Genomic DNA, 55835 nt, shown 5'->3' on the forward strand with positions numbered 1-55835 from the left:
TCGGGACGGCTGGACAGCTTGCGGGATGCGAGTCGCACCTCCGCCCAGTCGCCGAGAAGCTGTCGACCGAGCGCCTCGACATCGACGCTCGGCGCTGCCCCCGGGGGCATTGGACGGGGTGGATGCGCGTGCCTCGGCGGGCACAGCGGATGACGTGGTGGTGGGCACGGCGGTATCAACCATGAGCGTTCCTCTTCGATCTCGCGGGGATGATTTCACGCTACGACTCCTCGCTGGGAACGCGAAGTCGTCGGTGCGCGGCCTACAAACGGCCCCCGGATGCAGTGGCGCACGTTTGCGGATTGCTCCAATTCGAGCAGCCGCCATTGTGCGCGTATCGACAATGCGCAATACTTCACCACATGGTTAACCTTTCGACCGTCTTCCATGCGCTCTCCGACGACACCCGACGCGACGTCGTCGAGCGGCTGCGCGCGGGCGAGGCGAGCGTCAGCGACCTGGCGTCCGCGCATCCGATGACCCTCGCCGCCTTCGTGAAACACCTGGCCGTGCTCGAGACGGCCGGCCTCGTGCTCAGCACCAAACGCGGGCGCACCCGCTGGTGCCGCCTCGCCCCCGCCGCCCTCCGTCCCGCCGAGGAGTGGATGCGCGTCTACGGCGACCTGTGGACCGACCGGCTCGACGCCCTCGAACGACACTTGGAGCAGCATCCATGACCAGCATCGAAATCACCCGAACACTGAAGGCCGACCGCGAACGCGTCTGGCGAGCGTTCACCGACCCCGCAGAGTTCGTCGCCTGGTTCTGGCCGCCGCCCTTCGCCAGCACCGGCGACATGGATGCGCGCGTCGGCGGATCCTGGCGTCTCGTCTCACACGTGGCGGGGATGGGACTGTCGGGCGTCTTCGCGGCCGTCGACCCACCGGAGCGCCTCGTCTTCACCTGGCGCTGGGACGGGGATCCGGAGGAGACCCTGGTCACGGTCAGACTCGTGGCGGTACCCGGGGGCAGCACCGAACTCACGGTGCTGCACGAGAACTTCGCGACGCCCGCTGACGCGGACTCGCACGCCGAGGGCTGGTCCGACTGCCTGGACCGACTGCCCTCGCTGCTCGAGGGCTAGCGGACGCGGCTGGTCGGGAGCAGAATTGGCCCATGGCGGGCCATGCAGCCCCTTCACCCGATGTCCCCGAGTCGGTGCCCCCGGCGGTGCGTGCGCAACTCCTCGCAACCGAGCACTGGAGCCTGCTCGCCTCCCGGAGCACGACGCAGTCCGAGGTGCTGACACGGATCAGCATCTTCCTCACTCTCACGTCGGCCGGGCTCGTCAGCCTGGCGCTCGCCGGGCAGGCGATGGACTTCGACGGGATGTTCCCGATCATCGCTCTCATCGTGCTGGGACTCGTATTCCTGGTCGGAGTGCTCACCCAGCTGCGGGTCTTCAACGTGGGGTTCGAAGACCTCGCGTACGTGCTGGCGATGAACCGCCTGCGTGCCGCCTACGTTGCACTGGATCCCGGCATCGTCCCCTATCTGATGACGTCGCCCTTCGACGACAAGGCCGGAACCAAGCAGACGTACAACATGCTCGGGCACGAGTCGGGGCCAGGCCATTTCGCCGCGAGCAGCATGATGCTCATCTCGGCGGTCAACGCCGCGCTGGCCGGCCTCTTCGTGGCGGGAGTGACCGCCGCCCTCACAGTGCCGTCCTGGATCGCCCTGGTGGCGGGGCTCATCGGCGGTGCCATTTACCTCGTCGTCGTTCTGACCCGGATGGACCGTCGATACAACCGGGTGTGGCGGGCATATGAGTCGAGATTCCCTTCGCCGCCCGAGGACTCCCAAACAACTGTTTGACAGTTATGAGTTCTGCCGCCAGGATGATGGGGTGTCCGAAGAACGTGGCGAGCTGCGCAATCTTCGCGTGCTCGCGCATCCCCTGCGGCTGAGGCTCCTCTCGTTGGTGGGCGGAACCGCCCTGAGCGCGGCCGAGGCAGCACGCGCACTCGACGACACCCAGGCGAATGTGAGCTACCACCTGCGCCGGCTCCACGACGCCGGCCTGGTCTATGTCGCCGAGGAGGTCCCGATCCGTGGGGGTCGCGCCAAGCGATATCGGCACGATCCGACCAGCGGCGAAGGGCTCGGCTCGGGCGAGGGCGGGCTTCTGGCGCTCATGGGCGCTATGGCCGCCGAGCTGACGAGACGTGCGTCCTCGTATGCCGAGGGAACTCCGACGTCGTTCACCGATGCCGAATTCTGGGTTCCGGATGCGGCCTGGCAGCGAGCGATGACGCTTGCCCGCGAGGTGGGGGTCGTGCTCGGGGATGCGGCAGCCGCGCCGCGCACACCGGGCACCCGCCCGGTGAACGCCACGGTCGCCCTCTTCGAGCTGGAGGCTGAGCGCGGGGACAACGCTGCAGCCGTGAGCGGGGCCGACGCATGAGCGCCCGCGGGAAACGGGACACCGCAGAGCCACGGGAGAGCTACGCCGACGTGCTGCGACTACCTGGCGCGGCGCGATTGTTCGGCTCTGCCCTGCTCGGTCGCCTCTCGTACGCCACCGTGACGCTGTCGCTGCTGTTGAGTGTGCAGGCGGCCACGGGATCATTCGCAGCGGCCGGAGCTGCGACCGGCGCATTCGGCGTCGTCAACGTGATCGCCTCACCTTTCCGAGCGCGCATCGTCGACCGTTTCGGCCCCACCCGCTCGTTGCTGACGATGGCCACCCTGTTCGCGCTCGTTCTGATCGGCGCGGCGATCGCTTGTACCGCATCCGGTCCCGCCTGGCTGTTGATCGGCTTGGCCGGGCTCTCAGGCCTTTTCGCGCCTCCGCTCGGGTCAACGATGCGTGTCATCTGGGCTGCGATCACGCCCAATCAGCGGATGCTCACCCGGGCGTACAGCCTCGACGCGGTCTCGGAAGAGATCGTGTTCACGACGGGGCCGCTGCTCGTCGGGCTCGTGCTGGTGGTCGCGTCGCCTGTCGTCGCCCTGTTCGGTACGGCGGCGGTGGCTTTCGTCGGCACCGCGCTGTTCTCTCTGGCGCCGATCGTGCGCGCCCGGCCGGGATTCGCATCCGTCTCCCACCCGCACGAGCGCCCCCTCCGGCAACGCGGGTTCGCGGTGGTGCTGGTGGCCCTGGCCGGGGTCGGCGTCGTGCTCGGCACCGTCGAGACCGCGGTGCCCGCCTTCGCGGCCGAGCGGTCGTCGGCGGCACTCGCGGGCATCCTGTTGGCGCTGCTCTCTGCCGGGAGCGGTGTCGCCGGGCTCGTCTATGGGCATCGCCAGTGGCGCGCATCCCTGGCCGCACGTCTTGTGGTGCTGAGCGTGGCACTAGCGTGCGTCAGCGGATTGGCAGCAGTCGCGGGCAACGCGATCACGCTGTCGTTCATCCTCGTCGGCGTCGGGGTGTTCCTCGCTCCGACGGTGGTAACCGGATATCTGCTCGCCGACGCACTGACGGCGGAGCACGTTCGCAACGAGGCGTCGACGTGGATCAACACCGCCATCAACTCGGGAGCAGCCGCCGGCGCCGCACTCGCCGGGCTCCTCGTCGACCGCACGAGCACGTCGGTCGCGTTCGCCGTCGGCGCCGGCATCGCGGTGCTCGCCACTCTGGTAGCGGGGTTCCGGATGCGCTCGGTGCGCGCGGCGACGGATGCCCGGGCCGCCTCGGCGCAGGCAACGAAAAGGCCCTCCCCGAGGGGAGGGCCTGAGCTACCGGCGGTTTCTAGGCAGCGCGCCGGGTACCGTCGCGACGGGCATCCCGAGTCGAACGCGGGTCGCGGGCGAGGGGGCGGCGAGCGCCGCACGGGAAGCCGCGGCTCCGTGCAACTCCATCACCGTTCCAGCGGCGACCCGCAGGTCGCGGTCGACGCGCACGCCGTTGCCGACCATCACGTCACGACCGAGCTTCGCGTTGCTGCCGATGCGCACACCGCTGCCGACAACGCTTCCCGCACCGACGTGCACATTGGCGCCGATGAACGTGCGGTCGCCCACGGTCACTCCGCGGTCGATCCAGCTGCCAGCGCCGACATATGCGTCGAGTCCCACTCGGGCCTCCGCCTCGACGTAGGCCGTCGCGTCGATGTAGGCCGACTCGGCGACCCGCGCCGTCGGCGCAACAAGACCCCGCCCATTGGCGTGCCTCTTGTACTTGATTACCGCTCCGGTCTCGTCTTCGAGCTCTTCGATCATCCTTGCCATCGCATCCTCCTTCGAGATCGTCGCAAAAAGGGTTCAATTGAATAACACAAGGGCCATAAACAAAATTCCCTGGCTGCCTCGCAGAACGGGGACTGTACACCGTCGTATTCGTACCAGACACGGGGTTCGGATCGGAGGATGATCGGGGTATGGCAGACCACGACACCTTCTACCCCGAGAGCGCCGACGAGTGGCGCGCCTGGCTCATCGAGAACCACGCGGACAAGGAGGGCATCCGCCTCGCTCTCGCCAAGAAGGGCTCAGGACTCCCCAGCCCCGACTGGGACCAGGCCGTGCGGGTCGCGCTCTGTTTCGGCTGGATCGACGGACGCCGCAACGCCCTCGATGAGACCCACTTCCTGCAGTCGTTCACGCCCCGGAAGGCGCGAAGCACCTGGTCGCAACGCAACCGGGACCTCGTCGCCGAACTCATCGAGTCCGGCGACATGACCGAGGCGGGGATGCGCGAGGTCGAACGCGCGCAAGCCGACGGCCGGTGGGACGCGGCCTACCAGCGCGTCTCCGACAAGACGCTTCCGGACGATCTCGCAGCGGCGCTGGCCGCGCATCCGGAAGCGGCCGAATTCTTCGAGACGCTGACCAGCCAGAACCGCTTCGCGATCATCTACCGCACGACCAACGCCAAGCGACCAGAGACGCGGGCTCGCCGCATCGCCGACTTCATGGCCATGCTCGCCCGCCACGAGACCGTGTACCCGCAGAAGCGCACCTGAGCGCGGGGCGAACGAACGAGGGGTCGCAACGCGCCGTGCGGCGCTTGCCGCTGACGGCGTGTTGCGACCCCTCGTCCGGTTCGGGGCGACGAGCGCTAGTAGCGCAGGCCGTGGCCGAAGGGGAACAGCGGGTCGGCGGTGTCGAACGGGACGTCGGGACGGTTGGCGCGAACCGCATCCATCGACGACGGCAGTTCCATCGGGAGGTTGCCCTCGGGCGCGGCCTCGCCGAAGAGCACGTCGAGCAGGGCACGCTGGTTCGCGCCGAAGTCGCCGAGCAACGCGGCAGCATCCTGAGCGAACGGGGTCAGGATGGCCGGACGATCCAGGAACACCTCGATGACCGTGGGCACGGCGCGCGCGATGGCGAGCACCTCGTCGATGGTCTCCTGCGAGAAGTCCAGGGATCCGGCGTGGAAGAAGTTCTCGAACATCGTCGCGCGCTGCTCGTACGGAGCGTGGAGCCGGATCAGGGCGACATCCGCTTCGGCGACATCGTCGACGACCGTCGCGAACTCGGCGGCGATCGCGGCGTCGAAGCCCTGCACGAAGACGCGGACGCCCCGCTCGAGTGGCAGAACGGGAGCGGTCGCTCCGGCCGGCACCTTGTTGCTGAGCAGTGTGACCGCGGCGCGTTGGGCGGCTTCGCCTGCGGCCACGAAGTCGGCACGGCCGACGATCTGGGCCGCCCGGGCGACGTCGACGAGCGGCGCATCGAACAGCCCGAGCACGAACTTCTCGCGCAGCAGACGGCGGGCGGATGCGTCGATCCGGTCCTCCGTGATCTCGCCGCTTCGTACGAGCTCCACCAGCAATTCGGGGATCGCCTCTCCGCCGAACTGGTCGGCACCCGCTGACAGCACCTTGACCATCCGTTCGCGCGTCGACAAGTGCTCGACACCCCAAGCGCGGGCAGGGAACGGTTGACCGCCGAGCTCGCCGTCGCTGAGGAGTCCCCAGTCGGTGCAGACGATGCCGTCGAAACCGTAGCGCTCGCGCAGGAGCCCGGTGATCACCGACTTGTTGAACCCGAAGCCGACTTCTTCGTACTCGGTGCCGACGGGCATCCCGTAGTACGGCATGATCTGGCTGGTGCCCGCCTCGAACGCCGCCTCGAACGGCTTCAGGTGCAGCTCGAACTCGTCGCCGGGATAGACCTGCTCGCGGCCGTAGGCGAAGTGCGGGTCTTCGCCGTCCTTCTGCGGGCCGCCTCCCGGGAAGTGCTTGGTCATCGTCGCGACCGAGTCGGCGCCGAGCTTCGCGCCCTGGAAACCGCGGATGTATGCGGCTCCGAGCTGCGAGGTGAGGGTGGGGTCCTCGCCGAACGTGGCGACCTGGCGGGCCCAGCGCGGTTCCGTGGCGAGGTCGATCTGGGGATGCAGGGCCACGCGGATCCCGACAGCCGTGTACTCCTGGCGTGCAATGTCGCCGAACTTCTCGACCAGCTCCTCCGAGCCGATCGCACCAAGGCCCAGGGTCTCGGGCCACTGCGAGAAGGGCCCGGCGAAGATCGCCGCTCCGGGGTTGTCGCTGAACGAGTGTCGGGGGTCGGTCGAGATCGTGACGGGAATGCCGAGTCTGGTCTTCGCCGCGACCTCTTGAACCCGGTTGTGCCACTCGGCCATCTCGGTCGCGGTCTGCGCGGCGCCGAACACGTTGAAGTGGGTCATGTGCCGCTGCTCGACCATCTCGGCCGTCGGCGGGATGCCGAACACCGGATCTGCTCCGGCCACCTGGCCACCCTCGCCGATCGTGATCATGGTCTGGAAGAACAGCCCGGCCTTCTCCTCGAGCGTCATCTGGCCGAGCAGGTTCTCGACACGCTGCTCGACGGGGAGCGAGGCATCCCGGAACGTCGGGTCGATGGTCTCGGCGTCGGTCGTTCCGGTGTCGGTCGTTCCGGCGTCGGTCGTTCCGGCGTCGGTCGTTCCGGTGGGCTCGATCTTCTCGGAGAGGTCGGTCATGGTCACTTCACTCCTTTGTGGCTGTGCGGCGAGCCATCGACGGCTCGAAGGAAGTGTACGATAAATCTGACCGATTGGTAACAATTACTTTCTCGGGCGCACTCTGAGCGCTACTCTCGAACCGTGACAGCGCCAGCGGATGCGGAACCGACCCCGCGAACGGAACCCCGCCGCTACGCACGCGGCCGGGCCCGTCGCGAGGAGATCCTCGACGCGGCAGCCGCGTTGTTCGCCGAGCAGGGGTTCGGCGGGGTCTCGCTGCGCGAGATCGCTGCGCGGGCCGGCATCTCGCATCCGGGACTCCTCCGGCACTTCGGTTCGAAGGACGAATTGCTGGTCGACCTGCTCGATCGCTACGAGTCCGAGAACCAGGCCTGGCTCGAGGGGCGTGGATATCCGGATACACGCACTGCGAGCTACTTCGTCGAACTCGCGGCGAGGAACGCTTCGCTGCCCGGATACGTGGAGTTGTTCACGGCGCTGGCCGGAGAGGCGACGAGCGTCGCGCATCCGGCACACGAGCACTTCAGGCGGCGGTATGCCCGGCTGCGAGAGTTGAGCGCCGAGCAGCTGAGCGCGGCGCTGGGGGACGGAATCGTGCGCGGTGACCTCGATCCGACGGCCGAGGCCGTGCGGCTCGCGGCGGCGTGGGATGGGCTGCAGCTGCAGTCCTCTACGACGGAGAGGCCGTGGATGTGCCGGATCGGTTGGCGACCCATCTCGCGTGGCTGACCGGGGAGGGGGCCGGGGGCGCGGATGAGGCCGGTCGACGATCGACGGCTGCCTTCGACTTTCGTACTGCGCTGAACTCGCTCACGCCTGCGTCGTCGGCAGTGCCGTCTGCGGGATACGCGTCCGGACGGGCGCGACGGATGCAGATCATCGACGACGCGATGGCCCTGTTCGCGGCGGGCGGCTTCACGGCGACGAGCCTGCAGGAGATCGCCGAGCGGGTGGGCGTGAGTAAGTCGGCGCTTTTGTACCACTTTCGGAGCAAGGATGAACTCCTGCTCGCGGTTCTTGAACGGCGCGACGAATCCTCGCTGGAGGCCATTCCGTCCCCGGATTTCTCCGCTCGCGAGCTGCTGGATTCGATGATCGAGGGCGCGCGACGCAATGCCGGCCAGCCGGGGCTGGTCGAGCTCTACAGTGTGCTCGCCGGCGAGGCCACCAGCCCGGCGCATCCGGGGCACACGTTCTTTCGGGACCGCTTCGGGTCCATGCGACGGCTGCTGGGCGCGGCGTTCGCGGAACTCGGCCGCACAGGCGAGCTCCCCGCACTCCTCGATCCGGAGCGCGAGGCTGTCTGGTTCCTCGCCCTCTGGGACGGACTCCAGTTCCAGTGGCTCTACGACCGCTCGGCCGTCGACGTCGCCGCCCACCTGCGCGGCCATCTCGACGCGCTGCTCGTCTCCGCGCCCTGACTGAGTGGTCCCGAATTGCCGTGTAATCACGTGATTACACGGCAATTCGGGACCACTCAATTGTGTGAAGGGATGTGGGGGGCACGACACGCCGTCAGCGACCCTCGGCGTACGGCGTGTTGCGACCCCTCGTTGTTCAAGGCGCGCGCCACGTACCGCGGGGCGCGGGGGGCCGTGAGGCGCGCGCGGCCGGCGGCTAGCCGGCGGCGACGACGCCGAGGAGGGCTTCGCCGTAGGCCTCGCGCTTTTTGGCGCCGATGCCGGTGATGCCGTCGAGGTCGCCCAAAGTGGCGGGGCGGGCGCCCGCGATGGCTCGCAGTGTGGCGTCGCCGAACACGATGTAGGCGGGGACGCCCTGGGTGCGGGCCTGCTCGGCACGCCACGCGCGAAGCGACTCGAACAGCGGCTGGTCGGCGGGGGCGAGGTCAGCGGATGCTGTGCTTCGGGATGCCCTCGGCGCACGTTCCGGACGATCGGGCTCACGGCGCAGGATCACCGGGCGGTCGCCACTCAGCACGGCGGCGGCGTCGGGGGTGAGCGCGAGCACGCCGTACTCGCCTTCCGTCTTCAGGAGTTCGGATGCGAGCAGCTGGCGCACCACGCCCCGCCACTGCGCGTCGCTCAGGTCGGCCCCGATGCTCCAGGTTGCGAGCGCGTCGTGACCGTACTGGTCGACCCGGGGCGTGCGCTTGCCCCGGAGGATGTCGATGAGGTGGCCGGCACCGAAGCGCTGGTTGCGCTCCCTCTGCAGGCGCACGACCGTGGAGAGCAGCTTCTGCGCGGGCACTGTTCCGTCCCAGCTCTCGGGCGGGGTGAGGCACGTGTCGCAGTTGCCGCACGGCTCGGAACGCTGGCCGAAGTACCCGAGCAGGTTCACCCGCCGGCACTGGACGGTCTCGCAGAGAGCGAGCATCGCGTCGAGGTGCTGCGTCATCCGTCGACGATGGGCGAGGTCGCCAGGCGAATCGTCGATCATGCGACGCTGCTGCACGACGTCGTTCAGCCCGTAGGCGAGCCACGCAGTCGACGGGAGACCGTCGCGACCGGCACGACCCGTCTCCTGGTAGTAGCCCTCGACCGACTTCGGGAGGTCGATGTGGGCGACGAAGCGCACATCCGGTTTGTCGATTCCCATGCCGAACGCGATGGTCGCCACCACGATGACGCCGTCTTCGCGGAGAAAGCGGGACTGCGTTGCAGCCCGCGTGGCCGCATCCAGACCCGCGTGGTACGGCAACGCCTTGAGGCCCCGAGCGCTCAGGAACTCCGCCGTCTTCTCGACGGTGTTGCGAGAGAGCCCGTAGACGATTCCGGCGTCGGTCGGATACTCCGTGGTGATGAAGTCGACCAGCTGTTTGCGCACCTCCGACTTGGGCACGATGCGGTACTGGATGTTCGGACGGTCGAAGTCGGAGACGAACTGTGCAGCGCCCTCCAGCTTCAGGCGCGAGGTGATCTCTTTGTGGGTGGCCTCGGTGGCGGTCGCCGTGAGCGCGATGCGTGGAACGTCGGGCCAGCGCTCGGCCAGCTCCGACAGCGCGAGGTAGTCGGGCCGGAAGTCGTGTCCCCACTGCGAGACGCAGTGGGCTTCGTCGATCGCGAACAGCGCGATGGTGCCACGTTCGAGGAATCGCTTGGTCGCCTCGGATGAAAGGCGCTCGGGCGCGACGTAGAGGATGTCCAGCTCACCGGCGACGTATGCGCGCTCGACCCGCGCGCGCTCCGCACCGTCTTGCGTGGAGTTGAGGAACGCTGCCCGCACACCGACCGCGAGGAGCGCATCCACCTGATCTTGCATCAGGGCGATCAGCGGCGAGACCACGATGCCCGTGCCCTCGCGCACGAGCGACGGGATCTGGTAGCAAAGACTCTTTCCGCCACCGGTCGGCATCAGCACGACCGCGTCTCCGCCGCCCACGAGCTGCTCGATGATCTCGGCCTGCTGCCCGCGGAAAGTGTCGTAACCGAACACCGTGTGCAGAGCTTCGGCCGCCGATTCGAACTTGGGCAGGGATGCGCGCACGCCGACCGCAGGCGCCGCAGCAGCAGCATCCCCCCGACCGCCCATAGGCCCGCCGCCGAAGTCGACCGGCCCGCCCCGATACGCGTCGTCGGGGTAGTCGGGGAACGGCGCCTCGAAGTCCTCCGGCGGCGCATCGCGCTCGTCGGGCTCCCAGGGCAGTTCTGCGTTCCAGCTCATCCCTCGATCGTAACGAGCGCTACCGACCCCGAGACACCGCGGCTCCAACTTGTGCACAAACTTGCCCCTGTTCAGAGAGTCGCACCTCAGGACTCGGCACACGCCAGCGAAACGAACACAGAGGGGCCCGGACCGCATCCCGGCCCGGGCCCCTCAACCGCTCAGTCGCCTACCAGAGCAGCACCGGGAAGGCGAGGGCCGTCGACGACCCCTTCACCTTGTCCGATCCGCCGTAAACCGCTGTCAGCAGATGGATGCCCGCCTTCAGCTTGGGCAGCGTGACCTTGGCCTTGCCGCCGTCTCCCGCCTGCAGCGTGACCGTGGCGATCTGCTTGCCGCGGTCGAGGATGACCACGGTACCGGTGGCCTCCACCCCCTTCTGCGCGAGCACGGTGACCGTGTAGTTCAGCTGCGAGTTGTGGCTACCGAGCACGGTGTTGGCCCACCCGAGCGTGACGCTCGAGACCTTGGTCGGCGGCGGGGTCGCATCCGCGACCGTGATCGGCACACTCACGGTCGTCCCGGTTCCCGGCACGGTGATGGTCAGCACCTGCGCGCCACTGACACCGGTCGGAATCGTGGCCGTGACGGCTGCCCGACCGACCTCGTCGGTCGTGTCGACGATGGCCGGGTCGATCGTTCCGGTGCCGACCACCGCATCCCCGATCGCCAGCGAGACGGTCGTGGGCTGGGTCGCCGTGTCGCTGAACAGCAGCGACGACAGGGTCACCGCCACGGTCTCACCCGGCTGGTACGCGGTTCCGGATGCAGGGGCCGCCAGCTTCACACCGACCGCGCGCTGCGCCGTGTCGGGCGTCGCGGTCGGGTTGGCCGTGAAGTAGTCGACCATCGACTGCAGGTCGATCTTGCCGGAGTCGGCTTTGCCGCTGCCCAGCCCGAGGGTGGTGAAGTTGTCACCACCGGAGGCAAGGAACGAGTTGACGACCACCTTGTGGGTGTCCGCATCCTTTACCTCGACGCCGTTCAGGTAGACGTGCGTGATGTGCGATCCGGCGGCGGCCGTCGGGTCGTACGTGTACGTCAGTCCCTTCGAGACGCCGAGCTTAAGGAACGGCCGGCTCGCCGCGGCGGGCTGCCACTGCTCCTCCAACACCTTCTTGAGCTGGGTGCCGGTCAGCGTCTCCGTCACGAGCGTGTTCGCGAACGGCTGCACGGATGCGGCCTCCTGGTAGGTGACGTTGCCGTCCGGATCTTTCGCGCCCGAGGACGCGTACTTCAGGTCGGCACGCAGACCGCCCGGGTTCATCAGCGCGATCTCGGCTCCCGCATCCTGAGTGGCCCAGAGCTGCACGTCGGCGACGAAGTTGCCGAGCGTGGACTCACCGCCGCGGTTCTCCGAGCCGTCGGTCTGGCGTGCGCGGTTGAAGTCACCCGTGATCTGGCCGACTTTGACCGAGCCGAGCTGCTTGGCCACGGCGACCGCGTCGGCCACGATGGCCGCCACCGCGGGGTCGGCCGGGTAGAGCGGCTTGCCCGCGGCATCGTTGAGCGGGAGAAGCTCGCTCGAAAACGCCTGGATCTTCTTCGTCTGCGGGTCGACCGTCAGCGCGATGTGCCCCAGCTTCTCGCCGTACTGGCCCGTCTGGATGACGGGACGGGTGCGGTCGGTGCCCGGGATGGCGATCTCGTGCGTGTATGCCTGATGGGTGTGCGCCGACACGATCGCGTCGACATCGGCGTTCGTGCCCTCCACGATCTTGCCGAAGGCCGAGTCGTTGGTGGAGTCGGCGAGCGCCGGGGTGGCCGCGCCCTCGTGAACCAGGAGCACGCTGACGTCCGACTCGCCGTTCGACGGGTCGCCGTCGCGCAGCTGCTCGGCGACCTTGTTGACGGACGCGGTGACGTCGCGCACGTCGATGCCCGCGATGCCGGCCGGCGTGACCAGCGATGGCAGTTCATCCGTCACCGCCCCGATGAAACCGACCTTGATGCCGCCGATGTCCTTGACGTAGTACTGGTCGAACGTGGGGGTGTCTGTGCCCTTGTTGAAGATGTTCGCCGCGAGGTACGGGAACTGGGCCGCCGGGATGACGCGGTTCTGGATGTCCGCGACGCCCTGGTCGAACTCGTGGTTGCCCAGCGTGCTCACGTCGAGCTTCATCGCGTTGAGAGCGTCGAGCGTCGGCTTGTCCTTCTGGATGAACGAAGTAAACGTCGAAGCGCCGATGTTGTCGCCGCCCGAGACGAATACGGTGTTCGGGTTCTTCGCACGGAACTGGTTCACCGCACCGGCCAGCACCGCAGCGCCTCCGGATGCCCCACTCGCCTCGAGGCGGCCGTGGAAGTCGTTGATCGCCAGCAGGTCGATCGCGACCGGCGCGTCCTTCTCGGCGAATCCGACCTTGATCGGGTTGTGGTCGCTTGCACGGAACGGCGTTCCGGCCTCGGCGGCGCCGAACGCGTATCCACGATCGGACCACTCGTTGGCGTTGATGTCCCAGACCCCGGCGCCGGTGACGCTAGCGGCGAGCTCAGGCGTAGCGAGCGCGTGGTCGAGCGAACCGACCTCGCCGTTGAAGCTGTACGTGTACTGTCCGGCGGCCCTGGTCGACACCAGGTCGACGAGACCGGCCGTGGTGAACACGTCGATCGGATCTTCCTTCGTGTAGGCGTTGAAGTCCCCGAGCAGCAGAACGTTCCGGCTGCCGCTGGACTGCTCCAGCTGGCCGACGAGACCCAGCACGCTCTTCGCCTGAGCGACGCGGTCGGCGTTGAACTGGCCCTGCCCGTCGGCAGGCTCGGTGCCCGTTCCGCTCTTCGACTTGAAGTGGTTGACGACGACGGTGAGCGTCTTGCCGCCCGACTTGAAGGTCTGGGCGATCGGCTCGCGGGCGTTGCCCCAGACCGACTCGTCGATGACTGTCGCGCTGTCGCCGACACGGGTGACCGCGGCCTTCTTGTAGATGATGGCCGTGGTGATCACGTCGGTGGTGTCGACCGCACCCGCGAGCGCGGCGGGAGTGGGCACGTACGCCCAGACGTCCGAACCGGCGGCCGTGTTGAGGCCGGACACCAGATCGGCGAGCGCCGTGTCGACGGGCTTGCCGAAGTGGATCGAGTTCTCGATCTCCTCGAGAGTCACGACGTTCGCGCCGAGCGCGCTGATCGCGGCGATCTCCTTCGACTTCTGCAGCTGGAACTGCTCGGCCGTCTTCGCGCCCCGGGCGAGCGGGTTCTCGCTCTGCAGGGTGGTGAAGTAGTTCTCGACGTTGAACGAGGCCACCGCGAAGTCGCCGCCCACCGCGGGCGCCGCATCCGGACGCGGGTTGGTCTGCTCGAACGTCGGCTTCAGGTTGGCGGGGCTCGCGTCGTTGATCGGCTTGGTCGGCTGCAGGCGCCAGTCGTCGAAGCCCCAGTTCAGCACGTACGGCGTGGCCGGGAAGTCGACCTTGTCGCCGTTGCGCACCACCACGTCCTTGGTGAAGTACGGCTGGTCGCCGGGGTGGTCCTTGTTCGAGATCTGGATGTTGTATCCGTCGTCGAGCAGGATGCGATCGGCCAGGTTGGCCTTCGCGATCGCGTCGGCGGCCGCACCGGGTCGCTGCGTCTCGGTGCTCTTCACGAGCGGGGCATCGCCGGCTGACAGCCAGAGCGTGCCGAAGTTGTAGAGCTGGTGGCTGGACGCGAGCTTGTACGTGCCGGTGGGCGCGACGAGCATGCTTTCGTAAGCCTCGCGATCGGCGCCGCGAACGGTGTCGGGCAGCGGTGTCGCGGGCGGCACGCCGACTCCTGCCGAGACGAGCTCGACGGCTCCGGCGGCGGATGCGGTGATCTGGGTGAGCCCGAAGTACTCGCTGACCGGGCCGGTCACCGTGACCAGGTCGCCGATCGCAACGGCCGGGTTCGCGGCGTTGAGGTAGACGAAGACTCCGTCGGAGACGCCGGGAGTCGCATCCGTCGCCCCTCCGCTGCCCTGCGTCTGGATGTAGATGCCCTTGTAGCCGCCAACGCGGTGGTCCGCGGTGACGACGCCCTGCACCGTGACGGTCGAGCCGTTCAGGGGCTCACGTCGCCGGTGCCCTGCACCTCGGCGATCGTGTTCGTGGGCGTCGCGGCAAGTGCCGGTGAGACAGTGAGTGTCGCGAAACCGAGGGCCGTCGCGGTGGCGATGGCCAGGCCCGCTGCGATGCGGCGGACAGGATGCGCGGACGTGCCGCCATCCCGTCTGCCCGAGGGCGCAGGTGTAGCTGAGCGTTGTTGCATTGTCGGAAATCCCCTTCACGAATCAGTGCGATGACGTCACGCGTTACGCGGCGGATGCGCCTTTGCACCAGCCGCGTGTGTCCCCCTTCGGGGGCGCACAGGGGAGACTATAGGCGGGCTCCGACATGGCTCGCCAGGGGGTTGTGGATTTGTCGCGTGCTCTTAAGTTGGCGGTAACCGAAGGCGGTCGCGCTGCTACGATCGGCGTCAAAGCCCTGCCCAGCGGAGGAGACATCGTGCGTCGCTTGATCGTCACGGAGTTCATCACGCTCGACGGCGTGGTGGAGGCTCCGGGCGGCGAGGCCTCGCACCCCCACGCGGGCTGGACGCTCATGTACGGCACTCCCGAGCTCTACGCTTTCAAGCTCGAGGAGACGATGGAGGCCGAGAGCCTGCTGCTCGGACGTAAGACCTTCGAGCAGTTCGAGGAGGCCTGGCCTGGCCGGGACGGCGTGTTCGCCGACAAGATGAACGCGATGCCCAAGCATGTGGCCACGAAGCGCACCGACGAACTCGGCTGGAACGCCACCCGCATCGGCGACGACGTGCGAGCGGGCGTCGGTGAGCTCAAGGCGGCCGACGGAGGACCCATCCTGGTCGCGGGCAGCGCCACCCTGGCGAAGTCGCTGCTGGTCTGGAACCTGGTCGACGAGCTGCGCCTGCTGTCGTACCCGGTGATCGTGGGCGGCGGCCTCAGGATGTTCCCCGACGACCGCGGGCTGGCCACGCTCGAGCTCACCCGGCTCGACCGCTTCGACTCCGGCGCGGTTCTGCACGTCTACAGCTTTCGGGGCTGATGCTCACCGCGGTCATCGGGCTCGTCAGCGCCCTCGTCTACGGGTCCGCCGATTTTCTGGGCGGTCTCGCGTCACGGCGGATCAGTCCGCTGCGGGTGACCGCGATCTCGGCCTTCGCCGGTCTGGCTGCGCTGCTCGTCGCATCCCTCTTCGTAGGCGGTCACTGGAGTGCCGCCGCCGTGGGGTGGGGCGCCCTCTCCGGCGTCACCGGGGCGATCGCGATCTCGTTGCTGTACGCCTGCCTCGCGATCGGGCCGATGAGCATCCTGTCTCCCCTGACGGCGATCGTGTCTGCCGTCGTGCCGATGACCTGGGGGCTGCTCGGCGGGGAGACGCTCGCGCCGATCGGCTACGTCGCCCTCGGCATCGCCCTCGTCGCAGTGGTGCTCGTGGGCTTCGTGCCGGAGAAGGGGGCCGTGCGGCCGAGTCTGCGCGGCATCCTGATGGCCATCGGATCGGGCGCGATGATCGGGGCGTTCTTCATCCTGATCGACCAGACGCCCGACGACTCGGGGCTCGTTCCGCTGGTTCTGAACCGCACGGTCTCAGGCATCCTGATGCTCGCCGCCATCGGGGTGGTAGCGATCGCGGCACGACGACGACGGATGCGCGTCGCCGCGCTGGTGGCGTCGGGTGGCAGGGGCGAGGTGGCTGCCTCGACGGACGCGCCCGGCGCTCTCATTCCTGCCGCATCGGAGCGCGAACCGATCGCCACCGGTTGGCTGCCCGGGCTGGCGCTGGCGATCTGGTGCGGGCTCGTGGACGCCGCGGCGAACGTGCTGCTGCTCATCGGGATCCGGATCGGCGAGCTCAGCGTGATCTCGGTGCTGACAGCGATGTACCCCGCCGGCACGATCATCCTCGCCGCCGCCGTGCTGCGCGAACGGATCGCGCCCGTTCAATGGGTGGGCCTGGTGCTGGCGCTCATCGCCGCCGGGATGCTCGCCCTCGCCTGAGCAGTCCCTCGGGACACGCGGGTAGCGAGTCGCGGCAAATCGATGTTCCGCGGACGCGGGAAGGTCGATTTGGCGCGAGTCGGCGCGCACGACCCGTCGGCCGACGGGTCAGCTGGGGCGGCCGCGCTCCGCGGGCGGCGCGACGTGGGCGGCGAGTTCGAGGGCCTCGATGGCGTTCCGGATGCTCGCGACCTGCCCGTCGTCGAGCTCGGCCAGGATCGCGGCGACCGAGCGAGCGCGGTCGGAGCGCGCCCGAAGCAGCAGCTCGACCCCCGCATCCGTCGCGACGACGAAGAAGGAGCGACCGTCGTCGGGGTCGGGCTGGCGGGTGACGAGGCCGCGGGCCTCGAGGTCGGCGACAACCCGGGTGATCGTGGGCGCGGCGACGACCTCGATCGCCGAGATCTCGCTCGGTCGCACGGGTCCGCTGCGCACGATCGTGGAGAGTGCGGAGAGCTGGCCGTGGCTGAGGCCGCCGGTGGACGAACGCATCCGCCGGTTGAGCCGACCGACCGCGAGGGCCAGGCGTCCGGCGAGGTCCCCCTCCTCGGCGGCGGGATTCTGCCGGGTCGCGTGCCCGTCGCCCGTCACCACCAACGTCCCTTTTCGCTATGCGCGGCTTGCACCGACTTCCTCGCTATCCACCTCGGGGACCGTCCTCTCGACGATCTTGTCCTCATGAACATACTTGGCCCCGCCCAGGAATGAGGCGATTGCGCCGATGATCGACATCACCGCGGCCGCGATGAAGACCACGACCAGGCCGTCGTGGAAGGGACCCGAGATCAGTTGTGGGAAGAATTCCTTGCCGACCAGGGTCGCGCCGTCGACGTGCGGACTGGTGAGCACGCCCGTCGGTCCGAGCAGGCTCTGGATGGGGTTGTAGCCCAGGAAGGCGGCGAACAGGCTGCCGACCGGTGGCGTCTGACCGATCTGCGCGGCGATGTCGGTGGGAACGCCGTGCGAAGTGAGGCCGTTGGTCAGCGCTGCGGGAAGCGTCGTCGCGAGTCCGGCGATCATCAGCGAGAAGAAGATGCCGATCGAGAGCGAGCTTCCGGCGTTCAACGCGACACCGGCCATCCCGGATGCGGCCCCTCGCTCGTTCGCCGGCACGCTGTTCATGATCGACGTGCGGTTGGGCGACGAGAACAAGCCGGAGCCGATGCCGTTGAGCCCTGTGAGCACGGCGAACTGCCAGTACTCGAAGTTCACGGGGATGAGCAGCAAGCCGATGAAGGTCAGGCCGACCAGGGTGAGACCGATCGTGGCGAAGGCACGGGATCCGTACCGGTCAGAGAGGGCGCCCGAGATCGGGCCTGCGATGAGGAATCCGATGGTGATCGGGAGCATGTAGATTCCGGCCCACAGCGGCGTCGACTCGTAACTGTAGCCGTGCAGCGGCAGCCAGATGCCCTGCAGCCAGATGATCAGCATGAACTGCAGACCGCCTCGCCCGATGGACGCGAGGAAGCCCGCGAAGATGCCCGACGAGAACGACCGGATGCGGAACAGGTGCATGTCGAACATCGGCGACTTCACGCGCAGTTCGATGAAGACGAACGCGACGAGGAGCAGAAGTCCGCCGATGATCGCGCCGAGCACCCATGGGTTACCCCAGCCCTGCGAGCTGTCGCCGTAAGGCTGGATGCCGTAGGTGATGCCCGTCAGCAGGGCGATGAGTCCGACGCCGAAGGTGGCGTTGCCGAGCCAGTCGATCCGGCCGGGGTTCTTCTGGCCCACCTCGTGCAGCGACTTGTACGACCAGATGGTGCCGAGGATCCCGAACGGAACGGAGACGAAGAAGACCGCGCGCCAATCGAGTTCGGCGAGCACACCGCCGACGATCAGGCCGATGAAGCTGCCGGCGATGGCGGCGACCTGGTTGAGGCCGAGCGCGAAGCCGCGCTTGTTGGCGGGGAACGCATCCGTCAGAATCGCTGTCGAGTTGGCGAACAGCATGGCGCCGCCGATGCCCTGCACGAACCGGAAGATGATCAGCCACATGGCCGCGGGCCCTGCGGTGAACGGGTCGAGGCAGAGCGCGATCGCCGCGACGGTGAAGATCACGAAGCCGAGGTTGTAGATCTTGACGCGGCCGTACTGGTCGCCCATCCGGCCGAACATCACGACGAGCACCGCTGTGACGAGCATGTAGCCCATCAGCATCCAAAGCAGATAGCTGACGTTGCCCGGTTCGAGCGGGTTGAGCTTGATGCCCGTGAAGATGGCCGGCAGCGAGATGATGACGATGGATGCGTTGATCGTCGCCATCAGCATGCCGAGAGTGGTGTTGCTGAGCGCCACCCACTTGTAATGCGGGTGGTCTTTGTTGAACATGCCGGTGCGGGCCAAAATCGTCCTTCGAGTCACAGATTCACGTCGGTTGCGTGTGTAGTTGCTTTATATGCATCAACTATATATCTGCACGGACGGTTCGCGGCCACGTCCGTCGTCACCTCGACCGAGGACTAGCGTCGAGGTGCAAGGCAGGTGTGACGAGCGAGAGGAGCGCCCTTTTATGAGTCGAGAGCAGCGACGCGAGCGGGATGCGGAGGCGCAGGCCCGCGCGGAGGCGGAAGCCGCGGTTGCGGCCACCGAGACCGACGACGCATCCGTCGACGCGGATGAGTCGCTGGAGACCGAGGAAGAGCCGGGCTAGACGCGCCTGCGAGGGGCCTGCTGGCCTCCGTGGAAGTAGCCGACGAGCTCGGGCGGTAGCGCGGGCACCGGCAGCGCGCATCCGTCTCCCCTCAGGGATGCGGTGGCGACGACCCCCGCTGCGACCGCGTTGCGCGCTGCGATGGGCGACGTTTCGGTCGCTCCGCCGTCGCGCACGAAGGCGAGGAATTCGCTGACGAGTCGGCCGTCCGCCCCGCCATGGCCGCCCTCGGCCTCCGGCACGATGAAGGTCTCATCCGCCGGTGCAGCGCTCGGGTGCCGCCGGTTCCAGAGCCGCACCTCGGCGCCCGATTCGTCGCCGAAGTTCTCGATGCGACCCTCGGTTCCGATCACCGTGTAGTTGCGCCAGTAGTCCGGGGTGAAGTGACACTGCTGGTACGACGCGAGTGCGCCGTTCGCCAGCACCATGTTCATCTGAGAGATGTCCTCGACGTCGACGATCGGGTTCAAGCCCTCGGCCGCGGTCGGCGGCCAGTTATCGAGGCTGAACCACTCCTCGGCCCGTTCGCCAGAACGGTCCCGGTGATCGTCGATCGCTCCATAGACGCTGAGAGCTCCGATTGCCTGCACGCGTGTGCTGTACGCGCCTGCCAGCCAGTGAATCACGTCGATGTCGTGCGCGCCCTTCTGCAGCAGCAGTCCGAGCGACTTGGACCGGTCGGCGTGCCAGTCCTTGAAGTAGTAGTCCCCGCCGTTGCCGACGAAGTGGCGGCACCAGACGGCTTTCACCTCGCCGATCCGGCCATCCTGAATCAGCGAGCGCATCAGCCTGATCACGGGCATGTGACGCATGTTGTGGCCGACGTACAGGCGGCTGCCGGTGCGATGGGCTGCTTCCAGGATGCGGCCGCAGTCGTCGATCGAGATCGCCAGCGGCTTCTCGCAGAAGACGGCCAGCCCCGCCTCGAGCGCCGGGATCGCTGTGGCCGCGTGCTGGTCGTCGGGGGTCAGCACCATGACAGCATCGAGCTCTGAGGCGAGGAGCTCGTCGAGCGAACCGGTGACGAAAGCGCCCGGAAACGCCCCGCGTGCTTCGGCACGGGAGCGCTCGCTCACGTCGCAGACGGCCACGATCTCCGCCCCGCCGCCGGGCCGGTGGGCTTCGCGCGCGAGCTCACCCCTGTTGCCGAAACCGACCGCCCCGATCCTCAGATCTCTCATGTCTTCTCCTTCTGCGGCGGACAGCGGGGCGCATGTGCCCCGCTGTCCGTCGGTGTACTCCTCAGAACGGGCGCGATCCACTCCGCGCGCACGGCCCCTGGCCGACTCCGTGACCGGAGTGGCCTTTGTGCCCGCCATGGCCGGCGCTGCCCTTCACGACCGTCGCTCCCAGCGTCAGCCAACCATCCTTCACCGTGTCCTGGGTAGCGTTGGCGAACCGGATGGGGATGCCGTTGCTCAGCGGATTCGCGACCTGCGCCACGAGCTTGTACGTTCCGGGGGCGACCCCGCTCAGGTCGAGAGCTGCGGTGAACGTCTTGGTCGACCCGCTCGCGATGTCGCTGACGTGCCAGTTCGTCGTCGTGCTCTTCACCACGGTCCCGTGGCTGTCGACGTACGCCACCTTGATCGGCCAGTCGTAGTAGAACGGTGCGACCCCGACGTTCGAGATCGTCAGTCCGACCGTGACCGTCTTGGCCGAACTCGATGCGGGCACGAGCGCCTGGGTGGCCCGGAAGGAGTATCCGAGCGACTGGGCGGCGAGCAGAGCTGCCGGCTTGTCGGCGGCCGAGTACCCGGTCTGGAAGGCGTAGTGGTTGATCATCCAGCTGGCGTGCGTCTGGCTGACGCTGCCCGGGAAGTCGTTGTCTCCGCCGTCTTCGAGCACCGGGCATCCGGATGCGCTGAAGATGCAGGGCTGCAGCTCGGGCCTGAGCTCGCCGCCGACCGGGTAGGTCTTCCACTTGTCTGTCGCTCCCGCAGCCACCATGTTGTCCATGAAGTGCCAGCCGAGGGAGCTCGTCTTCGTCTCGAGCGCGAACGAGTCGTCGTGGTAGCCGATGGGCATCGACGCGTTCATCGCGTTCGGGTTGCGGACCATCAGCTGCGTGGTGTGGAACGCGCCGACGAAGTCGGTGAGGATCTGCTGCTGGGTCGCATCCGACGCCATCCAGTTGGGCTGGCCGCCGTCTCCGTTGTACGGATACGTGTGCCATTCGCCCCAGAACCCGACGAGCCCCGCCTGCACGAAGCCGATGCGGGCGTCACCGTCGTAACGCTTGCCGAGGGCGGCGACGAACTGGTCGAGCGCTGTGAGCAGGGCCGGGTCGTCGTAGTTCGGTGAGACGCTCACTCCGTTATTGCCGTAGTCGTCATAGGAGTGGGTGGCGAGGCCGCCGTCGAGCAGGTACTGCGGCACGCCGCTCGGCTTCGTCGGGTAGTCGAGGTAGAAGCGGAGCGCGGTCTGGTGGCCGCGCGACGCGATGTCGTCGAGTGCCGCATCCATCACCGACCAGTCGAAGGTGTTCGGGCCGGTCATCACCGCGTTGAGCGGGAAGTACGACCACTCCATCGAGTACGGGAAGTTGCTGTACGACCCTTGGAACGGGATGAATCCCTTGAGCGGGTTCACCTGGGGCTCGGCGGCCGCCGCGAGGGGCGTCCACCCCGGCTTGGCGGCCGGTGCGGGGGCGGTCGCCGGGGCGATCGCTGACGCCGGGGCGACCGCGATGGCCGGTACCGCCAGTGCAGCGGCCATCACCACCCCGGCGACGACGTTCCTGACTGTCTTCTTCATCTCTTGCGCCTGCTTTCCGGTGACGTCGGCGTCACCATCCGTCGGTTCGAAGGAGTTGCGAGGTCTAGACGACGAGGGATGCGGCCTCCGAGGACGCCTCGCCCGTCACGATGGGTGCCAGATCGACGGCGCGGCCGTTGATCCGGTATGCGTAGCGCCCGGTCTGCTCGATGACCGCGGTCTCGTTCATGTAGTCCGCCAGCTCACGCCGCTCGGCCTCGGTGAGCCAGGCGACGGGGTCGGACGTGGAGCGGAACTCGAGGATCGCCGCGGTGTCCCGCAGCACCTGCCGCTCGCTGTCGTCGAGGAGGCTCCGCGCACTGCGGAAGTAGATCGCATCCGGGTCGACCTCGTAGAGGCGCTTCATCCAGGTGCGGTTGAGGGATGCGACGATCGAGTTGCGTGCCCCGACACCCGACGGGTCTCCGACCCGCTCCGCGTTGTCCCAGAACGCGCCGACGTCTGGACCGACACGGGCGCCGTCGAACACTCCGACCGACGGGATCATCGGGACCCCGCAGCCGAGCAGGTAGACCGAATCCCCGACCACGTTGCGGATGTGCTGGATCGCGTCGCGGTAGACCGTTTCGCGAGGCAGGTCCTCACGGCGATGGCCGGTGATCGCGCCTCCGTACATGAAGTCGAGCTTGAGGTAGCTGAAGCCCCAGTCGGTGACGCGTTCGAACACGTCGCGGAGATGGTCCTTGACCTCATCCTGAGTGGTGTCGAGGGAGTAGTAGTGCGAGCCCCAGTTGTAGCCGGTGGTCAGCGGCCGGCCGTCGGCATCCTGAACCAGGAGATCGGGGCGTTCGCGGGCGATCGTCGAGTCGGGCAGCGCGATGAGCGGCGCCAGCCAGAGGCCCGGGCGGAAGCCTGCTCGGGCAATAGTGTCGGCGGTCGCGCGCATGCCGGAGGGGAACTTGGCGTTCGCGGTCCAGTCGCCGACGATCGGCTCCCAGCCGTCGTCGAGCTGGAACACGTCCACCGGATAGCCGGCGAGGTCGCTCGCTGTGCGGGCGACGAGTTCTTCGTCGATGTCCTCGAAGAACGAATACCAACTGCTCCAGACGGTTCCCGCGCGCTGCGTTCGCCGACCCAGCCGCTCGGAGAGTGCATCCGTGTAGTCGGCGAAGACCGTCTGCTCGGGCCCGTAGGCGACGAACCACTCGGCGAGATCGTGCTCGGAGCGCGCCCAGAGCACATTGGCATCGGCACCGACGCGCGGTGTTCCCAGACCGAGGGCGCCGACCAGCAGCACGTTCCCGTCGGGCCCGGCGATCGCTCCGACCGCACTGCCCGAGTGGGCGTGCGGAGTCTCGTTGGCGGCGTCATCCGCCGTCAGCAGCCGACGCGGGCTGTCCTTGATGCCGATCGTCACACCGTCGGTTCTGGCCCAGCCGCTCGGGCTCCACGAGTTCCAGCCGTGGCGGTAGAACTCAGTGTCGCCGAACGGGTGCAGCAGCGCGAGCGCGCCGGCGGGGACGATGTAGCCGGTCGGCGTGTGGGACGGCTGACCCGCGACGTTCGCAGGGATGAGGAGGGAGCCGAATTCGAGGGTGTGCAGCATGGGTCACTTTCGGTGAAGGTGGGGCGGCTGGCGCCGCCCCCACGGTTTGGCTTACTTGAAGAGGGCGTTGACCTGGTCGTTGGCCTTGGTCAGCGCGGACTTCGCCGACGACGAGCCGAGAGCGACGCTCTGGATCGCGTCCTGCACGATCTGGTTGATCTCGGTGCCGTGCAGGCTGATCGGGATGATGAACGTGCCGTCCTTCGCCTTCTGCTCGTCGAGGAAGACCTGGGCGTTCAGCCCCTCCTTCTCACGCACGGCGGCCGACTTCTCGGAGGCCTCCTTGATCGCGGGGAAGACCACACCGGTCGCGGCGACCGTGTTCTGGCAGTCCGCCGATGCGAGGTACTTCACCCATTCCCAGGCCTGGTCCTTGTGCTTGGAACCGGCGTAGATCGCATCCGAGAGACCGTTGATCGCGGTCTTGCGACCCTCCGGGCCGATGGGCAGCGGGGCGAAACCGAACTGGTCGGTCTTGCCCTTGTACACCGCGAGGTTGAAGGAGCCCAGGGTGGTGAGGGCTCCGCCGCCGCTGGCGAGAACGTCGGAGCGGGCGAGCGTCGACTGCGTGTCGAGCTTGGGCGCGTATCCCTTCTTCGACAGGTCGGCCAGCCACTGGACGGTGTCGGTCAACGACGAGTCGCCGTAGTTGAACTTCGTGCCGAACGGGTTCTTGTTCGAGTAGGTGAAGCCGTTCGAGAACGCGAGGTTGCCCCAGCCGTTCTGACCCTGCGATCCGTCCGCCCACTCGGGGAGGAAGCCGTAGGTCTTCACGTTGTTCTTGTCGAACGCGGGGTCGAGGCCGTTGTGGCCGTTCTTGTCGACGGTCAGCTTCGCGATCGTCTGCTCGAAAGTTCCGCCGTCCTTCGGGTTCCAGGTGAGTTTGGAGAGCTCATCCTCGGTCACGCCCGCCGCCTGCATGTCGGCCTTGCTGTAGACGAGACCCATGGTGTCCCAGTCCTTGGGCAGGCCGTAGCGGGCGTCGCCGTTCTTCCAGAGGTCGGCCATCCCGTCGACGTACTGGCTGAGGTCGACGTTGTCCTTCTTGACGTACGGCTCGAGGTCGACGATCTGCTTGTCCTCGACGAACTGCGGGTAGTACGAGACCTGGTCGACCCAGACGTCGGGCGCGCTCCCCGCAGCGATCTGCGTTGTCAGGTTGGTCCAGTACTGACCCCAAGCCGACTGGCTGATCTTGATCTTGATGTTCGGGTTCTCTTTCTCGAACTGGGTGGCGCACTGTTGATACGCGGGAACCTGCGTGTCGTCCCACATCCAGTACTGGAGGGTGACTTTGGCCTCGGCGTCCGATCCTGTGGAGGAACACGCTGAGACGCCCGCGAGCAGTGCGGCGGCGGCAGCGATGGCGGCGACGCGACGGACTCTGTTCATCTTTTTCTCTCTCTGTGATGGTGATTGCGATGGTGATTGGCAGTGCTATTCGGAGGGTGGATGGTGCGGTCACTTGATGCCGGTGAAGTTGAGGGATTCGACGATGCGGCGGCCGAGCACGATGAGCAGGATGAGCACCGGGATCACCGAGAGCGTCGATCCGGCCATCAGCCCGGTCCAGTCGGGCTGCGTGTTCGGGGACTGCTGCAGGAACACGCCGAGGGCGACGGTCATGGTGCGCACGGACTCGTCGCGGCCGATGAGCAGCGGCCAGAGGTAGTCCTTCCAGGCCCAGACCACGGTGATCAGGCCGATCGTGATGAGCGGTCCCTTGCTCATCGGGAGGGCGATCCGCCAGAAGACCTTGGCCTTGCCCGCACCGTCGAGCAGTGCGGCCTCCTCCACGTCAACGGGGATGTTGAGGAAGAACTGCCGCAGGAAGAACAGGGCGAACGGGGTCATGAGCAGGCTCGGCGCGACCATCCCGAAGATGTTGTTGAGCAGCCCGAGGTCGCGCACCAGAACGAAGTTCGGCAGGAGGGTGAAGATCCCGGGCACCATCAGAGCGGCGATCAGGATGGCGAACAGCAGGTTGCGCCCCGGGAATTTCAGACGCGCGAACGCGTAGCCTCCCATCGCGCAGAACAGGGTCTGGAAGAAGCCGATGAGCGTGCAGTACACGATCGAGTTCCAGAGGTAGAGCACGAAGTTGATCGACGCACCCGAGCCGCCGGCAGCTCGGTCCTCCTCCGGACTGAGGAAGCCGAGCACGCGGGCGAAGTTGACGAACGTCGGGCTGCCGGGGAACAGGGCTCCGGAGTCGCGGATGACGTCGGCGGCGGGCGTGAGCGCGGTCTTGAGCATCCAGTAGAAGGGGAAGACCGTGAGCACGAGGGAGACGATCAGCACGGTCCAGCCGAGCAGCCGGCCGATCGAGAACGGGCGTCGGGTGCGCTTGACGGCGCGCGGCGGGCGAGCGGCCTCAGGGGCCGGGAGCACAGGGATGGTCTGCGGAGTCGAAGTCATGAGCGTGTCCTAGGCGAGCTGGGATTCGGATGCACGGAGCAGGCGCAGCTGAACCGCCGTGAGGATTCCGAGGATGAGTACGAGAACGATGGCCATGGTCGCGGCGTAGCCCATGTGGAAGTAGTTGAACGCCTGTTGGTAGATGTAGTAGTAGATGACTCTCGTGGCGTTCACCGGGCCTCCCTTCGTGGTCACCGCGACAGTGTCGAAGATCTGGAACGACCCGATGAGGGAAACGACCAGGACGAGCGCCAGGATCGGCCGCAGCAGCGGGAGCGTGATTCGGCTGAACAGCCGCCACTCGCCGGCGCCGTCGAGCGAAGCGCTCTCGTAGAGGTCGTGGGGGATCTGCAGCATGCCCGCGTAGAAGAGGAGGGCCGTGTATCCGGTGAAGGCCCAGGTGTTCACGATCGAGATGGTGGGGATGCCGAGGGCCGGGTTGGTGAAGAAGCCGACCGCGTGGAATCCCATCGACGTGATGACGTGGTTCACGAAGCCGAGGTTGGTGTCGAGCAGCCACAGCCAGATCAGGCCGACGGTCACGTTCGGGACGAGCCAGGGGAGCAGCAGGGTCGTGCGCAGAACCACCGACCGGGTGAGCCGATGCATCAGAGCGGCCAGCAGCAGTGCCAGCACGGTCTGGGTGGTGACGTTGAACACCACGTAGTAGAGGGTGACGCCCATCGAGTTCCAGAACTCGCCGTCCTGAAGCACGGCCGCGTAGTTTGCGAGACCGACGAACTTGGCTTCGCCGAGCAGGCTGTAGTCGGTGAACGACCACCAGGCGCCGCGCACCGTCGGGTAGAGGTAGAAGACGGCGAACCCGATTAGAACCGGTGCGACGAAGAGGAGCGCGACCTTGCGATCATCACGCCGACGGCGGGGCCGCAGGCCCGGCACGGGGCGGTCACGGGCCGTGACCTTGGGGAGCAGTGCTGTCATGGGAACCTCTCGGCGCCGAAGGAGAGAACCGTCGCTGGCGCACACTCGAAATGCCGGGATCTACCAAGGAATGCGGCCTGCGACCGCGGTAGACTGGGGTGATCGCATTAATTATGCAACTTGCCGTTATAAACCGCAACCATGAAGGAGACCAATGTCTCAGGAGGCGCTCGTCCAGGCTTCGGGAGGGGCAGTCGGTAGTCGCTCACTGCTCCGACGGATGAACTCTCTCGGCATCCTGCGCGCCGTCATGGACGAACCCCAGACCCTGCGCGACCTCGCAACGAGCTCCGGACTCTCCCGTACCGCGGTCGACGCCGTTGCCGGCGATCTCGTGGGAATGGGCTGGCTCGAGGCATCCGAGATCGCTTCCGCGGGCCGTCTCGGTCGCCCCGCGGCCACGTATCGCCTGGCCTCGACCCTCGGATACTTCCTCTCGATCGACATCGGTGCGAACCACATCTACGCCGTCGTCACCGACCTGACCGGGCACGTGCAGGGCCACCTGACCGACCCGATCGACGAGATGGCCCCCGCTCCCGATCGTGTTTCCGCGGCTCTGGACGTGAGCGACCGACTCCTCGTCGACCTCGGCATTGGCCGCGACTCGCTGTGGGTGGTCACGATCGGCTCCCCGGAGCGATCAGCGCATCCGGAGTCGTCTCCCACTTCGGTGGCAGCGGGATGCCCGGCTGGATCGGTCTCGACCTGCACGAGCGGTTCGGCCGGGAGTTCCCGGCGTCGGTCCTGGTGGAGGGCGACGTCGCGTTGGGCGCTCACGCCGAGCTGACGATCGGCGCCGCGAAGAACTACAGCGACGTCGTCTACGTGCTCTGCGGCATCCGGACCAGTGGCGCCTCCATCGTCGGCGGAAAGGTGCACCGCGGCGTGCACGGCGCCGCCGGAATCGTGGGCGAGATGCCCGAGCTGCGCTGGGCCGAACTCAACGAGCTCTACGGCACGTCGGTTCTCGGCACCCCGCGCCCGACCCGCGAGCAGATCTTCGAGCTCGCGCGGGCAGGCGACCCGATGGCGGTCACGGCGGTCAACGAGTTCGCGGACGACCTCGCGACAGGAGCCGCCGCGATGACCCTCACCCTGGATCCCGAACTGCTCGTGGTCGGTGGCGGCAGCTCGCCGGGGGCCGACGTGTTCCTCCCACGCTTCGAGGAGACTCTGCGGCAGATCTGCCCCCTGCCCCCGGCCGTGCTCGCCTCGACCCTGGGCTCCGAGGCCGTCGCCATGGGCGGGATAAGTCTCGCCGGCAACCACCTCGACTCGATCCTCGAGTCCGCCGTTCGCGACCGCGACGCCTTCCCGAACCCGGCCGAGGCGTTCGAACTGCTGCGCCAGAACACGGTCGCCGCCTGACGGGAAAGGCACCGGATCGGCGGGAGGTGTAGCCTGCCGGTGTTTGAGCGATCCCGGAGCGTAGAGCATCCCGAATCCCAGCCTGGAGGGGACATGGATGAGGACGATGCGTACTTCAGAACTCAGCTAAGGAACGACCTGCGTCATCGGCTGCGGCCCATGACCGGTCAGAACGCGAAGGGGCGCGGGCGCTCGTCCACCCCGCTGGAACTCCTCTACGACCTGACGTATGTGATCGCCTTCGCGGCCGCCGCCGAGCAGCTCGCACACCAGATCGAGGAAGGTCACGTGTGGCCGGCCCTCGGCGCATACGTGTTCGCGATCTGGGCCGTGAGCTGGGCCTGGATGAACTTCAGCTGGTTCGCGTCGGCATACGGCAATGACGACGCGCTCGTCCGGATCGCGACGATCGTGCAGATGATCGGCGTCATCATCCTGATCTTTGGCCTCCCCGGAGTTTCTCGTCCGCGGCGGACGGCGGGAACCCCAACAACCTGCTGATGGTCGTCGGCTACATCGTCATGCGAGTTCCACTGATCGCGCTGTGGCTGCGAGCCGCCCGGCAAGATCCGGAGCATCGCCGCGTGGACATCGCGTACGCGGTGATGATCGCGATCGCGCAGACCCTCTGGCTGCTCACCGCGATCATCCCGCTGCCCCTGGCCGTCGCAATCTCGGCGCTCGTCGTACTCGCCTTCGCGGAGATGGTGGCGCCCGTGGTGGTCGAGCGACGGCTGGGCCGCGTGCCGTGGAACGCCGGCCACATCGCCGAACGATTCAGCCTGCTCACCCTCATCACGCTCGGCGAGGTCGTCGCCGCCACGGTGAGCGCGGTGGGGGCTTTGACTCAGGCACAAGGATGGTCGCTGGCGGCGGTGGTGATCATGTCATCGGGGTTGGTGCTTGCCGCAGGGTTCTGGTGGGCGTACTTCCTGGTGCCGTCGCGCATCATCCTGGAGCGATGGCCCGACCACATCTTCGCGTGGCGTTATGCGCACCTGCCCATCTTCGGTGCCGTCGCTGCTGTCGGCGCGGGGCTCAGGGTGACGGCTGCGGCCGTGGAGAACGAGAACTTCTCGGTGCTGCAGATCGCCCTGGCCCTGGCCATCCCGGTCGCTTTGATGATCGGGATGATCTTCGTGACCTGGAGCGTGCTACTGCGCTCCATCGATCTGACGCACCTCCCGCTGTTCGCGGCAGCTCTCGCACCACTCGTCGCGGCGGTGATCGTCGGGCTGCTTGCGGGGCCGCAGCTCATCGACCCCGACGATCCGGCGAGCGTCACGGCACTCGTCACGGTGATCACGCTTGTTGCGCTCTGCCCGGTGGTCGAGGTGATCGGGCACGAGATCGTGGGGTACAAACACACCCTGCGTGCGGTTGAGCGCGGGCTCGGGCGGAGGCCCCGGGCGAGTTGACGGGGCCGGTGGACTGTAAGGTCGAACCCGTGTTCGGATTCGTGACAGGGCAGTTCTCGACGAGCGGAGATTTCCGCGAGGGGAACGAGGACTCGCTCTACGCATCGCACTGGTCGGCGTTCGTCGCCGACGGTGTGGGCGGGCACGCCGGTGGAGAAGTGGCCTCGGCGACCGTCACAATCCGGATCGCGGCGACGCTCGACGCTACCCGGGGCCGCATCGACTCGGACGAGAAGCTGCGCGAACTCATCGCGATCGCCAACGCCGACCTCGCCCTGCGGGCCCGACTCGACACGTCGTTGACCGGGATGGCAACCACGTTCACGGGCATCTTCTCGGATGGGGAGCGCATCCGGGTGGCGCATGTCGGCGACTCACGCGCGTATCTGCTTCGCGACGGCGAGTTCCGTCAGGTGACGCGCGACGACTCCTTCGTGCAGGACCTCCTCGACGCCGGGGAGCTCACGACCGACGAGGCGAAGGTGCATCCGTACCGCTCGGTGGTGATGAACGTGCTGGGTGGCGACCTCGAGGATGCGGCCGCTCTTCACATCCTGAACGAGGTGCCCCAGGTCGGCGATCGTTGGCTGCTCGCGAGCGACGGGCTGACCGACTACGTTCCGGAGCACATCGTGCGCGCGTGCTTGGCTTCGCGAGCCCGGCCTCAGGATGTGGCCCAGCTGCTCGTCGAGACCGCGACCGACATGCGCGCCCGCGACAACGTGACCGTGGTGGTCGCCGACGTGATCTCGCTCGCGGGTGAGCCGGCGTACAAGCCCGCCTTCGGCGGCTCCGCCGCCCTCGACCCCGCCTCCACCCGCACCCTCTAGCGTCCTTCTCCCCGCCCCCTTCTCCTCGCCCCCTTCCTCGCGCTAGAGGTCGAGTGTGGAGTTTCTACCATTTGGACCGTTTCAGAACGGTAGAAACTCCACACTCGACGCACGCAGGAGCGCTGGGAGGCGCAGGCGCGCACGGGCAGGTAGCGCGCGGTGGCTACGCGATGCCGCCGCCGTCGACGACGAGGGCGGAGCCCGTGACGTAGCTGGAGTCGTCGCTCGCGAGCCAGACGACGGCGGCCGCGATCTCGGTGGGCTCCCCCATGCGCTGCAGGGGGCGGTCCGCCGCCTCGGCGAGGAACGAACCGGTCTCCTGGCCAAGCTGCCGGGCCTCGTCGCGCAGCATCCCGGTGTTGACGTCGCCGGGGTTCACCGAGTTGACGCGGATGCCCTGCGGGCCGTGGTCGATCGCGAGCGCCCTGGTCATGTTGACGACCGCGCCCTTCGACGCGCAGTACGAGATCGCCTGCGCTCCACCCTTCAGCCCCCATCCTGAGCCGGTGTTGATGATCGAGCCGCCGCCGTTCTGCGCCATCACGGGAACGACGTGCTTGCACATGAGGAAGATGCCCTTCACGTTCACGCCGAACACGCGGTCCCACTCGTCCTCCGTGGTCTCGACGGCGGTGGTGCGACGGATGATGCCCGCGTTGTTGAAGACGACATCGACGCCGCCGAACTCGGCGACCGTGTCGGCCACGACTCGCTCGATGTCGGCCTCGCTGGACACGTCGGCGGTCAGCGCGATCGCCGTGCCACCCGCGGCACGGATCTCCGAGGCAACAGCCTCGGCCGCGCCCGGCGCCACGTCGACGACCGCGACGCGGGCACCCTCCGCGGCGAAGGCGAGCGAGGTCGCGCGGCCGATGCCTCCGGCTCCTCCGGTGACGATGGCGGCCTTGTTGTCTAGACGCATGGGGATGCTCCTTCGGGGGTTGTGACGTCGGTTTCAGTGGTTCGTGAGGTCGAGGCGGCTGCTTCGACAGGGTAGATGCTCGCGGTTGCCGGACCTGTGGTGATCCGGATGTGCCCGGCCAGCCGGGCGTCGACGCTCGCGTCGCCCGAGTCCACCAGCAGCGGCCGACCGGCGAGGTCGATGAGTTTCTGTTCGGTGGCGACGACGATCACGGGGTCGGCGCCGATGGCGTCGATCACCCGCGCGGAGAGCTGTTGGTTGCCGCGGCCGAGCAGGAATCCCTGGCCGCCGATCACCGTGACGACAGCCTTCGACGCGCGTCCGGCGATCGCCGCGAGCACCTGGCTCTCGGAAGCGTCCCGGGCGATCAGCCGACCGTCCTCGACGATGTCCACGCCGAGCGGTGTCGCCGGGATGCCGAGCACACGCGCGACCTCCGCCAGCGTGCCGCCGGGGCCGAGCAGGTACCGCACACCGGGGAGCAACTGCGCGACGACCCCGACCGCAGCGCGGTGGACCGCATCCGTCTCGCTGGCCGGTGTCGCAGCCTTGCGAGCCTGCGTGCGCCCGGGCGCCGACGGCACGGGCACCAGCGCGAACAGTCTCGGCTCAGGCCGCCCCTCGCGCAGCAGCCGCTCGTCGAGATCGAGCACCTCGGCGTCGCGTGTCGGCAACGTGCCGCGCGCGAGCCACTCCGCCGCAAGCGCCCCGGCTGCTGCCGGCGCCACGGCGAAGCAGGCCGAGTACATCTTGACGCCCGCAGGCACGCCGAGCGCGGCGATGCCCGGAGCGAGCCCGGCCGCGACATCGCGCGCCGTGCCATCCCCTCCGGTGAAGAGGACGAGGGATGCGCCGGCAACTCCGAGCGCGACCGTCGCGAGCCGAGTGTCCTCACCACTCGTCGGCCGCCCCGCGCCCGGTGCCGAGTACACAACGCGCGGCACGAGTCCGGCCGCCCGCACAGCATCCTCGCCGAGCGCACCTCCCGCGGTGACGATCTCGGCTTCCGGATGCGCGCGAGCCAGCACAGCGAGGGCACCGGCCGCGCGCTCAGCGGAACGGGGCACCGCCCCACGCGCGATCGCCTCGCGCTGCACGTCCTGTCCGTCGCTGCCGACGAGCCCGGCCGGCCCGCCGACGCCGGCGACCGGGTTCACGAGGAACCCGATCACCGTGCGCCGCTCATCCGGTTCATGCATCCCTAGGCCGCGACCTCGGCTCGTGCCGGCAGGGCGCCTGCCGGGGTCTCGCCGAAGTACTTGCGGCGGTATGCACGCCAGGTGACGGCCCAGCGGTCTGGATCGTCCAGGTCGTCATGGTGGGTGTGGTGCACCGTCTGGTTGTGCGGGGCCGTCAGCACGACCTCGGGGGTCTCGCGGGCCTCGCGGGCGACCTCTGCCAGCACGGCCGCGTACTCGTCGAGTTCGGCCATCGAGTACGACTCGGTCGGCTCCAGCGTGAAAGGCTGCGGAACGATGTACGGGTGATGGCTGGTCCAGTAGTGCATGCCGAAGTCCGCAGCGCGCACGCCGATCTCCTCGCTGCTGACACCGGTCTGCTCGAACAGCTCCTGCCACGAGTACCGCACCTGCTCGATACGCCGACGACCGGTCGCGTACGGCGCGCTCGCTCCGGGGATCTCGAGGATGCGCTTCATCAGGTAGTTGTTGTTCAGAACCGCGGTCTCGGCGACTGCCCGCAGCCCCTGCGCGCCGAGCGCCATGATCCACGAGTACGTGCGCACGATGTTCGGGATGACGCCGTAGAACGGGGCGACGGAGCCGATCGACTGCGGCCGGTCGGCGTCGAGGAAGAAGCGGTCGCCGTCACGCTCGACCACCGGGCCGGGCAGGAAGGGAGCGAGCGCCTCGGAGACGGCGTTGGCGCCGGAGCCGGGACCACCGCATCCGTGGGGCGTGCCGAATGTCTTGTGCAGGTTGAAGTGGCACACGTCGAAGCCTGCGTCGCGGGCACGGGTGATGCCGAGGATCCCGTTCGCGTTGGCCTGGTCGTAGGCGGCGAGCGCCCCCACAGAGTGCGCCAGGTCGACCCATTCGCGGATGCGCGGGTTGTAGATGCCTGTGTCCTCGGGGTTGGTCACCATGATCGCTGCGGTGCGCGGACCGATCGCGGCACGCAGGGCCTCGACATCCGGGTAGCCGTCGGCGTCGGGGTGGATGGTGATCACCTTGTAGCCCGCCGCCTTGGCCGTCGCGGCGTTCGAGGGGTGGGAGAAGATCGTGGTGATGACCTCGTCGCGCTGCTCGGCCTCGCCGCGCGACGCGTGGTACGCACGGATCATCGAGATGTTCGCCCAGATCGCCTCGGAGCCGCCGCTGGTCTGCAGCGAGACGCGGCTCATCCCGGAGATCTCGGCGAGCATCCGCTCGGTCTGCCAGACGATCTCGAGGATGCCCTGCACGCTGTCCTGGTCCTGCAGCGGGTGCAGTTCCGTCAGGTGCGGGGTGCGGATGATCGTCTCGTTCACCTTGGGCGCGTACTTCATCGTGCAGGTGCCCTGGCCGACGTCGACGTTCAGGTCGGCGCCGAGGTTCTCCTGGCTGAGGCGCAGGTAGTGCTTGAGCACCCGCATCTGGCCGATCTCGGGCAGTGCGGGTGGGGCCGTGCGGCGCAGGGATGCGGGCAGTTCGGCGACCACGTCGCCGACAGCCTCGCGAACACCCGGCTCGACGCAGGAGACGAGCACGCCTCGCTCGCCGGGCGTGTGCAGTTCGAAGACGACCGGCTCATCCCAGCGGGCCTGGTGGAAGCGCCGGAGCGCCGGCTTGGGGGCGATGGGGAGGCTCACGCTGCGTTCTCCTCGGTGTCGGCGATGGCCGCGCCGACGGCGTCGGCGAGGGAGTCGATGTCGGACTGGGTGTTCTCTTCGGTGACGCACACGAGTAGTTGCTGCTCGCCGACGACCACGCCGGGCTCGAAGCCGGCTGCGCGGAGGGCCGCCACCAGCTGTGGTGCGCTGAGGCGCGCATCCGTCAGATCGAGCACGAACTCGCGGAAGTGCACGGCGCTGTCGGCGAGCCGAACACCCGGAAGAGCGCTCAGCACGCGAGCGGCGTAAGCCGTGCGGCTCAGGATGGTCTCCCCGACATCGACCATGCCCTGCGGCCCCATGAGCGAGAGGTAGACGCCGGCAGCGATGCCCCAGAGTGCCGCTGCGGTGCCGACCCACTCCTTGCCCTCTTCGCGGAGCGCGAAGGAGGTGCGGTCGTAGGCGACGTCGCCGAACCCGTACTCACCGGGGACGTCCGTCGAGGCGAGGCCGAACAGTCGTGACGGCAGCTCCATGACGAAGCGGGTGTCGTCGTGCACGGCGATGAAGCCGGCGTGCGCTCCGCCGAACCAAGGGTGCAGGCCGAGCGACTGGATGTCGCCGTGCACGATGTCCGCGCCGAGGTCGGCGGGCGGGGTGAGAACGCCGAGGCCGATGGGGTCGGTCCCCACGATGAGGATGGCCCCGACCGAGTGAGCGGCGTCGGCCAACTCGGCGACGGCCGTCTCTAGGGCGCCCGTGAAGCTCGGCGTCTCGACCCAGATCGCTGCGGTGTCCTCGTCGAGGCGGGCGACCACCGCGGCAAGATCGGCCGTGCCGTCGAGCGTCGGCACGAGTTCGAGGTCGATCGTGGGAGCCACGAAGTCGAGCACTTTGGAGAGCTTGTCCGGATGTGCGTCGCTGACCAGGAGCACGCGACGGCGTCCCGTGATGCGGCCTGCCATCGCCACGGAGGTCGCTGCGGCCTGGAAGCCGTCGTATGTGGGGACGTTGACCACATCCTGATTCAGCAGCTCGCCCATCAGCGACTGGTACTGGAAGAGCGCCTGGAAGCGGCCGTGGTCTTCATAAGGCTCGCCGGCGTACGCCGTGAGGAACTCGCTGCGGTTGATCACCTCGTCGACGACGGCGGGCACCGCGTGGTTGTAGGTTCCAGCCCCGAGGAATGACCGGCCGGCCTCGACAGGACGGTTGCGGTTCAGCAGGCGGCCGACGTGGCGGGTGAGGTCCTGCTCCGCGACGAGCGGGGCCGGGAGGTCGAGGTCACGACCGAGGCGCAGGTCGGCCGGAACGTCGGCGTAGAACTCGTCGACGTTCGCGGCCCCGACCGCGTCGAGCATCGCCTGGCGCGACTCAGGGGCCGTGTTCGGCAGGTACGGATGGACGAAGGGCTGGTTCATAGTGCTGCCTCGGAGTCGCTTGCGGATGGGAGGGATGGGCTGGACGAAGGGGAGAGAGCTGAGACCGGATGCGCCACGACTGCGACCCCGAACCCATCAAGGGTGATGCCGTCGGCGGCATCTCCCCCACTGAGCAGGTCGGTGCCGTCGGCGATGCCGGGCACGCTGACCGACTCGCGCCCGTGGTTGAGCAGGAAGGTGAAGTCGGTCGTGCCATCGGTCCGGGTGACGACCTCAAGGGTCGTGGATGCGGCATCCGGGCTCGGAACGGACAGCCCGGCATCGGCGAAGACGCGGGCGAGCACCGCGCGCATCCCGTCATCGTCGAGTCCGGCGCCGAGGTACCACGCTGCGCCGCTGCCGTGGGAGCGACGGGTGACGGCGGCGCGACCGGCGAGATCGCCGTCGGCGAAGGATGCGAGCACCTCGGTGCCGTCGGCGACGACGAGCCACTCGCTCCAGACACGGACATCGTGCGTCGCGGCTACGAGAGCCGCACCGAGCGTCACGCTGCGCTTCTCACCATCGGCCAGCGGCCACCACTCGTCCACCTCGACGCCGAGCAGGTCGCGCAGCGGGCCGGGCGCCCCACCGTCGTGCACCTGCTCGCTGTGATCGACTACTCCGCTGAACGGGCCGACCACCAGCTGGCCGCCACCCGCGACGAACGCGGCGAGCGCATCCGCCTGCTCGACGGTCACCGCGTAGAGGTTGGGCACCAGCAGAACGGAGTGCGAACCATACGGGCCGCCCGCCCGCGACACATCGACCGGCTGCCCGAGGGCGAACGCCGCGGCGTGCCAGGCACGTGCCTCGGTGAGCCAATTCAGCCGCAGCGAGGGCAGCGAGTCCGGCGCGCTGAGCCCCCACCACGAATCCCAGTCGGCGACGAGGGCGACGGATGCGCGAACGCGGGTGTCCTTGATCGCCGCGAGCTTCTTCAGCTCGGCCCCGAGCGCCTTGGTCTCCTGGAAGCTGCGGCTGTCCTCGCCCCGATGGCCGAGCATCGCCGAGTGGAACTTCTCGGGCCCGAACTTGGCCTGCCGCCACTGGAAGAACATCACGCCGTCGGAGCCGTGGGCTAGCGCCTGCATGCTGCCGAGACGCATCTGCCCCGGCGCCTTCGGCACGTTCACGTCCCGCCAACTCACCGCGCTCGGCGCCTGTTCGAGCAGCAGCCACGGTCGCCCGTCTTTGAGGGAACGCATCAGGCCGTAGTTGAGGGCGGCGCCGACGTGGGCGTTCGGATCGGCGGGGTCGGGATACGCGTCGTCGGTCACGAGGTCTTCTGCGTCGGCAAAGTCCCAGTAGTCGAGCTCACGGAACAGGCTCATGAAGTTGGTGGTCACCGCGATCTCGGGCGTCACTTCGCGCAGCACGTCGATCTCCGACTGGAAGAGCTCAAGTAGCGCGTCGGACGAGAACCGCTCGAAGTCAAGCTGCTGCGCCGGGTTGATCGGCCCGGTCGCGGTGCGCGGAGGCTCGATCTGCTCGAAGTCGAGGTAGTGCTGTCCCCAGCAGCTCGTGCCCCAGGCGGCGTTGAGGGCGTCGATGCTGCCGTAGCGGGCACCCAGCCAGCGCCGGAAATGCACAGCCGAGACCGGGCACCAGCAGCGCGACACGTGATCGCCGTACTCGTTCGAGACGTGCCACAGCGCGAGGGCCGGATGCTCGCCGTAGCGCTCGGCGAGCGTGCGGGTCAGCCGCAGTGCCGCATCCCGGAACACCGGTGAGCTCGGGCAGTACGACTGCCGCGAGCCGAACTCGAGGCGCACGCCGTCGACGTTGTGCGGGAGCACCTCGGGGTGCTCGCGGATCAGCCAGGCGGGCGGCGTCGCGGTAGCCGTTGCGAGGTCGATCCGGATGCCATGGCTCCAGAGCAGGTCGATCACGCGGTCGAGTCCGGCGAAGTCGTATTCGCCCTCACGCGGTTCGAGCAACGGCCAGGAGAAGACCGGCAGGGTGACGATGTTGACGCCGGCCTCGACCATGAGGCGCGCATCCTCGAGCCAGACCTCTTCGGGCCACTGGTCGGGGTTGTAGTCGCCGCCGTATGCAAGCGCGTCGAGGCGGATGCTTCGCGGTGAGGCGGTCGTCATTGGTCTCCTCTGGTCTGCTTTACATTCACGTTCGATGAACTGTATTCTGTATACAGTAACGCTAAGGCGAATGCCAAGACGGGTCAACCCCTAAGCTGGCGACGCCGACGAGGCCCCACGACGCCTCGGTGCGGTGGATGCCTGGAGGGGTGCATGACGATCGAGCGCAAGAATCTGCGATCACAGGTGCGCGAGGAGCTGATCGCGCGGATGCGTGCCGGCGAGGTGCGCCCCGGCGAGAGCATCAACGAGGTGCAGCTCGCGGCGGAGCTCGGCGTGAGCCGCACTCCCCTGCGCGAGGCGCTGATCGCGCTCGAGAGCGAAGGACAGATCGAGAGCGAGAACGGCAAGGGCTTTCGCTTCGTGCCGCTCAGCGCTCGCGAATTCGAGGAGCTCTGCCCGATCATCGTCAACCTCGAAGGCCTCGCCCTCGACCTCACCCCGGTCGACGAGCTGCGCCAACTGGGTCTGCGGCTCGCGCAGCTGGCGGCCGAGTTCAACGACAACGTGGCCGAACACGCGCTCGTCAACCGCCGCGACGACGAGTGGCACAACCTCATGCTGAGCGCGTGCCCCAACAAGCGCCTGCTGGAGCAGATCGCGGGCGTCCGTTTGGCCATCCACCGGTACGAATCGCTGCTGGTCCCCGACGAGGTCATGGTCGAGCGCAGCGCGATCGAGCACGCCGACATCGCCCGCCACCTGATCGCCGGCGACGTCTCGGCCGCCAAGCGCGCCCTCAAGGCCAACTGGACCAACGGGATGCGCCGCCTCCTCGCCGACGCCGGCATCTCCTGGGAGCGCCTGGCCTGACCCGCGCTCACGCGGGAGAGTCGGCCGAGGCCTGCACCGCCAGGTCGACGAAAAGGGCAGCCGACCATCCGAAAGCGGTCGTCGCCGTGCGCGCCTTCTGACCGGTCAGCGGGTTGAAGTACTCGTGCGGGCCGCCGCCGTGCTGCACAAGCCGCAGCGTCTGCTCGACGAGCGCTCGGGCGCGGTCGGGGTGTCCCGACGCGGCGAGCCCCTCAGCGAGCAGGGCGTTCACGTTCACCCACACCGGACCGCGCCACATCCGCTCATCCGAGAATGCGGGATCGTGGCGGGCAACGGTCGGCACCGCCCACAGCGTCGCGAAGCGTTCCGGGTCGTCGAGGGCGTTCAGGATGCGCGCCACGAGCCGCTCAGGCAGGCGCCCGGTCAGCAGCGGCAGCAGGCTGACGGCCGTCTCAGCCGCGACGGGCGTGCCCGCACCGGATGAGCGGAAATAGCCGCCGGTGTCGTCCCACATCCGTTCGAGCAGCGACAGCGTGCGATCGGCACGCGCCGCATACCGGGATGCGGCCGCCTCTTCGCCGACGGATGAGGCGCGCGACGCGAGCAGCTCATCCTGAACGATCAGGTAGGCGGCCAGATCCGGCGACGCGACGGGCAGCTCGGCGTCGAAGACCGGGCTGTCATCGAGGCCTGAGGAGTACGGATGCCCGTACTCGGGCATCCCGTCGCCGTCGAGGTCGGAGTGGGCGAACCACCACTCTTGGCTTCGCGCCACCGTCTCCCATGCGTCGTCGAACCAGGCGGGGTCATCGACGAAGCCCTCGAGTCGGCGGAGGGCCCAGGCCGCGAGCGGCGGTTTGGTCAGAGGGATGGGCGCGGCCGGGTCCGCGATCGCGGAACCGGCACGTCGCAGGTTGTCGCGGTCGCCCGGCGGGAGGTCGTCGCTCGAGGCGAGGATGCCCTCATCGTGCACGACATCCGGAAGCTGGCCGTCGGGCGTGGGGAACGCGAACGCGAGCTCCAGTTGCTCGCGCGCGAGCTCGGGGTCGCCGTGGCGGAGACCCGCGGCGATGAAGTACGCATCCCACTGCCAGAGGCCGACGTAGCCGATCTTGGAGGGCACGACGGCGCGCAGGCCGCGGCCAGGCAGAGAGACGATGTTGGCGCCGAGCACCCACCAGCAGAAGGCGGTCATGTCGGCGAGGTCGTCGCGCACGGCGGGGCAGCGGGCGAACCAGTCGCCCCAGACGGATGCGCTTGCGGCAAGCGCGGCCGGGTGCGAGAACGCGCCAGCGCCAGCCGCACCGATCCCGAACCGCAGTCCCGCTCCGGCGAACGAGAGCCTCACGGTGTCGCCGCGCACGACCAGGTCGTCGGCTCCCGCGGCCACCCACGACACCTCCGCCGCCGAGGGCAGCTCCGGCCGCCACGTGCCCGCGTCCAGCCCGGCATCCGCGAGCCCCGGCACCTCGAGCTCGACGCTCCAGCGCGCATCCCCGCCGAGGCTCAGCCCCGCGGGTCCGTCGAAGGTGAGCGTCACGCCCGCCTCCGCGAATTCGATCCGGTCGGGATGCACGCCCGACACCGGCGCGATTCGCCCGTCGGCCGCATACACCCGCAGTGTCCGCACCAGCACGCACTCGTCCAGCCGTCGCTCGTACTCCGCCAGCCGCACGGTCAGGCCGCCGTCCGCTCGAAGCACCAGGATGCGCGACCCCGGGGACGTGAACGGTGCGCTCTCGAGGTCGAGGAACCGCGCCGCGCGGTCGCCCGCGGCGCTCACCGGCCGCCCAGGCCGGACGCAGCCATGCTGTTCAGGATGCGGCGCTGTCCGATCACGAAAGCGATCAGCATCGGGATCGTCGCCACCGCTGACGCCGCCATGATCAACCCGTAGTTGATCGAGCCGAACTGTCCGCGGAAGCTCTGCAGCAGCAGCGGCACCGTGAAGTTGTCCTGACTGTTGAGCAGCACCAACGGAAGCAGGAAGTTGTTCCACGTGCTGAGCGCCACGATGATCGCGAGCGCGCCGAGGCCGGGCTTGAGGTTCGGCAGGATGATGCTCCAGAAGATGCGCCACCGTCCGGCGCCGTCGACCAGTGCGGCCTCCTCCAGCTCCTTCGGCAGCGACAGCACGAACTGGCGCATCAGGAACACGGCGAACGGGTTGGCGAGTGCCGCCGGGATGATCAGCGAGAGGTGCGAGTCCACCCAGCCGAGCCTCGCCATCAGAAAGTAGAAGGGGATGAGCGTGACCTGCATCGGGATCATCTGCGTGGCGAGGAACACCACGAAGATCGTCCGACTGCCGCGGAACTTGATCCGCGCGAACCCGTAGCCCGCCATCGCGGCGGTGATCAACGTCCCGATCACCACGAGCACGGCGATGTAAATGCTGTTGAAGTACGCCTGCCCGAACGGCGCATCGTTCCAAGCGTCGATGAAGTTCTGGAACGTCCACGGATTCGGCCAGATGCTGAGCGGGGAGTTAAGCAGCTGGGGCAGCGTCTTGAACGCGGTGATGAGCATCCAGAGGAACGGGAAGACCATCGCGATCCCGCCGGCGAGCAGCACGACGTGCAGGGCGATCTTGCGGATGCGGGCCGAGGTACGGCCTTCGCGACGCGACCGGCCGTCCGCGGTTCCGCGGTCGTCGCGGCGCTGGCGGACCGCCGAGTCCTGGCTCGGGGGCGTGGTGACGGTGGTGGTCATGCGTCGGCATCCTCGTAGTGGACGAACTTCTTCTGGGCGGTGAACTGGATGCCCGTGATCACGAGCGTCAGCACGAGCAGGATGATCGACGCGGCACTGGCCGGACCGAACTGGAACTTCCCGAAGCCGAGATCGTAGATGTGGTAGACGATCGTGCGGGTGGCGTTGTCCGGTCCGGCATTCGCCGTCAGGATGAACACGGTGTCGAACGTCTGCAACGAGCTGATGAACGCGATCACCGTCGAGAAGAAGACGATCGGCGAGAGCAGCGGCATCCGGATGCGGAAGAACAGCGTCAGCGCGCCGGCACCGTCGATGCGCGCCGCCTCGATCACCGAGGGCGAGATGTTCTGCAGCCCCGCGAGGAAGATGATCACGTTCAGGCCGAGCGACGACCAGATGGAGACGATGCAGACGGCGATGAGCGCGAGATGCGGATCACCGAGCCAGTCCGGCGCCGGGACGTGGAAGACGTCGTGGATGAACCCGCTGAGCACGCCGTCCTTGCGGAAGAGCTGCTGCCAGATCATGGCGACAGCGACGCTCGAGGTGACGACGGGTGCGAAGACCAGGACGAGATACAGCGTTCGCGTCTTCAGCTTCTCCAGGGCGACGGCGATGACGACGGCCAGACCGAGGCCGACCGGCACCGTGATCAGAGCGATGAGCAGAGTGTTGATGATCGACCGGCCGAGCAGCGGGTCGGCCAGCTCGGTGCGGAAGTTGTCGAACCCGACCCAGCTGAGATCGTTGAGCCCGTCCCACTGCGCGAACGCGAGCACGAGACTCGCGACGAACGGCAGCACGACGAACAGCCCCATGCCGATCAGCTGCGGGCCGACGAAGACGTAGCCCCAGCGACGATCACGACGCCGCCAGGCGGACTCCGTACGGAGCCCGCCTGGCGGGTTGGGCGTGACCGGCGCTTCGGTGGTGACCGTTCCGGTTGCTGCACTCACTGGAGAATCCCTACTTGCCCGTCTTGTCGGAGATCATCTTGGCGATGTCGTCGAGGGTCGCCTTGGTCGATTCCTTGCCCTGGTAGAGCGCGAGCATCTTGTCGCTGATGTCGCTCGACAGTCCGGGCACGGATGCCTCGGTGGCGTTGTCCTCGAAGCCGATGTCGCGCATGTCGAGCATCGTCTGGGCGTGCTCCGGGTATCCGTCGAGCACCACCTTGTCGGCACCCTTGATCGACGGCACGGCGTTGCCGCCGCCCTTCAGCCGGAAGGTCTGGCCCTCGGCGCTGAGGAAGTTGGTCCAGAACTCGAACGCCGCATCCTTGTTCTTGGTCTTCGCATTGATCGCGAGGTAGCTGACCGCGACACCGGTGGGAGCAGCCTTGCCGTCCGGCGTCGGCCAGCGCACGACGTCGTAGTTCTCAGGATCGCCTGCCGCCTTGACCGTGCCGATCGTGTATCGACCCTGGATGAAGAAGCCGGCCTTGTGGCTGACGAAGACGCTGTCGGCGCCCGCGCCCTCCGGAAGGGTGTCGGCGACCACGAACGTTCCGTTCTGGAAGTTCTTGGCCAGCACATCCACTGCCTTCACGCTGGTCGGGTCGGTGTTCGCGACGAACTTGCCCGACTCGTCGAAGGCCTTGCCGCCCTGCGAGGAGATCCAGCTGTAGTGCGTCGCCCAGTAGTTCCAGAACATCGAGCCTGTCAGGCCCGCCTTCTTGAGCTTCGCGTTCATGTCGAGGTAGGCCTCGGTGGTCCACTCGCCCTTCTCGGCCAGCGTGGCGGGATCCTTGGTGACACCGGCCGCTTTGAGTGCGGCCTTGTCGTACCAGAGGGCATCCGGATTGGAGTCGTTCGGAGCGGCGTAGTACTCGTCGCCCTTCTTCGTCGCACCGAAGAGGCCCTGCGCGAAGTCGTCGGGCTTGGTCTTGCTCGCGCTCGACTCCATGAGGTCGGTGAGCGGGAGCAGTGCCTTCGAGTTGACGAACTGGCCGATCTTGTCGTCGCCGATGTAGAAGACGTCGGGTGCTGTGCCCGAGGCCAGCTGTGCGAGCAGCTTGGTGTGGTAGTCGCCGTAGTCGGCAACCGGCTGGAAGGTCACCTTGATGTCCGGGTGGTCCTTCATGAACTGCGTGTCGAACGCCTTGTAGCGGGCGATCTCCTCGGGGGTTCCCCAGCTGGACCAGACGACGGTCTTGGTGCTGGATCCTCCCGAGCCTGAACAAGCGGCCATGCTGAGCGCGAGCGCGGCCGCGGCGGCCACCGCCACCAGCCTTCTCACCTTTGAGTCGACGCGGGACATGCCTACCTCATTCCTTGTAGTGTCTCTTGGTCGGGCATCCCGGCGGGTACAGCGGTGAGCCCTTCTGTATTCTGTATACAAAACTCACTTCTGTCAACCGGTCCGGTGAGAGAGCACGCAAAAGCGCCCGTGCCTGGAACTGCGGCAGGGCGCTTCGCGAGAGCGGCGGAATTACTGCAGGCGGCGCTCCTCTTCCTCTTCGAGGTGCTCCTTCTCCTCGTCCTTCCGCTCCTGCTCCTTCTGGATGGCTTCCTCGCGGGGCGTCTTGTTGCTCATTGCGCTTCCTTTCGCTGATCCGGATGCGTTCAGGTGCCACACTCTAGACCCGCGCCCCGGGTTCCTCCCGGACGATACATTGGCACGATGACGTCAGCGCTCACCCTCGCAGGCCCGGCGGGCGCCGGGCATGAAGGATGTCGCCGAAGTCCTGCCGTTCGCCCTGACCGTCGCGTTCACGACGCTGCCCGTTCTGCTCACGCTCGTGGTGCTGCTCGGGACCGAGCGCGCATCCCGAGGCTGGCTGATCGCGGGCGGGTACGCCTTCGGACTCGCGGCGGTGTTCATGCTGGCCGCCGTCGGTTTCGTGCGATTGTCGGTGCCGCGCGGACCCGCGGTCGACTGGGCCTTGGTCCTCGCGGGCGCCGCGCTCATCGTCATTGCCGGCATCCGCTGGGAACGCCGACGCAGGCGCCGGAGAAGCAGTCACGTAGAGAAGCACAACCGCCTCGAATCCCGGATGCAGCACCTCGGCGCCCGGGGCGCACTCCTGCTGGGTCTTCAGTTCGCGTTCCATCCCGAGAATCTTCTGTTGGCGGTCGCCGCGAGCAGTCGCACGATCGACGCCGACACCTGGGTGCAGGTGGTCAGCGCGTTGGTCTTCGCCGTCGTCGGCGTCTCGACCGTCGCGATCCCGACGATCGCGTTCACCGTCGCCGGGCGGCGCGTGAAGCCCGCGCTCGAGCGCATCCGCGACGCGATCCTGCGCCACTCGGCCGCCGTGACGGACGGGCTGATCCTCCTGGTCGGCCTCGTGCTCGTGATCGTCGGCGTCTGGGAACTGCTCGCCGGCTAGCGGCGGCGGTACTCGGGGACGGCGACCTCGGCGCCGCCGGCCAGCGCCGACTGGTGCGCGCAGATCCCGGGAGCGGTCCACGCTGCCGAGCGGTACGCATCCACCAGGGGCGCCCTGTTCTCGACGATGCTGCTCACGAACTCGTTCACGAGGAACGGATGCGAGCCGCCGTGGTGGGCCTCGATGCGTGCCGGTGCGGGCATCCCCGCGAGTTGCACATCCGTCGGCCGCACGAACGGTGCGAGCGGCTCTGGCAGCAGCTCCGGAAAGTCGCGCGGCGCGAGCGAACTCGTGGACACCCGATTGCCACGGGTCCCCTCGGCCGGCGGGTACATGTCGTAGACCGTGAGGTCGCCCTCGTTGTCGATCGGCCATTCCACCCCGCGCTTCTCGCCGTAGAGCGAGAACCCTTCGACATAGCTGCGGGCGGTCTGGAAGAACGACATCGTGATCTCCGCCAGCACATCGCTGTCGCGCAGAGTGAACAGCCCGACCTCTGTCGGGAACGTGTTGTCGAATCCGCCGCCCGCGTTCTTGGCCGCGAGGTGCCCGGCGCCGCGTGCGCTCACCGTGGCGACCGTCGTGCCGAGCAGCGACAGGATGGGGGCGAGCGCGTGCGTGACGTAGTGCATCGGCGGGTAGCCCTGCCAGTAGAGCGGAAAACCCTCCAGGTTCTGGATGTGGAACCCGCGGTACAGAGTGAGGTCGCCGAACGCGCCCTCCCGCAGCATCTCGTCGACGACGAGGTACTCGCGCCCGAACACCGTTGTCTCCATCATCATGTAGTTCTTGCCGCTGCGTTCCTGCGCGGCGATGATGCGGTCGAGGTCTTCGAGCGTCGTCGCCATCGGCACGGCGCAGGCGACGTGCTTGCCCGCGTCGAGTGCCGCGACCACCAGGTCGGCGTGCAGGAAGACCGGCGCCAGGATGTGCACCGCGTCCACGCGCGGGTCGGCGAGCGCCTCCGAGAGGTCGGCGTAGCCATCGCCCAGACCGAACCGGGCCGCGACCTCGCGGCGGCGCGCAGCATCCGGTTCCACGAGCACGACGTCCTCGACGGAGGGATGACTCAGGTAGATCGGAACGAAGTCCTGACCGAAGCCGAGACCGACCACGGCGATCGTGAGACCGGTCATGCGAGCGCCACCTGTTCTTCCGGTCCGGTGAGGAACGACACGGTCCCGGTCACGAAGTTGTCCAGATCGGCGTTCGCGGCGAGTCCCTCCGGGGAGGAGAGGACGGTGTCGAGCGCATCCTTCGTCTCCGCGTACAGCTCGGCGACGAGGAGGTACGGCCCCTCGTCGTCGAGCCAGGAGAGGTTCCAACCGGTGAGCCCCTGCATCCGGCGGGCGATCGGGATGTGCTTGTCGTAGTAATAGGCGCGGAAGGCTTCGGGGTCGGCGGGCCTGCCGTAGAGGATGGTCATCCGGTACATGTCTCAGGCCCCCTGTGCGGCGCGGGCGGGGAGCTGGATGCGGGTGTACTTGGTCATGTGCTCGACCATCGCCACCTCGGTGGGCATGCGCTCCATGCTCGACGCGCCCAGAAAGCCGTCGACGCCGGGGACGTCGCGGATGACCTCGGCGGCCTCGTCCGGGCTGAAGATCGGTCCGCCGTGGCAGACGATCAGCACGTCAGGGTTTACCTCGCGTGCGGCCTGCATCAGTTCGGCGACCTTGACCTTCGATTCGGCGAGGGTGAGGGCGGTCTGAGCCCCGATCATCCCGGATGTCGTGAGACCCATGTGCGGAACGATCACGTCAGAGCCGGCCTCGGCCATGGCGACGGCTTCCTCCGGGTTGGCGACGTAGCTGGCCGTGAAGAGGTCGAGCGCGTGCGCCTCGGCGATCATCTCAGCCTCCTTGTAGAAGCCGAGCCCGGTCTCTTCGAGGTTCGCACGGATGATCCCGTCGAAGAGGCAGATGGTGGGGTAGTTCTGCACGCCCGAGAAGCCCGCATCCTTGATCTGGCGGAGGAACTTCGGCATCAGCCTGAACGGGTCGGTGCCGCAGACGCCCGCCACGACCGGGATGTGGTCGACGACCGGGAGGATCTCCGAACCCATGTCCATGACGATCTGGTTCGCGTCGCCGTACGGCATGAGGCCCGCCATCGACGAGCGCCCCGCCATCCGGTAGCGCCCCGAGTTGTAGACGACGATGAAGTCGAGCCCCGCCTCCTCCGAGCACTTGGCCGAGAGGCCGGTTCCGGCGCCGCCGCCGATGATCGGCTGCCCTGCCGCGACCTTGGCCCTCAGCCGCGCGACGATCTCAGCTCGAGTGTTCATGCGTTACTACCTTCCGTGTGACCGAGCGCGCGGCCCAGTGCGTCGATGATCGCGGACGAGAATTCCGGATCGTTGATGGCCGCGTCGATGACACGCAGCGGGATGTGGGGGTCGAGGTTGTCTTGCAGCGAGCGGATGAGCGCCGCGTCGGCCTCGGGGTCGAAGAACGGTCCGCCCTCGACCGAGATCTGCGAGAAACCGCGGGCAGGGGCGATCACCTCGACGAAGCCCGTCGAGCCGTTGAGCTTGCCGGCGATGATCCGGCCGAGTTCGGCGCACTCGTCTGCGTCAGTGCGCATCAGGGTGACGGCCGGGTTGTGGGGGTACAGGATGCGGTCGCGGTACTTCTCCGGAACCGTGTCGGGCGACCCGAAGTTGACCATGTCGAGGGCTCCGAGGCTGACCACCTGGGGAACTCCGGCGCGAGCGGCCGCGGTCAGCCGATCAGGCCCGGCCGAGCAGACGCCGCCGCAGAGCTCGTCGGCCAGCTCGGTCGTGGTGATGTCGGCGACGGCGTCGAACAGGCCGGAGCCGATCATCGCCTCCAGCGTGCGACCGCCGGTGCCGTTCGCGTGGAACGGGTGCACCTCGTCGCCGTCGGCAGCGAGTTCGTCGTGCACCGCGGTGACGCATGTGGTCGTGACGCCGAACATCGTGCAGGCGACCGTGGCCCCGGTGTGTGCGGAAGCAGGAATGGGTGCGCCGGAGAGCATGCCGGCCAGAGCATCCGTCGCCCGGGAGAGCACCGGGATGCTGACCGAGTTGAGCCCGGCGATGTCGACGACCGGGTACATCATCGTGAGGTCGCTCGTGCCGACGTACGGGCGGGTGTCGCCCGCGACGATCGTGGAGACGAGCAGTTTCGGCACCCCGATCGGTAGGGCGGCGGCGATCTGCGCCATCACGAAGCCCGCGTTCGAGCCGCCGAGCACCGCGACCGCCGAGACTTCGCCGCCGTCGTACAGGTGACGGATGGTCAGGGCGGCACCGCGGGCCATGGCGACCATCGCCTCCCCGCGGTCCGCCGCCTGGGCGAGCACGGCGAGGTCGGCACCGGCCGCCTTCGCCACCGCTTCGCGATCGATGTCGGCAGGGATGCGCGGCTCGCCGAGCACGCCCGTGTCCAGCACCATCGACTCGAATCCCGCGCCGGCGAGCCTGTCGCGTACGAATCCGTACTCCTCGCCCTTGGTGTCGAGGGAGCCGGCGAGCACGACCCGTGCGGTCACTTCACCGCTCCGAGCGAGAGGCCGTTGATGAGTCGACGCTGGGTGAACAGGAACACGATGAGGAGCGGCAGCGAGGTGAGCACGGCCAGGGCCATCAGGCTGTTCCAGTTGGCTGCATACGTCGTATTCTGCTGCGCCAGCAGACCGCTGACCGGGAGCACCGTGCCCTCAGGCAGGAAGTTGATCGCGTAGACGAACTCGCCCCAGGCGGAGATGAAGATGACGCTCATCACCGTGAAGATGCCGTTCGACAGCATGGGCACCGTGATCAACCGGAACGACTGCCAGGTGCTCGCACCGTCGATCTCGGCCGCCTCGTACAGGGCGGTCGGGATCGAGAGCACGAACGGCCGCAGCAGCATGATCGCGAACGGCAAGAACAGCGCGATGTCGGCGAGGATGAGGCCGGGAAGCGTGCCGAGGATCCCCCAGTTCGCCAGCACGCTGTACAGCGGGATGACCGTCATCGGCTGCGGCACCATCTGCAGCACGAGGAGCGCGGCCAGCACCACGGCGATGACCCGCGCCCAGAACGGCGTGATCCGGCGGGCGAGCGCGAACGCTGCCGGCACCGCGACCAGCAGTACCACGAGCGTCACGATGACGCCGATCTGCAGCGACGTGACGATCGCGCCGAGCCCGGAGCCGATCACCTGCTGGTAGGTCGCGAGGGTCGGAGCGAAGAAGAGCGCGTTGGGATCCTGCAGTACCTGGGTATTCGTCTTCAGCGAGGTGAGCACGATCCAGAGGAGCGGGAGGAGGTACGCGAGGCCGAGCACGACCTTCAGCACCATGAAGAGCGCGCTGGTGGACTTGCCGATCATTCGATGTTCTCCTTGCGGATGCTGCGCACGTACGGCACGGCGAAGATGGCGACGATGAGCATCGAGATGACCGCGATCGTCGCGCCCGTGCTCATGTCGAAGTTCGAGAAGGCGGTGTAGTACGACTGCACCGGTAGGGTGTTCGTCGCGGTTCCCGGTCCACCCTGGGTGAGCACGTAGAAGAAGTCGAAACTCTTGAACGCGTAGAGCACGGTCAGGATGCCGAGGATCCACATCGTAGGGCGCAGCAGGGGCAGCACGATCTGCATCCGGGTGCGCCAGTAACCTGCACCGTCGATCGCGGCGGCCTCGATGATGTCCTGCGAGATGGCCAGCAGGCCGCCGCGCAGGATGAGCGCCGAGAACGGCAGGGACGACCACGCCACCACGCCGGCCACGGTCCAGATGGCCAAGCTGGGATTGCTGAGCCAGTTCACGTGCGGCAGGCCCAGGAAGCCGAGGATGCCGTTCAGCGCACCCGAGTCGTCGAGCAGGAACTTCCAGACGCTGCCCGACACGATCGGCGGGAGCGCCCAGACGAAGACCATGATGCCGAGCACGATGTTGGTCACCCGACCCCGCGTCGACAGGATCGACGCGGCGAGGAAGCCGAGGATCAGGTTCGAGGCGAGCAGCACGACGCTCACGACGATGGTGCGCAGCGTCGAGGCCCAGATCTCGGAGGTGCCGAGCACCGCCACGAAGTTGTCGAGACCGACGAAGTGCCAGACGCCGACGATGTTGCTCGGACCGACGTCGCTGACCGACATCCGCAGCAGTACCAGCAGCGGATATGCCGCGAAGGCGAGCAGCACCAGGACCGCGGGCAGGAGGAAGAAGATCGGGTTCTTGAAGAAGGACCGGCGGGCCGAGGGGCGGCGGCCCGTGGAAGCACGCCGCCCCTCTGTCGCCCGTTCGCGTTCGAGAACGGACATCAGCAGCTGCCGCCGCCCTTCTGGATGCCGGAGGAGATGCTGTCGATCGCCGACTGCGCCCCCTGCTCGGCCGTCTTCTGACCGGAGATCACGGCGCTGACCGCCTTGCCGAGCGAGGTCTGCATGTCTGCCGTGTTCTTGTTGTTGGGCCAGGATGCGGTGTCGTGGGCCGCGGTCACGAACGGCTGAACGAACTGGTCGTTCTTGATCGCAGGGATGTCCGCGACGTCTGCCCGCACCGGGATCGAGCCGGCCTCTTCGTACACACTCTGGTTGCCCTGCTTCGAGAGCACCATCTGCTCGAGGAACTTCCACGCGAGGTCGGGGTTCTTCGACTTGGAGCCGATCGCGAATCCTTCACCGCCCGGATACACCTGGCTCTTGCCGCCCGGGGAGGCGGGGAACTGGGTGGTGCCGTACTTGAACGACGCCTCCTTCACGTTGCCGAGCTGCCAGTTGCCGTTCAGACCGAACGCGAACTTGCCCGTCATGAACTGCTGCCAGGCAGCGTTCTGGTCCCAGGTGGCGGTCGCCAGCGGGATGTAGCCGTCCTTCGACCAGCCCGCGACGCGACTGAAGGCCGCGTCGACCTTCGGTCCCTTGAAGTTGCAGTAGTTGACGCCCTGACCGAGCAGCTGCGGAGCGAAGAGCCACGCACCCTCGACCGTCGGCGCGCCCGACTGGGCCAGGCCCTCGTACTTGCCGCCTGCCTTGACCTTGGCCAGGTCGGCCTGCAGCTCATCGAGCGTCGTCGGCGGCTCGGTGATCCCGGAAGCGTCGAGGATGTCCTTGTTGTAGAACATGCCGAGCAGGTTCGTGTACGACATCAGGTTGTAGACCTTGCCGTCGGTCTTCCACACGGCTCCCGCCGGGTACTGGTCCTTGTCCGCGAACTTGTCCCAGTACGGGGTGAGGTCTTTCATCACGCCGCCAGAGACGAGGGTGGGGTTGTCGACGACGATGTTGTTGATGAACAGGTCGGGCGTCGTGCCCGTGGCGACCGAGGCGAGCAGCTTCTGGTCCTGCTGGCTGCCGACCACCTGCACCAGATTGATCTTGACGTCCTTGTTGGCCTTCTCGAACTTGGCCACCTGGTTCTTCAGCCAGGTGAGCTGTGTTCCCGAGTAGTACTCCCAGAACGTGAGCGTGGTCTTGCCTCCGTCGGAGCCGCTCGCGGCGTTCGACGAGATGCTGCAGCCGGATATCGCGAACAGGACAGCGGTCGCCACTGCGGCGGCCCTGAGTCCCATCTTCCGTTTCTTCATAGGGCGTCATTGCTCCTTGCTGATCGAGCGGGTTTGGTGAGCTTGTTCGGTTGAGCGTAGGGGGATTTATGTTGACTGTCAATATAAATCGACGGCGATTAATCATTAATCCACCCTCATTATGCGAGTCGTATGCATTAAGGTGTGTCTATGAGCGAGAGCGACGCCACGATCGATCCGCTGCCCTCCCAGGGGCTGGTGGACGGCTCCGGCCTGCTCCTGCAGCTGGTGCGTTCCGGTCGCGCGGGCACGGTCTCCGAGCTGGCTGCCGCGATGGGAGTCTCCCGATCGACCGCGATGCAGCGCCTTGAGTTCCTGGTGAACCACGGGCTGATCGAATCGCAGCCCTCGGTGAGCGGCTCCCGCGGCCGACCCGCCGCTCTCGCCCGCTTCAATCCGTCGGCCGGCATCGTGCTCGCCGCCCAGATCGGCATCTCCGGCTGCCGCCTGGCCGCGACCGACCTCGGTGGCGCCGTGCTCGCAGAGAGCTACCTCGATGTCGACCTCGGCACGGGTCCGCAGGCCCTCCTCTCCGACCTGGAGGACGCATTCGACCGGATGCTCGCCGAGCTCGGGCGGCCCGAGACCCCCGTCGTGGGCGTTGGCGTGGGCATCCCGAACGACGTCGAACTGGCTAACTACGCGCGCGGGCTCGGACTCAGCGGCACGGGCTGGGACCGCGACTATTTCCGACGCAATCTCTGGGAGCACTTCGACGCCCCCGTCTTCGTCGATCTCGACGTGAACCTCATCGCCCTCGCCGAATGGCGCAAGTCATGGCCGGATGTCGAGGTGTTCGTCTGCGTCAAGCTCGGCACCCTGCTCAACGCATCGATCGTGGTGAACGGCCTCCCCGTACGCGGCGTGAGCGGGCTCGCGGGTGAACTCGGCCACATCAAGGTCAACGGATCCACAGCCTCGTGCAGCTGCGGAAGCGTCGGCTGTCTCGACGCCGTCGCCAGCGGCAGCGCGCTCGTGCGACAGCTTGCGGACGCCGGACTCGGCGTACAGCACGTCTCCGACGTCGTGCGGCTGGCGCAGCAGGGCGAGCCCATCGCCGTCCATGCGGTTCGGGATGCGGGCCGCCGCATCGGCGAGGCCCTCGCCTCGGTCGTCAACCTCCTCAACCCCGCCGTGATCGCCACCTGGGGCTACCTCACCGAGGCCGAGACGCCCCTCTTCGCCGGGATGCGCGAGGGCCTGTACCAGATGGCCCTCCCCGGCTCGAGCGAACGCCTGACGCTCACCCGCGCATCCCTCGGCGACCTCGCCGGCGTGCGGGGCGCCGCCACCCGTGTCATCGACGAGGTGCTCGACCCCGCCGCGATCGACCGGATGATCGTCGCGAAATCGTGGTCGCGCGCCTGGCCCGACGCCCTCGAGCGCGCCGCCGGCTGATTCCCGCCGCGCCCCTGTCCCGCGCGCTTCCGGGCACGAGTCGCGCCGAACACACCTTCCCGACCCCCGCGAACCTGCACCCGCTGCGACTCACCCGGCGCGAGCAGCAAGCGTGTGCGGGGCCAGTGGGTCAGTCGTAGTTTGCGGTGATGGTCCGGGTTGCGCCGTCGAGTCGGAGCCGACCTCCGTACGGCAGGATCCATTGCGGACGCGTGTGCCCGAACGGGACTCCGACGCAGATCACCGCATCCGGGTTGTAGCGGGACACCTCGGTCAGCACCGCGTCTCGCTGTTCATCGCGACGTCGCCGACGCTCCTCCGCAGGTGGCACGAACTCGGGGCTGCTCACCGGCGGTCTCGCGACGACGACACCGTCGACCGCGTTCAGGATGCCGCGCTCACCGAGCGCTCGGAGCCAGCGCATCACCCACACAGCAGGCGGCACTTCCTCACTTGACTCGAGGATCAGGATGCTCCCCTCGAGATCGTCGAGGGAGGGCAGTCGATCCGCGACCGCGAGCTGATCGACGACCTCGAAGCAGCCACCCCAGGTTCTGCCCGTGACGATGCGTTGGGGGCCGGCCCAGGCCCACGGATCGACGGTTTCCCGCTGCCCGAATTGGCTCAGCGCCTCGGGGGTGAGCCAGTCCGGACCGAAGTCCTCCGACTCGCCGGGTTCCACGATCTGCAATTCGCCGCCGGTCAGCAGCGCCGCCCGCAGTGACCGCAAATGCACTTCGTCGATCCCGGGTCCGGCCCCCAACTGCACCTGGCTGGAGCCGCCGTAGTATCCCGTTATGCCGAGCGACCAGAGCCAGTTCAGCAGGTTCGTGTTGTCGCTGTAGCCGAGGAAGATCGTCGGATGCGCGAGCGCGGCCTGCGCATCCAGATGCGGGATGACGGTGATCTGATCGTCGCCGCCGATCGTGGCGAGGATCGCGCCGATGCTCGCATCCTGAAACGCCGCGTTGAGGTCGTCGGCTCGCTCCTGCGGTGTCGCATCGAGCTTGCGCGTCGTCGGATACTCGACCGGGACCAAACCCGTAGCCTCCACAAGCCGACGCATGGCCTGCTCGTGAACCGCGGGCGCGAATCCGGGCGCTGCGAATGACGGGGAGAGGATGGCGATGCGGTCGCCCTCGACCAGCTTCGGGGCGGACGTCATCGCTCGGTCGCGGCTCATCCCCCATCAAAGCAGCCCGAGTTGCGCCGAATCGACCTTCCCGAGCCGCGGGAAGGTCGATTTGGCGCAACTCGGCGCGCGGGGCGGGGCCGAGCGAGCAGCGGGCTCGGTGCCCGGGATCAGCGGGCGGCGGCGAGCACGCCGTCGACAGCGGCGGCGACCCCGCCGTTCCAGGGCGTGCCGTGGCCGGGGAGCACCCAGGTCGCCTGAGTGACCTGCTTCAGGTGGTCGAGGGATGCGAGTGCCGCGTCGGGCTCGTCGGTGAACGGTGCCGGCTGTGGGCCTTTCTCTCCGGTCAGCACGTGCCGGGTGGTCAGCGCGTCACCCACGAAGACAGCGTCGACGGCCGGGACGTCGACGGCGATGCTGCCCGGGGAGTGGCCGGGCATCGAGATGACGCGCGGGGAACCCGGGAGATCGAGCACCTGGCCATCCTGAACTGGTACGACCTCCGTCAGAAACTTCGTGCGCAACCCGCCCTTGCGAGCGGAGTAACCGAGGAAGCGGAGGGTCGCGCCGAGCTTCATGTGGCCCCAGGCGGGCGAGGTCTTCTCCTCGCCGCGGGCGCGGGCGGCGTCCGCTTCGTGCACGTAGATCGGCACGCCGTTGTCGCGGCGCAGGCGCTCGGCGAAGCCGACGTGGTCGGAGTCTCCGTGGGTCAGGATGACGCCGCGGATGTCGTCGACGCTGCGACCCATCGCCTTCAGTTCGGCGACGAGGTCGCTCCAGTTGCCGGCGAGGCCGGCGTCGATGACCGTGATGCCGCTCTCGTCGTCGACGAGGTAGGCGGCGACAAGGTCGGAGCCGATGCGGTGGAGTGAGGGTGCGAGTTCCATTGTGAAGCCTTTCCGGATGTTCGGGCCGGGCTGTTCCTCACCGGCGGTTCGAGGTATGATGGCTACGATACATAGCTATCATGGCTAACGTCAATAGCCACTTCGACAAAGTTCGCAAGCTTTCGCACATCGCCGGCGAGCGCCAAGGAAGGACGACATGCCCACCCCGGATCGCACCTCACTGCCGGAGATCGTCACCGCTGGCATCGACCTCCTCGAAGCGGCTGGCCTCGACAAACTGACCATGCAGGCCGTGGCTGAGCGGGTCGGCGTCCGCGCGCCGTCGCTCTACAAGCGCGTGCGCAGTCGCGACCATCTCCTCGCCCTCATCGCCGAGCAGACGCTCCACGACCTCACCGCGAAACTCGACGCGGCGACCGTTCGAGCCGGCTCCGACCCGCGCGAGAACCTGCGCGCGGTGGCCCGGGTATTCCGTGCGTTCGCCCGTCGCCGCCCCAACTCCTACGGGCTCGTCTTCTCGCAGCCGATGGAGGTGGCCAACCCGTCGGAGGAGTTGTTGGCGAACTCCAGCAGGCCGGTCATCGACGCGGTCGCTGCGCTCGTCGGCCCGGCCGACGCTCTCGAAGCCGCACGCACGGTCACCGCGTGGGCGACCGGGTTCATCTTCCTCGAGCTGGGCGGACGCTTCCAGCTGGGTGGCGACGTCGAGCGCGCGTTCGACTACGGTGTGGACCTGCTCGCGGACGCACTGCTGGCATCGAGCTCCGGGCATCCTGTGGCACGCTGACAGGATGCACGTTCTCGACAACCCCGCCTGGTCCGCCCTGACCGGAGCCCAGTCCGGGTTCGCCGTCGGCGACGACGTCGCCAAGCGCTTCCGCGCCGACGTCTCCCCCTTCGCCGCGGTCGCCGACCCGAAGGATCCCCGCGCCTGGGAGAGTCTCGCCCGTATCGTCGAGCCCGGCGAAACCGTCGGCGTCTACGCTCCGGATGCGCCTGCCGGCTGGCGAACCGTCGCCGCCTACGACGCGCTGCAGCTCGTCTACTCCGGCGAGCGCGCACCGACAGTCACTGTCGCGACCGGCACGCAGCTCGTCGACCTGGGCGACGCCGACGTCCCGGAGATGACCGACCTGGTCGAGCGGACCAAGCCGGGACCGTTCCTGCCGCGCACGATCGAGTTCGGCGGCTACCGCGGTGTGCACATCGACGGTCGGCTCGCGGCGATGGCCGGCCAACGGATGCGCCCGGACGGCTACTGCGAAGTCAGCGCCGTCTGCACGGATCCCGACTTCCGCGGCCGCGGGTTCGCGGCGCTGGCGATGGCAGCGGTGATGGAGGGCATCCTGAACCGCGGCGAGCGCCCGTTTCTGCACGTCGAGCGCGTGAACGAGCGAGCGGTGTCTGTCTATGAGCGGCTCGGCTTCGAGCGGCGGGCCGACCAGACCATC

Annotated in this window: 51 protein-coding genes and 2 pseudogenes (2 of these 53 cut by a window edge); 21 read left to right on the forward strand and 32 right to left on the reverse strand. The window is 67.8% G+C overall.

Going from position 1 to position 55835, the window contains the following annotated elements; all coding sequences use genetic code 11:
* Window positions 1-110: pseudogene (locus tag ACQ86A_RS18515) on the reverse strand (acyl-CoA dehydrogenase) (it extends 1917 nt beyond the left edge of the window).
* Window positions 111-362: 252 nt separating this feature from the next.
* On the opposite strand from ACQ86A_RS18515, the gene ACQ86A_RS18520 reads away from it, so the two are divergent.
* The 5 genes and pseudogenes from ACQ86A_RS18520 to ACQ86A_RS18540 form a co-directional block, all read left to right on the forward strand.
* Window positions 363-677 (forward strand): ArsR/SmtB family transcription factor, encoded by a 315-nt coding sequence (locus ACQ86A_RS18520; RefSeq protein ID WP_431278382.1) that lies wholly within the window; start codon window positions 363-365, stop codon window positions 675-677.
* Window positions 674-1084 carry an SRPBCC family protein gene (locus ACQ86A_RS18525; protein ID WP_431278383.1) on the forward strand — a complete coding sequence of 137 codons (411 nt, stop codon included), beginning with the start codon at window positions 674-676 and terminating at the stop codon, window positions 1082-1084. Before ACQ86A_RS18520 ends, ACQ86A_RS18525 begins: the two co-directional genes overlap by 4 nt.
* A 32-nt stretch (window positions 1085-1116) precedes the next feature.
* Complete coding sequence (locus ACQ86A_RS18530) at window positions 1117-1818, forward strand: hypothetical protein (protein WP_431278384.1); 702 nt, start codon at window positions 1117-1119, stop codon at window positions 1816-1818.
* 31 nt (window positions 1819-1849) lie between these two features.
* Window positions 1850-2407 carry a helix-turn-helix domain-containing protein gene (locus tag ACQ86A_RS18535; RefSeq protein WP_431278385.1) on the forward strand — a complete coding sequence of 186 codons (558 nt, stop codon included), beginning with the start codon at window positions 1850-1852 and terminating at the stop codon, window positions 2405-2407.
* Window positions 2404-3561 (forward strand): annotated as a pseudogene (locus ACQ86A_RS18540) (MFS transporter); the annotation flags it as partial. The gene ACQ86A_RS18535 and the pseudogene ACQ86A_RS18540, both read left to right, overlap by 4 nt.
* 120 nt (window positions 3562-3681) lie before the next feature.
* Here ACQ86A_RS18540 and ACQ86A_RS18545 read toward each other — a convergent pair.
* The gene (locus ACQ86A_RS18545; RefSeq protein WP_431280487.1) at window positions 3682-4173 is read right to left on the reverse strand and encodes a DapH/DapD/GlmU-related protein; all 492 of its coding nucleotides are present in this window, start codon (window positions 4171-4173) and stop codon (window positions 3682-3684) included.
* 149 nt (window positions 4174-4322) lie between these two features.
* On the opposite strand from ACQ86A_RS18545, the gene ACQ86A_RS18550 reads away from it, so the two are divergent.
* Complete coding sequence (locus tag ACQ86A_RS18550) at window positions 4323-4907, forward strand: YdeI/OmpD-associated family protein (RefSeq protein WP_431278386.1); 585 nt, start codon at window positions 4323-4325, stop codon at window positions 4905-4907.
* Between the two features lie 95 nt (window positions 4908-5002).
* On the opposite strand, the gene ACQ86A_RS18555 is transcribed toward ACQ86A_RS18550, so the two are convergent.
* On the reverse strand, window positions 5003-6871 hold the full coding sequence (locus tag ACQ86A_RS18555) for a glycoside hydrolase family 3 protein (protein WP_431278387.1): 1869 nt from the start codon (window positions 6869-6871) through the stop codon (window positions 5003-5005).
* Window positions 6872-6994: 123 nt separating this feature from the next.
* On the opposite strand from ACQ86A_RS18555, the gene ACQ86A_RS18560 reads away from it, so the two are divergent.
* Both ACQ86A_RS18560 and ACQ86A_RS18565 read left to right on the forward strand, forming a co-directional pair.
* Window positions 6995-7603, forward strand: coding sequence for a TetR/AcrR family transcriptional regulator (locus tag ACQ86A_RS18560; RefSeq protein ID WP_431278388.1), 609 nt, complete (start codon window positions 6995-6997; stop codon window positions 7601-7603).
* A complete protein-coding gene (locus ACQ86A_RS18565) occupies window positions 7561-8295 on the forward strand; it encodes a TetR/AcrR family transcriptional regulator (RefSeq protein WP_431278389.1) in 735 nt (244 codons plus the stop codon). Before ACQ86A_RS18560 ends, ACQ86A_RS18565 begins: the two co-directional genes overlap by 43 nt.
* 196 nt (window positions 8296-8491) lie before the next feature.
* Here the strand turns inward: ACQ86A_RS18565 and recQ are convergent, their stop codons facing one another.
* From recQ to ACQ86A_RS18580, 3 genes are all read right to left on the reverse strand, one after another.
* A complete protein-coding gene (gene recQ, locus ACQ86A_RS18570; protein WP_431278390.1) occupies window positions 8492-10495 on the reverse strand; it encodes a DNA helicase RecQ in 2004 nt (667 codons plus the stop codon).
* 169 nt (window positions 10496-10664) lie between these two features.
* On the reverse strand, window positions 10665-14495 hold the full coding sequence (locus ACQ86A_RS18575) for an ExeM/NucH family extracellular endonuclease (RefSeq protein WP_431278391.1): 3831 nt from the start codon (window positions 14493-14495) through the stop codon (window positions 10665-10667).
* Between the two features lie 17 nt (window positions 14496-14512).
* Window positions 14513-14719 carry a hypothetical protein gene (locus tag ACQ86A_RS18580; protein WP_431278392.1) on the reverse strand — a complete coding sequence of 69 codons (207 nt, stop codon included), beginning with the start codon at window positions 14717-14719 and terminating at the stop codon, window positions 14513-14515.
* A 167-nt stretch (window positions 14720-14886) separates the two neighbouring features.
* Here ACQ86A_RS18580 and ACQ86A_RS18585 point away from each other — a divergent pair, with 167 nt between their 5' ends.
* Window positions 14887-15516 carry a dihydrofolate reductase family protein gene (locus ACQ86A_RS18585; RefSeq protein WP_431278393.1) on the forward strand — a complete coding sequence of 210 codons (630 nt, stop codon included), beginning with the start codon at window positions 14887-14889 and terminating at the stop codon, window positions 15514-15516.
* Complete coding sequence (locus tag ACQ86A_RS18590; RefSeq protein WP_431278394.1) at window positions 15516-16472, forward strand: EamA family transporter; 957 nt, start codon at window positions 15516-15518, stop codon at window positions 16470-16472. Before ACQ86A_RS18585 ends, ACQ86A_RS18590 begins: the two co-directional genes overlap by 1 nt.
* A gap of 108 nt (window positions 16473-16580) precedes the next feature.
* Here the strand turns inward: ACQ86A_RS18590 and ACQ86A_RS18595 are convergent, their stop codons facing one another.
* On the reverse strand, window positions 16581-17066 hold the full coding sequence (locus ACQ86A_RS18595) for a MarR family winged helix-turn-helix transcriptional regulator (protein WP_431278395.1): 486 nt from the start codon (window positions 17064-17066) through the stop codon (window positions 16581-16583).
* Between the two features lie 15 nt (window positions 17067-17081).
* Window positions 17082-18824, reverse strand: a complete 1743-nt coding sequence (locus tag ACQ86A_RS18600; protein ID WP_431278396.1) for an MFS transporter — start codon at window positions 18822-18824, stop codon at window positions 17082-17084.
* A 166-nt stretch (window positions 18825-18990) separates the two neighbouring features.
* Between ACQ86A_RS18600 and ACQ86A_RS18605 the strand changes: the two genes are divergently transcribed.
* Window positions 18991-19131, forward strand: a complete 141-nt coding sequence (locus ACQ86A_RS18605) for a hypothetical protein (protein ID WP_431278397.1) — start codon at window positions 18991-18993, stop codon at window positions 19129-19131.
* Here the strand turns inward: ACQ86A_RS18605 and ACQ86A_RS18610 are convergent.
* From ACQ86A_RS18610 to ACQ86A_RS18635, 6 genes are all read right to left on the reverse strand, one after another.
* Complete coding sequence (locus ACQ86A_RS18610) at window positions 19128-20312, reverse strand: Gfo/Idh/MocA family protein (RefSeq protein ID WP_431278398.1); 1185 nt, start codon at window positions 20310-20312, stop codon at window positions 19128-19130. The genes ACQ86A_RS18605 and ACQ86A_RS18610 overlap by 4 nt on opposite strands.
* Window positions 20313-20373: 61 nt before the next feature.
* Complete coding sequence (locus ACQ86A_RS18615; protein WP_431278399.1) at window positions 20374-21888, reverse strand: DUF4832 domain-containing protein; 1515 nt, start codon at window positions 21886-21888, stop codon at window positions 20374-20376.
* Window positions 21889-21952: 64 nt separating this feature from the next.
* The gene (locus ACQ86A_RS18620) at window positions 21953-23455 is read right to left on the reverse strand and encodes a glycoside hydrolase family 36 protein (protein ID WP_431278400.1); all 1503 of its coding nucleotides are present in this window, start codon (window positions 23453-23455) and stop codon (window positions 21953-21955) included.
* A gap of 51 nt (window positions 23456-23506) precedes the next feature.
* Window positions 23507-24847 (reverse strand): ABC transporter substrate-binding protein, encoded by a 1341-nt coding sequence (locus ACQ86A_RS18625; RefSeq protein ID WP_431278401.1) that lies wholly within the window; start codon window positions 24845-24847, stop codon window positions 23507-23509.
* A 69-nt stretch (window positions 24848-24916) separates the two neighbouring features.
* On the reverse strand, window positions 24917-25873 hold the full coding sequence (locus ACQ86A_RS18630; RefSeq protein ID WP_431278402.1) for a carbohydrate ABC transporter permease: 957 nt from the start codon (window positions 25871-25873) through the stop codon (window positions 24917-24919).
* A 9-nt stretch (window positions 25874-25882) separates the two neighbouring features.
* On the reverse strand, window positions 25883-26815 hold the full coding sequence (locus tag ACQ86A_RS18635; protein ID WP_431278403.1) for a carbohydrate ABC transporter permease: 933 nt from the start codon (window positions 26813-26815) through the stop codon (window positions 25883-25885).
* A 220-nt stretch (window positions 26816-27035) separates the two neighbouring features.
* Here ACQ86A_RS18635 and ACQ86A_RS18640 point away from each other — a divergent pair, with 220 nt between their 5' ends.
* The 5 genes from ACQ86A_RS18640 to ACQ86A_RS18660 all read left to right on the forward strand — a co-directional run bounded on the left by ACQ86A_RS18640 (window position 27036) and on the right by ACQ86A_RS18660 (window position 30434).
* Window positions 27036-27605: a helix-turn-helix domain-containing protein gene (locus tag ACQ86A_RS18640; protein WP_431278404.1), complete on the forward strand. Its 570-nt coding sequence runs from the start codon at window positions 27036-27038 to the stop codon at window positions 27603-27605.
* Window positions 27500-28186, forward strand: a complete 687-nt coding sequence (locus tag ACQ86A_RS18645) for an ROK family protein (protein WP_431278405.1) — start codon at window positions 27500-27502, stop codon at window positions 28184-28186. Before ACQ86A_RS18640 ends, ACQ86A_RS18645 begins: the two co-directional genes overlap by 106 nt.
* Window positions 28187-28345: 159 nt before the next feature.
* Window positions 28346-28687: a low temperature requirement protein A gene (locus ACQ86A_RS18650; protein ID WP_431278406.1), complete on the forward strand. Its 342-nt coding sequence runs from the start codon at window positions 28346-28348 to the stop codon at window positions 28685-28687.
* Entirely contained in the window at window positions 28687-29604 is a 918-nt protein-coding gene (locus ACQ86A_RS18655; RefSeq protein ID WP_431278407.1) for a low temperature requirement protein A, read from the forward strand. Before ACQ86A_RS18650 ends, ACQ86A_RS18655 begins: the two co-directional genes overlap by 1 nt.
* Before the next feature lie 29 nt (window positions 29605-29633).
* On the forward strand, window positions 29634-30434 hold the full coding sequence (locus ACQ86A_RS18660) for a PP2C family protein-serine/threonine phosphatase (RefSeq protein ID WP_431278408.1): 801 nt from the start codon (window positions 29634-29636) through the stop codon (window positions 30432-30434).
* Window positions 30435-30597: 163 nt separating this feature from the next.
* Here the strand turns inward: ACQ86A_RS18660 and ACQ86A_RS18665 are convergent, their stop codons facing one another.
* The 5 genes from ACQ86A_RS18665 to ACQ86A_RS18685 are packed head-to-tail and all read right to left on the reverse strand — an operon-like array spanning window position 30598 to window position 37646.
* Entirely contained in the window at window positions 30598-31356 is a 759-nt protein-coding gene (locus tag ACQ86A_RS18665) for an SDR family NAD(P)-dependent oxidoreductase (protein WP_431278409.1), read from the reverse strand.
* Complete coding sequence (locus ACQ86A_RS18670) at window positions 31347-32555, reverse strand: ATP-NAD kinase family protein (protein ID WP_431278410.1); 1209 nt, start codon at window positions 32553-32555, stop codon at window positions 31347-31349. The genes ACQ86A_RS18665 and ACQ86A_RS18670 overlap by 10 nt, the downstream gene beginning before the upstream one ends.
* A 2-nt stretch (window positions 32556-32557) precedes the next feature.
* Window positions 32558-34165 carry an aminomethyl-transferring glycine dehydrogenase subunit GcvPB gene (gcvPB, locus tag ACQ86A_RS18675; protein WP_431278411.1) on the reverse strand — a complete coding sequence of 536 codons (1608 nt, stop codon included), beginning with the start codon at window positions 34163-34165 and terminating at the stop codon, window positions 32558-32560.
* Entirely contained in the window at window positions 34162-35547 is a 1386-nt protein-coding gene (gene gcvPA, locus ACQ86A_RS18680) for an aminomethyl-transferring glycine dehydrogenase subunit GcvPA (RefSeq protein ID WP_431278412.1), read from the reverse strand. Before gcvPA ends, gcvPB begins: the two co-directional genes overlap by 4 nt.
* Window positions 35544-37646, reverse strand: a complete 2103-nt coding sequence (locus ACQ86A_RS18685; RefSeq protein WP_431278413.1) for a beta-galactosidase — start codon at window positions 37644-37646, stop codon at window positions 35544-35546. Before ACQ86A_RS18685 ends, gcvPA begins: the two co-directional genes overlap by 4 nt.
* Before the next feature lie 153 nt (window positions 37647-37799).
* On the opposite strand from ACQ86A_RS18685, the gene ACQ86A_RS18690 reads away from it, so the two are divergent.
* Window positions 37800-38459: a GntR family transcriptional regulator gene (locus ACQ86A_RS18690; RefSeq protein ID WP_431278414.1), complete on the forward strand. Its 660-nt coding sequence runs from the start codon at window positions 37800-37802 to the stop codon at window positions 38457-38459.
* Window positions 38460-38466: 7 nt separating this feature from the next.
* Here the strand turns inward: ACQ86A_RS18690 and ACQ86A_RS18695 are convergent, their stop codons facing one another.
* Genes ACQ86A_RS18695 through ACQ86A_RS18710 form a run of 4 tightly spaced genes read right to left on the reverse strand, consistent with a single transcriptional unit; the run spans window position 38467 to window position 43394 of the window.
* Window positions 38467-40203, reverse strand: a complete 1737-nt coding sequence (locus ACQ86A_RS18695) for an amylo-alpha-1,6-glucosidase (protein WP_431278415.1) — start codon at window positions 40201-40203, stop codon at window positions 38467-38469.
* Entirely contained in the window at window positions 40200-41132 is a 933-nt protein-coding gene (locus tag ACQ86A_RS18700; protein ID WP_431278416.1) for a carbohydrate ABC transporter permease, read from the reverse strand. The genes ACQ86A_RS18695 and ACQ86A_RS18700 overlap by 4 nt, the downstream gene beginning before the upstream one ends.
* Window positions 41129-42091 carry a carbohydrate ABC transporter permease gene (locus ACQ86A_RS18705; RefSeq protein WP_431278417.1) on the reverse strand — a complete coding sequence of 321 codons (963 nt, stop codon included), beginning with the start codon at window positions 42089-42091 and terminating at the stop codon, window positions 41129-41131. The genes ACQ86A_RS18700 and ACQ86A_RS18705 overlap by 4 nt, the downstream gene beginning before the upstream one ends.
* Window positions 42092-42101: 10 nt before the next feature.
* The gene (locus ACQ86A_RS18710; RefSeq protein WP_431278418.1) at window positions 42102-43394 is read right to left on the reverse strand and encodes an ABC transporter substrate-binding protein; all 1293 of its coding nucleotides are present in this window, start codon (window positions 43392-43394) and stop codon (window positions 42102-42104) included.
* Window positions 43395-43800: 406 nt separating this feature from the next.
* Here ACQ86A_RS18710 and ACQ86A_RS18715 point away from each other — a divergent pair, with 406 nt between their 5' ends.
* Window positions 43801-44466 (forward strand): GAP family protein, encoded by a 666-nt coding sequence (locus tag ACQ86A_RS18715; protein WP_431278419.1) that lies wholly within the window; start codon window positions 43801-43803, stop codon window positions 44464-44466.
* Here the strand turns inward: ACQ86A_RS18715 and ACQ86A_RS18720 are convergent.
* The 7 genes from ACQ86A_RS18720 to ACQ86A_RS18750 are packed head-to-tail and all read right to left on the reverse strand — an operon-like array spanning window position 44463 to window position 50991.
* Window positions 44463-45602, reverse strand: a complete 1140-nt coding sequence (locus ACQ86A_RS18720; RefSeq protein WP_431278420.1) for a Gfo/Idh/MocA family protein — start codon at window positions 45600-45602, stop codon at window positions 44463-44465. The genes ACQ86A_RS18715 and ACQ86A_RS18720 overlap by 4 nt on opposite strands.
* On the reverse strand, window positions 45599-45892 hold the full coding sequence (locus tag ACQ86A_RS18725) for an EthD family reductase (protein ID WP_431278421.1): 294 nt from the start codon (window positions 45890-45892) through the stop codon (window positions 45599-45601). Before ACQ86A_RS18725 ends, ACQ86A_RS18720 begins: the two co-directional genes overlap by 4 nt.
* 12 nt (window positions 45893-45904) lie before the next feature.
* Complete coding sequence (locus tag ACQ86A_RS18730; protein ID WP_431278422.1) at window positions 45905-46753, reverse strand: phosphoenolpyruvate hydrolase family protein; 849 nt, start codon at window positions 46751-46753, stop codon at window positions 45905-45907.
* Entirely contained in the window at window positions 46750-47982 is a 1233-nt protein-coding gene (locus tag ACQ86A_RS18735; protein WP_431278423.1) for a Tm-1-like ATP-binding domain-containing protein, read from the reverse strand. The genes ACQ86A_RS18730 and ACQ86A_RS18735 overlap by 4 nt, the downstream gene beginning before the upstream one ends.
* On the reverse strand, window positions 47979-48806 hold the full coding sequence (locus ACQ86A_RS18740) for a carbohydrate ABC transporter permease (RefSeq protein WP_431278424.1): 828 nt from the start codon (window positions 48804-48806) through the stop codon (window positions 47979-47981). Before ACQ86A_RS18740 ends, ACQ86A_RS18735 begins: the two co-directional genes overlap by 4 nt.
* Complete coding sequence (locus ACQ86A_RS18745) at window positions 48803-49741, reverse strand: carbohydrate ABC transporter permease (RefSeq protein WP_431278425.1); 939 nt, start codon at window positions 49739-49741, stop codon at window positions 48803-48805. Before ACQ86A_RS18745 ends, ACQ86A_RS18740 begins: the two co-directional genes overlap by 4 nt.
* A complete protein-coding gene (locus ACQ86A_RS18750; RefSeq protein ID WP_431278426.1) occupies window positions 49741-50991 on the reverse strand; it encodes a sugar ABC transporter substrate-binding protein in 1251 nt (416 codons plus the stop codon). Before ACQ86A_RS18750 ends, ACQ86A_RS18745 begins: the two co-directional genes overlap by 1 nt.
* Window positions 50992-51156: 165 nt before the next feature.
* Between ACQ86A_RS18750 and ACQ86A_RS18755 the strand changes: the two genes are divergently transcribed.
* Window positions 51157-52404, forward strand: a complete 1248-nt coding sequence (locus tag ACQ86A_RS18755) for an ROK family protein (protein WP_431278427.1) — start codon at window positions 51157-51159, stop codon at window positions 52402-52404.
* 130 nt (window positions 52405-52534) lie between these two features.
* Here the strand turns inward: ACQ86A_RS18755 and ACQ86A_RS18760 are convergent, their stop codons facing one another.
* Both ACQ86A_RS18760 and ACQ86A_RS18765 read right to left on the reverse strand, forming a co-directional pair.
* Window positions 52535-53587 carry a S66 family peptidase gene (locus tag ACQ86A_RS18760; RefSeq protein ID WP_431278428.1) on the reverse strand — a complete coding sequence of 351 codons (1053 nt, stop codon included), beginning with the start codon at window positions 53585-53587 and terminating at the stop codon, window positions 52535-52537.
* 119 nt (window positions 53588-53706) lie between these two features.
* The gene (locus ACQ86A_RS18765) at window positions 53707-54423 is read right to left on the reverse strand and encodes an MBL fold metallo-hydrolase (protein WP_431278429.1); all 717 of its coding nucleotides are present in this window, start codon (window positions 54421-54423) and stop codon (window positions 53707-53709) included.
* A gap of 157 nt (window positions 54424-54580) precedes the next feature.
* Between ACQ86A_RS18765 and ACQ86A_RS18770 the strand changes: the two genes are divergently transcribed.
* Both ACQ86A_RS18770 and ACQ86A_RS18775 read left to right on the forward strand, forming a co-directional pair.
* Entirely contained in the window at window positions 54581-55171 is a 591-nt protein-coding gene (locus ACQ86A_RS18770) for a TetR/AcrR family transcriptional regulator (protein ID WP_431278430.1), read from the forward strand.
* Window positions 55172-55175: 4 nt separating this feature from the next.
* Window positions 55176-55835: the 5' portion of a GNAT family N-acetyltransferase gene (locus ACQ86A_RS18775; RefSeq protein ID WP_431278431.1), read on the forward strand. It continues 21 nt past the right edge of the window; the window shows 660 of its 681 coding nt (coding positions 1-660); it begins with the start codon at window positions 55176-55178; its stop codon lies off the right edge, out of view.

This window comes from Leifsonia poae, assembly GCF_050632195.1.
In the GTDB taxonomy this organism is placed as follows: Bacteria; Actinomycetota; Actinomycetes; order Actinomycetales; family Microbacteriaceae; genus Leifsonia; species Leifsonia poae_C.

What these genes read in the sequence shown, in the direction of transcription:
- ACQ86A_RS18690 (WP_431278414.1), top strand. Translation starts at nt 37,800, where the DNA reads ATGACGATCGAGCGCAAGAATCTGCGATCACAGGTGCGCGAGGAGCTG.
- ACQ86A_RS18610 (WP_431278398.1), bottom strand. Translation starts at nt 20,312, where the DNA reads ATGAGAGATCTGAGGATCGGGGCGGTCGGTTTCGGCAACAGGGGTGAG.
- ACQ86A_RS18615 (WP_431278399.1), bottom strand. Translation starts at nt 21,888, where the DNA reads ATGAAGAAGACAGTCAGGAACGTCGTCGCCGGGGTGGTGATGGCCGCT.
- recQ (WP_431278390.1), bottom strand. Translation starts at nt 10,495, where the DNA reads ATGAGCTGGAACGCAGAACTGCCCTGGGAGCCCGACGAGCGCGATGCG.
- ACQ86A_RS18620 (WP_431278400.1), bottom strand. Translation starts at nt 23,455, where the DNA reads ATGCTGCACACCCTCGAATTCGGCTCCCTCCTCATCCCTGCGAACGTC.
- ACQ86A_RS18710 (WP_431278418.1), bottom strand. Translation starts at nt 43,394, where the DNA reads ATGTCCCGCGTCGACTCAAAGGTGAGAAGGCTGGTGGCGGTGGCCGCC.
- ACQ86A_RS18670 (WP_431278410.1), bottom strand. Translation starts at nt 32,555, where the DNA reads ATGCATGAACCGGATGAGCGGCGCACGGTGATCGGGTTCCTCGTGAAC.
- ACQ86A_RS18700 (WP_431278416.1), bottom strand. Translation starts at nt 41,132, where the DNA reads ATGACCACCACCGTCACCACGCCCCCGAGCCAGGACTCGGCGGTCCGC.
- ACQ86A_RS18530 (WP_431278384.1), top strand. Translation starts at nt 1,117, where the DNA reads ATGGCGGGCCATGCAGCCCCTTCACCCGATGTCCCCGAGTCGGTGCCC.
- ACQ86A_RS18555 (WP_431278387.1), bottom strand. Translation starts at nt 6,871, where the DNA reads ATGACCGACCTCTCCGAGAAGATCGAGCCCACCGGAACGACCGACGCC.
- ACQ86A_RS18755 (WP_431278427.1), top strand. Translation starts at nt 51,157, where the DNA reads ATGAGCGAGAGCGACGCCACGATCGATCCGCTGCCCTCCCAGGGGCTG.
- ACQ86A_RS18640 (WP_431278404.1), top strand. Translation starts at nt 27,036, where the DNA reads ATGAACTCTCTCGGCATCCTGCGCGCCGTCATGGACGAACCCCAGACC.
- ACQ86A_RS18520 (WP_431278382.1), top strand. Translation starts at nt 363, where the DNA reads ATGGTTAACCTTTCGACCGTCTTCCATGCGCTCTCCGACGACACCCGA.
- ACQ86A_RS18665 (WP_431278409.1), bottom strand. Translation starts at nt 31,356, where the DNA reads ATGCGTCTAGACAACAAGGCCGCCATCGTCACCGGAGGAGCCGGAGGC.
- ACQ86A_RS18685 (WP_431278413.1), bottom strand. Translation starts at nt 37,646, where the DNA reads ATGACGACCGCCTCACCGCGAAGCATCCGCCTCGACGCGCTTGCATAC.
- ACQ86A_RS18545 (WP_431280487.1), bottom strand. Translation starts at nt 4,173, where the DNA reads ATGGCAAGGATGATCGAAGAGCTCGAAGACGAGACCGGAGCGGTAATC.
- ACQ86A_RS18725 (WP_431278421.1), bottom strand. Translation starts at nt 45,892, where the DNA reads ATGACCATCCTCTACGGCAGGCCCGCCGACCCCGAAGCCTTCCGCGCC.
- ACQ86A_RS18655 (WP_431278407.1), top strand. Translation starts at nt 28,687, where the DNA reads ATGGTCGTCGGCTACATCGTCATGCGAGTTCCACTGATCGCGCTGTGG.
- ACQ86A_RS18635 (WP_431278403.1), bottom strand. Translation starts at nt 26,815, where the DNA reads ATGACAGCACTGCTCCCCAAGGTCACGGCCCGTGACCGCCCCGTGCCG.
- ACQ86A_RS18770 (WP_431278430.1), top strand. Translation starts at nt 54,581, where the DNA reads ATGCCCACCCCGGATCGCACCTCACTGCCGGAGATCGTCACCGCTGGC.
- ACQ86A_RS18760 (WP_431278428.1), bottom strand. Translation starts at nt 53,587, where the DNA reads ATGAGCCGCGACCGAGCGATGACGTCCGCCCCGAAGCTGGTCGAGGGC.
- ACQ86A_RS18650 (WP_431278406.1), top strand. Translation starts at nt 28,346, where the DNA reads ATGACCGGTCAGAACGCGAAGGGGCGCGGGCGCTCGTCCACCCCGCTG.
- ACQ86A_RS18550 (WP_431278386.1), top strand. Translation starts at nt 4,323, where the DNA reads ATGGCAGACCACGACACCTTCTACCCCGAGAGCGCCGACGAGTGGCGC.
- ACQ86A_RS18580 (WP_431278392.1), bottom strand. Translation starts at nt 14,719, where the DNA reads ATGCAACAACGCTCAGCTACACCTGCGCCCTCGGGCAGACGGGATGGC.
- gcvPA (WP_431278412.1), bottom strand. Translation starts at nt 35,547, where the DNA reads ATGAACCAGCCCTTCGTCCATCCGTACCTGCCGAACACGGCCCCTGAG.
- ACQ86A_RS18765 (WP_431278429.1), bottom strand. Translation starts at nt 54,423, where the DNA reads ATGGAACTCGCACCCTCACTCCACCGCATCGGCTCCGACCTTGTCGCC.
- ACQ86A_RS18750 (WP_431278426.1), bottom strand. Translation starts at nt 50,991, where the DNA reads ATGGGACTCAGGGCCGCCGCAGTGGCGACCGCTGTCCTGTTCGCGATA.
- ACQ86A_RS18745 (WP_431278425.1), bottom strand. Translation starts at nt 49,741, where the DNA reads ATGTCCGTTCTCGAACGCGAACGGGCGACAGAGGGGCGGCGTGCTTCC.
- ACQ86A_RS18720 (WP_431278420.1), bottom strand. Translation starts at nt 45,602, where the DNA reads ATGACCGGTCTCACGATCGCCGTGGTCGGTCTCGGCTTCGGTCAGGAC.
- ACQ86A_RS18715 (WP_431278419.1), top strand. Translation starts at nt 43,801, where the DNA reads ATGAAGGATGTCGCCGAAGTCCTGCCGTTCGCCCTGACCGTCGCGTTC.
- ACQ86A_RS18630 (WP_431278402.1), bottom strand. Translation starts at nt 25,873, where the DNA reads ATGACTTCGACTCCGCAGACCATCCCTGTGCTCCCGGCCCCTGAGGCC.
- ACQ86A_RS18525 (WP_431278383.1), top strand. Translation starts at nt 674, where the DNA reads ATGACCAGCATCGAAATCACCCGAACACTGAAGGCCGACCGCGAACGC.
- ACQ86A_RS18590 (WP_431278394.1), top strand. Translation starts at nt 15,516, where the DNA reads ATGCTCACCGCGGTCATCGGGCTCGTCAGCGCCCTCGTCTACGGGTCC.
- ACQ86A_RS18645 (WP_431278405.1), top strand. Translation starts at nt 27,500, where the DNA reads ATGCCCGGCTGGATCGGTCTCGACCTGCACGAGCGGTTCGGCCGGGAG.
- ACQ86A_RS18730 (WP_431278422.1), bottom strand. Translation starts at nt 46,753, where the DNA reads ATGAACACTCGAGCTGAGATCGTCGCGCGGCTGAGGGCCAAGGTCGCG.
- ACQ86A_RS18605 (WP_431278397.1), top strand. Translation starts at nt 18,991, where the DNA reads ATGAGTCGAGAGCAGCGACGCGAGCGGGATGCGGAGGCGCAGGCCCGC.
- ACQ86A_RS18625 (WP_431278401.1), bottom strand. Translation starts at nt 24,847, where the DNA reads ATGAACAGAGTCCGTCGCGTCGCCGCCATCGCTGCCGCCGCCGCACTG.
- ACQ86A_RS18740 (WP_431278424.1), bottom strand. Translation starts at nt 48,806, where the DNA reads ATGATCGGCAAGTCCACCAGCGCGCTCTTCATGGTGCTGAAGGTCGTG.